A 46819-nucleotide genomic window follows, 5' to 3' on the forward strand; every position below is an offset into this window, starting at 1 on the left:
CAAGATAATCTCAAGATAACTTTTCCTGCAAATACCTATTTTATTGCATTTCTAATAGTCTATTCTGGGAAAATCTCAAGATAATCTCAAGATAACTCTCTGTTAAAGGAGTTCCGATTACAAGTATTCCATACATCAGATTTTATTATTAACAAAATGCTACTTTTGTCAATAATTCCTCCTGTTTCTTTTTTAATTATTGACAAAATAGCGTTTTTGACAATAATTGTTCCTAACCATAATTCTGTTTCTTATCAAAATGGCTGAAATGCTCACAATGTTTCTTGTCTGATAGTCCTGTTGCATCACTACCTATACTTGTCTAGACAACTTTCAAAGTGATATTCTCAAGATAGCACTAATTCGCAGTTAATAGGATGTTTTAGTTATCTCTGTTATTTAGTTTTTCAATTAGCGTGAATTGATTTTCTATTTTTTCCTGAGAATAAATAGCATCGATGTGTTGCATTAAAAGACTATCAGGTTTGTAATTATATCGCAAAAGAAAGTTAGAAAGTGCTTTCTCGCTTCCATATACTTGTGTTTCATATAAAGTGGCAGATCTATTTGCCACATCTATTGATTTAAGTAATTCTAAAATATTTGAAATTTGTTCATCATTTAGCATCAAATCAGCCATAATTAAAAAATCTAAAAACTTTACCATTGTTTCTTTTGTTAGGAAACTAGTTATTTCATGGTCAATATATTCCCAATAGTCGCTATACCCCAACAAATAGCCAACTGACACTCCAAAATACTCTGCTAATTTTTGAGCTTTATCTGGTTTGATAGCGTGTTTATTATTTTCCCAATTAGAAATTGTCATTTTTGAAACAAGCTTCTCACCTTTTTTTAAATCCTTATTTAATTCAAAAGCTAATTCATCCTGAGTTAGCTTTTTTTCTTGTCTTAAGTCTCTGAGCCTATTCTTAATAGTATCTTTCATTGTTATTACCTCAACATGATTATAACTGGATATTTTTCTTTTGCAAAGTTTTTTTATATTTTCAGTTGACAAGTAAAGTTATTTTTTATAAAATGTCACCAAGTAAAGAAAAACTTTACAAACATAACAAAAGGAAAGGGGAAAGAAAAATGCTTATTACCTCAAACCAAGCAAAAGCAATCCGTAGAAAACAGGCTGATTTAATGCTGACTAACCAGATTGCTTCAAAGCAAATAGGTATCAATCCGATTACTTATCGTAAAGTTATCAATGGTGGTGAAGTAAAAAAGAGTATCTACCAGAAAGTTATGGAATGGCTAGTAGAAGACTACTAATCTAGATGTTACTTAATTTGACAGTTTCTAAATAAGTCATTATTTTTAGCCAAAAACTTTTACTTGCTACCTAAGACAGTATCAAGAGGTTTGTTGCTTTTCTCCTTATTTATTTGTTCAAACCCTTCTTACTCCTTGTTACTGCTCTAGGTGGCAAGTACAGAAAAATACACAGAAAGGAAAACTATGGAACTAGTTTATATGGACGGACGGAAAGAGCCGTATACACTTAGTAGCGTTGTAGCAGAATGTGCCAACATCAGCCATCACGCAGTACAGGAACATATCAGAAAACAGAAAGATAGACTTGAACGTTACGGCAAGGTCTCATTTCAAATGCGACCTTTACCGAGTGGGCAACAGGCAAAAGATTACATCTTAAACGAACAACAAGCAACATTGCTGATCACGTTCTTAAAGAATATCGAGCAAGTCGCAAACTTCAAGGAAAAACTAGTCAAGGCATTCTTTGAAATGCGGGACGAGCTGGCCAACTTCAAGATCCAACGAGCCTTAGAAAAGCCAAGGCGAAAAAACTTACTTGAAGCAATCAAGAACTGGGAGAATGCACCCAAACAAGCCTATGCCTCTGTAAATAATCTGTTGCTAAAGGCAGTAACTGGAATGAACGCCAAGCAGTTGAAAAACAAGCGTGGCGGACACAACGGCATAGATAGCTTGACAAGTGATGAACTGACAAACTACCAGGCTTTTGAAGATGTAGCGATAGCTCTGATTAACGTGAATATGCAATACGCTGACATTCGAGAGTTAATCATGAAAAAGCAAAAACTATCTGAATGATAGGAGGGGATAGACATGGCATACCTGCCAGAAGAACGAGAAACAGTCATCAACTACGATGAGCTAGCAGATACCTGGACATTTGAAACCAGTGTCCGCAGGCACATTACCAAGATTGAAAAGCGTATCGAACTATACGACATTCTTTCAGAGGAAATCGATGAGCGAGGAAATCGTATTTACATCAGAGTTAAGATGATCGACGGAAATATCAATCCATTTGCAAAACCAAAATTGAAATTGACTGAAGAACAACGAAGGGAAAGAAGTGAGCGAGCTAAGACACGTTTTAAGGTCACAGAGTAAATAAACTTATTACTTCTAGCATCTTGAAATATCTTTCTAGGGTAAATATACCATCCCACTACTTCACTTCTTCAAAATGAAGATAATACGCGTTAAAAATGAAAGGAGGAAAACCATAGGCGGACTAATCTATTTAACACTAAAAAAGACCGCTAAAAAACTAGCGGACCTAATAGAAACGTTATTTGAGTAAAAGAAAAGCCCAAAGTTTGACGACAGACAGGCTTTTCCAAAATATTACTAAACAAACATTTAATCAGCAGGCAAGCGATTAAAAGGGATTTAGTAAACAAATCTGAAATGATTATACCACAGAAACGTGGAATGTGCTAGCAAGTAGAGGGCAACTCTTAAAAATGCAGAGAAAACAAAAGAACGAGGATAAAAAATGAAAGATAGAGCTAATGATATTTTAGTCGATTACGAAGGACTTTGTGGACAACTTACTGATGTACTGGAAGTGTTGGATTTTGCAAATGCAGGGCATAGCCAGGCTATTACATCTGCTATTGTCAATACTTCCATTCACGCATTACAAAAGATTATCGCAGATCATAAAGAACTAGCTAATGAATACAGAGAAGGATTTTAAACATGACTGAGGAATTAACACTGACTTTTGAACAAACGTTGATTTGACTTGCCATACTAACTCCAATAAACCTCTTTATTTGGTTTGGCATTGGTTTGGGAACATATCAGCTCCATAGCAAGCCTAAAAATACGCCAGAGGGTAATAACTCCAGACGGCTGACTAATGCGAACTACGGGGCTTATATTCAATCACAAAGCAGATACTATAACTAGGAGGCTATCCATGGAAGACAAACTTGCCCAATTTATCAAACAAAATCCCAAACTTTACTCACTAATCATGAACTATCTTGAAGGGAATATCCCAAAGGAAGAAGTCGATAGATTTTTAGCTATGGACGAAGAAGACAGTAAGGAGTGGGTTATGAAACAAATGGAGATGTACTCGTAACATACATGAAAGGAGAAAAACGATGACTGAAACAACTCTACCCAATCACTTATACAAGGTATTCAAGCTAATTCCTTTAGGAATGACTCTACCAATATCCGCTACGGACCTGGCTCTTCACACGCATTCAGACGTTCGGACAGTACGGGAGAACATCCGTAAATTGATAATTGACTATGGCATTCCTATTTGTGGCAACCGTGACACTCACGGAGGCTACTATATCCCGCAAAATGATACCGAACGACTCGCTGGGGTATTGCCACTTCAACGGCAACAGAACGAAGAATACAAACGCATCAATGCTTTGTTGAATGCAGACCTGAACGATTGGAGGAAATATCGAAATGTTTAGTTTAAGCAAAGAGAGCGAGCAGGATCTAACTCATGGATTACTAGACCTCATCAACAACTACCTGGAAGGACGTGAAAAAATCCAACCTAAAGCTTTAGGTCTAATCACTGCCCAGCAAGTCTTAGAAGAGTTAGAAATAAACCCAAAGACCTTGAAACGTTGGGAAGACAACGGGTTAAAACGATACCAACCACCACTAGAAGAAACCAGAAAAGTATTTTATCGAGTAAGTGACATTCTGATATTTTTGGGGGTGGAGAATGGCAGATAACAAAAAGTATTATTACTTAAAGCTGAAAGACAATTTCTTTGAAAGTGATGAGGCAATCATTCTGGAAAGTATGCCCGACGGCTATATTTATAGCAATATCCTTTTGAAATTGTATCTACGCAGTTTGAAAAACAACGGGCTACTAATGTTTAACGACTTAATTCCCTATAATGCTCAAATGCTTGCGACAATCACACGGCATCATGTAGGAGTTATCGAGAAGGCAATTCAAATTTTCCAGCAACTACGCTTAATTGAGATTTTGGATAATGGTGCAATCTATATGACCAATATCCAGAATTTTGTGGGTCAATCAAGCACAAACGCTGATAGAATGCGAGAATCTAGACGACAAATACAAATGTTGAACAAATGTGCACCAGAGATAGAGATAGAGAAAGATATAAAGTTAGATATAGATTTAGATATAAATAAAGAGATACATTCCGAATTGAACAATTCTGCTGAACAGAGTTCAGCGTATGTTTTTCCAAATTGGCTTAATCAATCATCTATCGATGAACTGAAAAAAGTCAGTCCAAAGAATTATCACCTTTACATCCCTATCCAGTACCTCAATCAAGAAACTGGACACACTTATAAATTTATAGCTACTCACACCAAATTCATTCAAGCTAGATACAAAGACGGCTATATTCTTGAGGACTTTAAGAAAGTTATTGACACTAAAGTGACACAATGGGGAAATGACAGTCAAATGGCAAAATATTTACGTCCCAAAACCTTATTTTCTCCTAGCAACTTTGACAGCTATTTGAACGAAACTCCAAAACAGGGTCAATCAAGCAACAATGATAATCACCCACCACTACCATTCTAGGAGGTAATCCAATGGATCTATTAGACCAAAGAAAAATACTTGAAGAATGTTGCTCCAAACATGGAAAACAGCTCTGGCAAATCCAATTTCCAGACAGAGAAACCAAAGAACTGAAAACAAGCATATTCTGCCCAATCTGTAAACAAGAAGAAAATACCCTGCGTACAGAAGAAAAACTTCAGGAAGCAAGAAACAAACAAATCTATATGAAAACGTATGATGTTCTGATGCGTGATAGCCTTGTACCTACTGAGCTGAAAGAAGCTAGTTTTGAGAACTTCAAGGCTGATACTGTAGAAGAAAAACAAATGCTTGAGTTTGCTAAAAATCAAGTTGAGAAGTACAAACAAGGTATGATGGGCAACACGCTGATCACTGGCCAGACTGGTATCGGAAAAAGCCATCTATCCTTCTCCATGGCCAAGGCAATCAATGAACATTTCAAGGAGATTGGCAAGCCTAAGAGTGTTTTATTCGTCAGTCTAACCGAGATCATCAAGCAAATCAAAAACGGTTGGAATTATGGCAAAGGGGCAAACCTGACAGAATTTGATGCCGTTGAACAATTGACAAAGGTTGATTTTCTCATCTTGGACGATTTGGGAGCAAAGAATGCGAGTATTGCCCCTAAAAGCGACTGGGAGCAAGATTTTCTATTTGACATTCTCAACAACCGAGAAACAACGATTATCAACACAAATCTGAATAGCCAGGAAATCAAGACCGTTTACAACGCACGAAATGCAAGCCGAATTTTCAAAGGACTAGAAGGGAACTCATTCAAGGCCTTCAGTATTTCAGACAAACGCTACTCAATCAACAAACTAAAACAAGGAGAACAAACACCATGACCGAACAAGAATATTTTGCCCAGGCAGAAAAAGAGCTGGAGGAATTAAACCAGCAACGAGCCGACTTCATGACTATGGACTTCAAAGAACTCAATGAAGCCGATTATATAAATTTTTTGACCATTGGAAATCGGATTTTTTCCGAAGATACCACTTTGAACGTGTACGAACTCTATAAACATCCAGATACCAGATCCAAATGCTTTGCGACCATTGCCAAAATTGCTTATCACGTTAACAACATGTTTCAGACAACAGACCGCATGGAGGCAATGATTGACAGTCTAGAACTACACTTCCAAAATACGGTCAAGAAATTAACACTTCAAACAGACAGCGACAAGTTGGCAGAACTACTGCTGGAAATCAAGAAGGATAATCCGAATATGACGGCAGAGCAGGAAGGCCAATTTATACGAGATGTAGCAGTTAGTGGATTGTTGGCAGAGGAAAATTAGAGTATGAAACCAAAAAATCATGCTGAGGCGACTAGAAATTACTTAGAATACGAGCTAGAAGAAAAATACTTAAACATCAACAGACTCATTCAAAAGAGAAAAACATATCTACTGCAGGGATACGAAGCCAAACAGATGAATATGAAACAGTTTGATACATCGAAAATAAAAAGCGGATCTCATTTCAACTACGCAGAAAACATGGCACTTGAGTTTTCTAGCGATATCGTTATTCAAAAGTTAGAAGGGTTTCAAAAATGTATCGATGAGTTATTAAAAAAACTAGAGCCAGATGACCGTGAAATATTTGAATTACGGTGGGGGCACCAAAAAAGAGACTGGGAAGAGATTTATCACACTATGCAACTTGGAAAGACTGGATATCTATACAGGAAAAAGTCTTCTATCCTAAAACGTAGAGAGATAATCTTGGGTAACTTTGCCCGTCTTTTGGGATATCTTTAGAACGTGATTTATTTCAACTATCCATAACGAGGAAGTTTCTAGTTAATTTTAAAGGAGTAGTTCAAAGTATTGGTATATCTGATTTTAGGGGGTGAAGCAAAACTAGATACAATGTAAGATATGACTAATTCAAAAGGCTATGAAAAAGATTATTGACAAAAGAGGGTTTGAAAGGAGAGCTTCATATGGTTGATTGTAAGGACACATATTTTTTTTAAAAGAACTTAACAAAGAAATAAGCAAAATAGATAAAGAGCTTGCTCTAATTGATAAATACATAAAGACCATAGAAAAAGAGGGGATAAAATGCGGATTAGGTATCCACCAACGGTATCAAATACTAACTGATAAAAAGAGACTGACAAAAGAAATTATTAAAGGAATTGTCTCAAGGTTTCCACTTGGAAAGGAAATAAAAGAACAATTGGAATTACAGGAGACCAAATAATATAAGGAGGAAAAAATGAAACCAGCAAATACTAAAAAGTTTGTAAAAGATTTAAAAAAAGAAATCCACAAACTTGATATTCAGATTAACTTAGCTAAAACTGGTATGGATATTGCTGAAAGTCTAGGGGATAAAGTTGACTATAAAAGTAATAAACTAGAATATGATAAATTGATTGTACAAAAGAATATAAAGAATGACTTACTACAATCCACGATAAATAAACTACCAATGGATAAAATGGCTAGAGCTACAAATAAAACATTTCAATAAGATTGGGGAAATAACATGAAAACACTACAAGAAATTTTAAAATACACTCAAGGGCTAAAGGATAAAAAAGAAGCTAAGATTGCAGAATGCAAACAAAATATATATGCAACAAAAAAACGAATTGAGGAAGTTAAGGAACTTATCAACGTTGCTGAATCCGAGGTAGATGTAGAAAAATTTAATGATGGAAAAGTAGAGTTGCAAAAACTGGAGAACGCTTTAGAACTCTATGATAATCAGCACGAACGTTTAGCAAGTGAGAAACCTCTTGACGAGGTAGAGGCAAAAGAAATATATGATAAGTTTAATAAGACTATTGAAAAGGAAGATAGAAAACTAAATCAAGAGGCTTTACAACATATCAAAGCTCTAAGAGAACTGGCTGATAAATCAAATAACATTTTTATAAATCAAGACCAGGTAAGAAGTATTTTGCAAGAATTAAGTGGAGCTCAACTTTATAATTCTTATTCTAATACTGATCATGTAGGAAATCTTTATAATAAAATTAAACATACAAAACTAGCAGAGGAAGCTGGACAACCAAAAGAAACTGAATTTAAATTTTTAAATAAAAATTTTTAAATAGTGTGTCTTAAGAGAGAGTTTTTCTCTCTTTTTTAGGTATACCCCCCTATTTCAATTTTGTGAACGCTAGAATAATAACGGTGTCAATCCTCTTGTGTACCTCTCCCCCAAAATTGATGAAAATTGATACAAAAAACTAGGCTAATAACCAAAAAAAACCTAGTTTTGGATTATGCAACTGTAAATATCCTTTTTGTAATAGATCAAATGTTATAAGAAACTAGTAATCTTCTTTATCATTCATTGTATAAGAGAGTTGATAAAGCGATTTATTTCAATAGTTTCATTTATGAGAAGTTCCTGGTATTCTTTAAAGCTTTTGTTACTATGAAATTCAATTAATTCTTCAAAAAACTCATCAGGATTGCTAAAAACCTCTAAAGGAACATTGGAGATTTTATAATGGAAGACATTGTTTCTGAAAGATTGATTGATATTTAAATGCTTTTCTTTGTTATCTATAATTTTGCTAAATTGTTCTTTTTGAAAATTCGATAAACTAGAACTATATTTTTTATAAACTAGTCTTAATGCTGTAATACTCACTAAATAGCATTGGATTAATGATCTAGTGAAGAATTTTTCTTTTGACTTTAAGATATCAGGTATTACATAGAGTATAAAGTTATTCTGACATAAAATATTAAAAAGAAATAGCTGTGTTTCAAGAGGGAGGCTTCCTGTTAAGAAATTTCTTCTTTTTTTATCGAGTAAAAAGAAATCTTTTAGTACAAAATCGCTGGAATTTATACTTTCAATAGGAGTAGTTAAAACTGTTTTTAAATTTGTTGAATTAATTAAAGCACCTAAATTTTTGCTATATTCGAAAAAGAGAGAGGAAGCTTCGTTTGAAAAATAAGGGAGTTCCTTTCTATCAGTCTTAGATAGAATGCTCTCTAAGTATATATGGTATTGATTGGTATTGGCATAGGGAATACCTTTGTAATAAAAAACACCTAAATCTTGCTGGCCAAGGATACGGATAACTAATTTTTGAAGTATGCTATATTCTTCGGACATCTGTGAGTAAAATATTTCCTCTATCTCCAATATGGACTTGATAGCTTTATTAAACTTTTTATCTGAATATTGTTTATAACTAACTCTTACACCAGCAATAATTTTTTTAAGTTCCTGTTTTCCGATATTTGGGAATTCTTCAAGACACTCTTCAGGTAAGAAATGCAGTATACCATCGCTTAATGAGGATACAAATGGAAGGATTCCGATTGAAATTTCAGAATATAGTTCACGTTTAAGGTTCACTAGGTTTTCAAGCAATTGCCTTACTTCAGCAGTTTCATTTAGTAAAACCCAAAAAGATATTTTATCTAGCAGATCCATAGTACTCCTTTTAAAATTGAATTTGACTATTAAAACACTAAAGGTTTAATAGAATTGTTGCAAATTATTGAGTATGAATTTATTGTTATCATTGTATCATTCTTTATTCATGAATAGAAATTGTTTAAGAAGTTATGGTATACTAATATTAGTGATTTTCTATGACCGTGTCTTAAATGATACGGTTATTTTTAAAAGTATATTAAAAGCACCTTTGAGGGTGCTAGTTCTTGCCTGCTGAACTCATAAAATTTGTGGAATTTTTAGATTGTTCAAGGTTGTCAAACGTTGATTTGATAACCTTTTTTCGTTGTAAAACTTGTTCCCCCTTTTGTGGACTTTGTAAGGGAATCTAATACATTCTAATACAATATGACATCCAAGAAAACCTAGTAATATCAAGGTTTTTGGGGCTTTAACTCCTTCTAATGATAATCAACTTTTTATCTTTTCAAAATTCATATTCTTATCATACCAAAAAGAGAGGCGGTTGACAAAAACCTCCTCTTTTTAAAGCTAACAAAATTCAATGGTTCGCCTTTGGACGCCCCTCATCAAAACTATTCTTCACCCTTACCAGTCTCCACATCCTCTCCAACAAAAGAATAAGCATACTCTTCACCACTGACTAAGTTGACCTTTACCAGAAGAATGTTCTCTTTTCTCTCCCAACTACTGGTCGCCTGATCAAAGGTCAGCGCTCCGCTATCGCCAGTAGCCATATCAGATGTTACCTGAGCAACCAGATAAGCTACGCTAGAAGCGCTTTGAGCTTGGTGTTGCCTTTCTACCGCTAACACGCGCCCTAAGTAAAATTGTAAAAAAAGGACAAAGATAGCAGACATTAACAACGCATAAAGCAAGATGCCTGCTTTAACCTTTTTATTCAAAAGCATAGACCAAGCTCCTTTTCATGCCGTTATCAAAGGTTAGATTGATGATTACCTTATTGTTTTCTTGGGAAATAGCAGAGCTTTTTAAGCCAAAGAGCATGGGCTGATAACCTCGACCATCGGCATTGGTTTTCCTAAAATCATCCTTGGACGACTGTCCAAAAGCTAGCGCTTGATTGACCTTTTTGACGTAGAGTTTATTGTGCGCAACTTTCGTTAAAGTCGTCCCCTCTAGCTCGGTCTGTAATTGCTGACAAAAGAGTAGCCAGTCTTCCTGACGATTGTTAACCAAGTAGTGAACCTGGCTAGACAGCACTTTAGTTAGACTTTGATAAAGCTGCACAGAACCTGCTATCACAAGAAGCGCTACCAAGCATTCTAAAAGTGAAAAAGCAGGCAATTTAATTCTTTTCAATCCGTAAAACCTCTCGTCCTTCTTCAATAATCAGAAGCCCTGCCGCTGTTCTCACTACCTGAACGGAGATGCCATTTAACATCAACTGAGACGCTTTGGTCTGCACAGCCATTGTCGCCACAGCGAGAACTTCCTGTTCGTGCAGACTTTTAGCAATGCGCTTTTGATCTTTAACAACCTGCCCCAACATCAGCGAAATAATTGTCACAAAAACACCTAGAGCAATTAGACTCTCCAGTAACACATAGGCTTTAATCTGTCTTTTTTTGATAGTTACCACTCCCCATGTATAGTTGATAAGTGACCTTTTGGTGATCTGTCACAAACCGAATCTTAGATAAACTAGAATTGCCACCTTTGCTATCAAAATCTAGCGTCTTCTCTTCCATGAGCTGAATCCCTTCTGGAATCGTGAGATGCGTGTAACCATTGCTAATCTGTTTGGCACTTAATTGTAGCCTTATTGGTTTTCTCTGGGTCGCACTCAATCGCTGACTATCCCGATAAAGATGTTCAAATGATAGAAAGAATAGCTGTTCTTGAACCTTTTCAAATACCGTGGTCACCTGACCTGATAAATTCAGAACCAAAAAAGAAACAATCAAAAGCGTTAACAAACTTTCCAAAAGGGTAAATGCTCTGACCTGCTTACTTTCTAGCTTGGTAATCATTGTAAGTTTCTAACTGCTTGTCTGTAATATAGCCAGCCGAGGCGAGTTCGGCAACTGTGGCTGATTTCCCATTTTCTAACTCGTAAAGTTGCAATTGACTTTCGACAACTTTAACGATAGCTGCTGATCCCTTCTCTTGAATAACCTCTTTTTGCTTGGTTAAGTTAGGCACAAAAAGTAAAATAAGAACGCTTATAATCAGCAGAACAACTAACATCTCTGCAAGTGTAAAAGCTTTAAGAGACGTCGCTTTGAGTTTTTTCCATAACTGTTTCATTTAAAAATATCCTCCCATATTTTGGTACATTGGTAGCAACATGGCCACATAAATCATAACAATCATCAGTGCTACAAAAATAAAAATCAAAGGCTGAATAATCTGAGTGCTTTTATTAAGACGGCTGAAAAAAGTAGACCAAGTCTCTTCAGCAAAAATAGCCAATTCACTCCCTAGCTTTGATTTCATCTCTCCATACTCGATAATCAATCCTAGTTCTCTCAGAAAAAATGGATAGTCTAAGACTTTACTATGGAAATCTTGGCCAGATAAGAGAGCTTCCTCCATATCCTTACCGATTTCTTGAAATAACCGAGATTTCTGATTCTGCATCAGTTGGGTGATTCGCGCTAGCTCCACACCTTGTCCGATTAAATTCCCCCACTCACGAGCATAGTAGGCTGTTAGATAAAGCTGCACCGCTTTCCCCACAAAAGGAAGACGAGACAATTTGGTCCACAACTTCAGGCGACTTTGCCGTCTCATCAGCAAAATAATAACGACAACGAGTAGAGCCGTCATCAGAAATGTCCCTATAACAATAGTTGGGAAGTGACTAATCAGACTGGTAGCCCAGTTGCCGCCCTCTAGTTGTGGTAGCAAGTAGTTTTTTAAACCCAGCATGATAATAACTAAAAACATCAGCAATACAAGGGGATAGGTCGCCACCTCAATCACTTTTTGCTTAGCCTTATGCAAACTTGCTAGATAATCATCAATTGTTTGCAGACTTTTAAGCGTATTGCCGTGAATATCAGCCAGAGATAGTTGGGTCGCCACCTCATCTGAGAAGCCAAGATCTGCCAACATGTCCGACAAACCGCAACCATTTAAAAGACTAAGACGCATTTGCTGAGTGTGCTTTTCTGGTAACAATTGACTTCGTTCTAAAAAACTAACCATCTCGGTTAGATTAAATCCCGAACTCATCAAATTAGCTAAAAGTTGAATGATTTTGCGTTGGGATTTCAGTGGTAATTTTTTCGATTTCCCCTTCTTCAGGACTGAGATATCCGTCTGCAACCAATTGCGCAATTTGTGCATTCCACTGGTCTGGTTGATGGTTTTGGAAGTGGTCCGTGGCATAATCAATGACACCTCCTTTCCCGATTAAACGTTGATAAGCAATACCGCTCAAACAATTTTTCAATTCTGCTTCTGACACCCCTAGTTCAATCAATCTTGCGTAGACACCAGGGATACTTTTAGCGTGAATGGTTGAAAAAACCACCGTCCCTGTTAAACTCGCCCTAACCACCGCCCGTGCCGTCTCACTATCACGAATTTCTCCGATAATTAAAACATCCGGTCGATGACGAAGCGATAGTTTTATCAAGGCTTCATAGGTCATGCCGATGCTCTCATTAAGCTGAAGTTGAAGCATAGAAGAATCTTTGATTTCAACCGGATCCTCAATGGAAATGACCTGATGACCTTTAAAGCGCTCCGAAATCAGTTGGTGCATTAGGGTAGTTTTGCCACTTCCAACCGGACCTGAAAACAGATAAAGGCCACGACCAGATAACTTTTCTTTGATGGTTTGTAAACCATCAAACCAATAATTCAACGTCACACGCTTGCTAAAAAGGACACGGATGACGAGACTCTCCAAGCCACGGTAATCCCCAACACTAGACAGCCTAAGCATTACCACCTCGTCCTGTGACAGCACATAATCACAGGAGCCAAGCTGACAGCGGCGCTTCTCTCCAACACTCATGCCTGATAGAAATTTAAAATGACTGATGACACTAGCCATTTCAGCGCTATCATGCTCTGCTATAAGCCTTCTTTCATCTCCAATACGCATATAAAGGTGGTAACACCCTTCTCTAGGAAGAAAATAAATGTCCTGCGCTTCTTGTTTTAGGGCTTCATAGATAATGTTCTTGGCAATTTCTTGTACCATAAAACCTCCTTACCTGACTATTCGCAGGCAAGTAAAAAAATCTTGCCAACTGACAAGATTTTTCAATTTAGTTTTTGAAACTATGAATCGGAGCTGGAATCTGACCACCACGGTTGATAAAATCCACAGACGAAGCCTGATTTACTTGCATGACTGGAGCTGTTCCAAGCAGTCCACCGAATTCGATCATGTCCCCTTCTTTTCCGAGCGGAATAATACGGACCGCGGTCGTTTTCTGGTTGATAACTCCAATCGCCGCCTCATCCGCAATCATAGCCGCAATGGTTTCAGCTGGCGTTGTTTCTGGAATAGCAATCATGTCCAAACCAACAGAACAGATAGCTGTCATCGCTTCCAATTTTTCAAGGTTGAGCGAGCCATTTTGTACCGCCGCAATCATACCCTCGTCCTCAGACACAGGGATAAAGGCACCTGACAAGCCTCCGACCTGGTTGCAGGCCATGACTCCACCCTTTTTGACTGCGTCATTGAGCAAAGCTAGGGCAGCAGTCGTTCCGTGCGTACCTACGGTTTCTAAACCCATTTCCTCCAAGACCCGAGCCACTGAGTCGCCAACAGCTGGCGTCGGAGCAAGGGACAGGTCCACGATGCCGAACTTGACACCCAGGCGTTCGCTAGCCATATTGCCGACCAACTGCCCGATACGGGTAATCTTGAAGGCCGTCTTCTTAACGGTTTCTGCCACCACATCAAAGCTCTCGCCACGCACTTTTTCAAGGGCACGCTTGACCACACCAGGACCAGATACACCTACGTTGATGACCACATCCGCCTCGCCGACACCATGGAAGGCGCCCGCCATGAAAGGATTGTCCTCGACTGCATTGGCAAAGACCACCAGCTTGGCCGCCCCCATATCAGAAGCCTCCGCCGTCTCCTTGATGATCCGCCCCATGTCTCGCACAGCCGTCATGTTGATGCCCGTCTTGGTCGAGCCGATGTTGACCGAAGAGCAGACTTTTGTCGTTTGGGCCAATGCCTGCGGTATAGAGTTGATGAGGATTTCATCCCCTTTTTGGTAGCCCTTTTGAACCAGAGCTGAAAAACCTCCGATAAAATCGATGCCGATCTCATGAGCCGCCTTGTCCAAGGCATGAGCCAAAGGAAGATAATCCGTGGCATCCGTCGCTGCACCAATCAGAGCAATAGGCGTTACCGACACCCGCTTGTTGACAATGGGAATTCCTAGTTCCGCCGCAATCTCATCACCGACCGCTACCAAGTTCTTAGCCTTAGTCACAATTTTGGTGTAAACTTTCTCCGCAGCCTTATCAATATCCGAGTCGATACAGTCCAAGAGGGAAATCCCCATGGTAATGGTCCGAATATCGAAGTGCTGCTCCTCGATCATCTCAATGGTTTCTCTAACCTGTCTAATATCCATGACCGCTCTCCTTACAAATTGTGCATGGCATCAAAAATCGCCGCACTTTGAATGTTGATTTTCACGTTCAAGGACTGACCAAAGGCATCCAATTCTGAACGAAGTTGCGTGAAATCTTTCTTCTCATCCGATGACACCACCGCCATCATGGTAAAATACTCATCCAAAACTGTCTGAGAAATATCATCAATATTGAGTCCCAATTCCGCAATTTTGGTCGCAACACCCGCAACAATCCCTGACTTGTCCTTACCGACAACTGTAACAATAGCTTTCATCTGAACACCTCTTCAAAATTTTCATTTATTGTATCATAAATATGCAGAAAAAGGTAGAAATCGTCTAGTTTCTACCTCTATCATACGTATTTATAACCCCTGCTGCTTCTTGTAGTCGGTCACGGTCATGCCTGTCCAGTTTTTGAAGGCACGGCTGAAGGCATTGACCTCGCTGTAGCCAATCAGACTGGAAATCTCCTCTGCTGGTAATTTCATCTTGAGATAGGAGAAGGTCATGGCCTTTTGAACAGCTTGCAGTTCCTGTTTGAAGCTGGTATTTTCAGCCGACAGGTTACGTTGCAGGGTACGGACGCTGACACCAAGCCTATGGGCAATGTCTTCTACCAAGAAGAAGCCGCTTGGAATGGCCGAGTAGAGTTCCTGCCTACAATGTTTTAAATTGCCGGTTTGTCACACTAAAACAATTAAATAAAATGACTAAGAGGAAGTAAAAGTAAATAGCTGTACTTCCTTATCTATATGACCGAGTCTTTTTTGCCAAAAGTCAAAAAAGACTCTCCTTGCTATTCTCAATGAAAACCAGATTTTTCATTGGCTGCAGCAATCCTGGACTGCTCATATCGACCAATCCTCCTTGATCGAATTCCGCCACTTCCATCATATCTATCAGCAGCAATTCGCCATCGAAGTCATATTTCATCTCCTACAAGCTTAAGCCTATCAAGGATTCCAAGAAAGTCCCTATCAGATGCGGAACGTGGCTGCTAGTATTGCACGGGAGCTGACAAAGGAGGTTAGGGTGTAAGTTTAACTTTCTAAACATATCAAATTGCCCTGTGTGGAGCTGATAAATGCTCTCTCCACCGGGCATTTTTGGTAAGCCGAGAGAATCTGCTCGACTGAAAGCTTCTTTCAACCCTAGCGTCTAGTCCAGCTCACGGATAGGATTGTCTAAGAAAAAAATCAATGGCTCTCGGTGCGACCACATCTTCCCCACCACCACACAAACTCCGACCGCTTCTTCGTCAATTTCTGCATGCAGTTCGTTAACGAAGTAATCCTTGGGATGTTTTAACCAGTTTAAGATTTGCAAACGATGTTCATTAGCTAATGCTTTGAAGATTTCAATAGTTTCTATGAGTTTATTATATCGTTTTTCTCGATATGTCAATCGGTTTGCTTAAAAAATAGCAAAACAGGAAACCTGCTCTGCTATTGTCCAAAGAAACTACTCTTTGGTTGGTTGATAAATGATAAGCCCAAGTCCCATAAATCCAAGTAAGAAGAGACTAAGCATCCATACTTGGTGACTGCTATTTCCAACCATAGAAATGGTTTGACGGAGTCCTGAAACGGAATAGGTCATTGGCAAATAGGGTTGAATGACTTGGAAGAAACGAGGGCTGAGTTCAATCGGATAAGTACCAGCACTTGAACCGAGTTGGAGAAGTAAGATAATTAAACTTGCAAAGGAACCGAAGCGATTGTTCCAACCGACCAAGGCTGTAACAAGGGCCATAAAGGTCCACGAAGCTAGAAAAATCAATCTTAAGGTAGCTAGAGGATAAGCTGGGGCTATTCCAATCAAGAGAAGAACACCATAAAGAATAAAGGCTGCTAGACTGGCTATCGTACCATTGAGCAACAGTTTTCCTTTAGCCCAATCCCAACGAGTTTTATAGGAACGATTATCAAGGTGTTTGACAAAAATAACGTTTGCTGATAAAGCCGCAACCATCAGCGCAACTGATACCATGTAAGGAGCCATACCCACACCGTTGGTCTTCACGCTGTCTTCATCTCTGTGCTCTAAGGCTACTGGCTGTGAAACTGCTTGAGCGTTTTTCTCATCTACAGAGACAACTGATAATTGTTGACTAGCATCACTAAGCGAATTTGTTAGGGTTTCGCTACCAGTACGAAGGCTTGAAATACCACTTGTTAATATTTGACTTCCGTTATAAAGCTGATCTGCTCCTGAAATCAATTGCTGGCTACCTGAAGCAAGTTGTCCTGAGCCACTGACAAGTTGACTGGAGTTAGATGCCAGGGTTGCCAATCCTGATGTTAACTGGCTACCTCCTGATTGGATGCTACTATTATTCGCAACCAACTGAGCTCCGCCCTCTGCTAATTGGGCAACACCTGCGGTATAGGCTGTCACCCCTGACATAAGCTGACTAGCTCCACTTGATAATTGTGTTTGAAGTTGACTCACACCACTCGTCAAGGCTTGAGTTCCTGGTAGAACTTGTTGGGTCAAGGCGGTGTTGACCTGACTCAAGCCACTTGATAGGTTTTCAATGGCTGTTGTTGCTCCTGGTAGAACTTGATTGGCAGCCGTATTGATTTGCCCCACTGCTGATTGCAACTGGCTCAATTGTGTTCCCATGCTAGAAAGACTTTGTAGACTAGTCAAGGCTTGACTCAGTTGAGACAATTGCCCCAAAATCGTTTGGGCTGCTGTTGCCGTTGTGGATGGTGAATTTTGCACAGCACTAACCAATTCGACTTGCTGTTCAGCTGTCAAGTTCTGATAGGTAGCCGTTGCTTGCAAGGCTGCAATGCTGGCTGTTTTATCAGCTTGGGCTGCAGTCAACAATCCTTGAGCTTGAGCCCCCATCTCTGTCAAGAGGCTAGATAGAGTAGAGGTATCTACTGCAAGTCCTCCGATACTTGAGAGGCTATCATTTAATTGATTGATGGCTGCTTGCAACTGAGGAAGCCCTGTCAATAAGGCCTGTATTTGACTAGACTGTTCAGCAGACAAACTAGTTGAACTAGCGAGTTGCTCCAAGCCTGCCTGCAATTGATTGGCTCCTGTTACCAGTTGTTCAACCTGACTTGCTCCTGTTTGCAATTGTCCCACCCCAGCGATGAGCTGAGAGGAATTGGCATTTAATTGCTCCGCACCTGAAGCAAGACTCGCTACCCCATTTGTGTAGGTTGTTAAGCCGCTGGAAAGTGTTTGACTGCCTGTCGCAGCCTGATTGACTCCATCTGTATAAGACACAAGACCGGTGGCCAATTGGTTTGCTCCTGTCACCAGTGATTGACCTGATGAAGATAAGGTAGATAGGCCTGATGATAAAGTCTGACTTCCGGTTTCTAATTGACTAGCTCCATCTGTCAATTGTTGACTTCCATCTGCCGCTTCAACCATACCAGTTTGAATCTCTCCCATGCTGTCAAAAACAGCCGAAGTGTATGTTTCGGTAATCATCTCTGAAACAGATGCTTTTAATTTCTCCATAGCTGATTCGCCCATCTTAGAAGCGACAAAGCTGTGACCCTTAGAAGTTTGGTAAGAAATTGTTAGTGGCTCAGGCTGATCAGTCAAGAGACTGGATGCTTTTTCTGATAAATCTTCTGGTAGGGTGATGACCATGTAATAATCCCCTTCTTCCAAACCTTTTTCCGCATCTTTTTCTGATACAAAGTGGAAATCCAGGCTCTTGCTCTCTTTCATATTATCCACCATATCATCACCAATGGTGAGGGTTTTATCTTGAAAGCTCGCCGACTGGTCTTGATTGACAACTGCTACAGGCAACTGATCTAAGCGCCCGTAAGGATCCCACATAGAAGTTAGAAAACTAATATTGTAGAGAGCTGGTACACAGGCGACACCTAGAATGGTGAGCAGGGTCATTGGTTTTTTGAAAATTTCTTTCACTTTTTCTATCATAGGTTTCTCCTTTAGACATACTGTCCAAAAACTGATAAAATACATTATACAAGTATCCATTTCAAAATCAAGTAAGAAGATCAGTTTTTTAGACAATGTGTCTAAAAATGTTCAAAAGGAGAAACAATGGGAACAGATAATCGAAAAGAACGGACTCGGCAGGCTATTTTGGATGCAATGGTAACCTGCTTAGAATCTCAAGGTTTTAACGAAATTACAACCACGCATCTAGCTCAGACAGCTGGCATTAGTCGTTCCAGTTTTTATACTCACTATAAGGATAAATATGAATTGATCGATTCTTATCAACAAGGTCTCTTTCACAAATTAGAGGTGATATTTAATCGCTATGACGGCAATCGCCAGTCATCTTTCTTAGAAATCTTTGAATTACTCTATCGTGAAAAGCTGCTCTCAGCTCTACTTACCCATAATGGTACACAGGAAATCCAAAGTTTTCTTATCAACAAAGTCCGATTGCTTGTTGAAAACGATTTGGCAGAACGTTTAGGAAAGGAAGACCTACCCCCACTTGAGAAAGAATATCGGAGTATCTATTTTTCACATGCCTTTTTTGGAATTGTACAAGCATGGATTAACAGAGGGAAAGAAGAATCTCCTCAATATATGACCGATTTTCTGATAAAAATGTTACCATAAATATTCTTTTCCATCGCCAGCTTTTGTTTTCAACAAATTTTCATAAATGTACACTAAAAAAGTATGGTATAATAAACTACGCAAGCGTTTTCCAAGGAGAATATGACATGATTCAAGCAGAACACCTTTCCAAAACTTATGCCATCATTGATAAGGAAGTCGGTTTAAAAGGTTCGATAAAGGCCTTTTTCAAACCCAAGAAAAAGAAAATTCCAGCCGTTCAAGACATTTCCTTGAAAGTTGAAAAAGGAGAAATCATCGGCTATATCGGCTCCAATGGCTCTGGTAAGTCGACCACCATCAAAATGCTGACTGGAGTCCTCTTCCCAGATCAAGGCCAGGTCCGTATCAACGGACTCAATCCGCAAGAGCACCGCAAGGCTGTCAATAAGCAAATCGGCGTTCTCTTTGGACAAAAATCCCACTTGGATTGGAACTTGCCTGTCCAGGAATCTTTTATCCTTCACGCCAAAATTTATGATGTTCCAGATAAGGTATTCAAAGAGCGATTAGCTGTCTTGATTGACCTATTGGACTTGGCAGATATCATGAAACAACCGATTCGGAATCTGTCACTAGGCCAACGGGTTCGCTGTGAATTTGCGGCTATTTTTATCCACCAACCTGCCGTTGTCTTTTTGGACGAGCCAACCATCGGTTTGGATGCCAGCGTCAAGGAGACCATTCGCTCCTTCATCCGCTATATGAATCAAGAATACCAGACCACTTTTTTGATTACTTCCCATGATATGAAAGACATCGAGAGCCTCTGTGAGCGGATTTTTATCATTGATAAGGGCAAGAAGGTCTACGATGGTTCACTGTCCGTCCTCAAAGAACGCTTTTCTACAGTCAAGACCATCCTCTTTTCCACAGAAAAACCAATTGAAAAAGACTTGCAGTTGGAGGGCTGGGCATTTGAACGACTAGATGATTTTCATTTTGAAATCCACTACCAAAGCAAGTTCTGGACCAGTGCTCAGGTGATTGAGCAAGTCTTCAATCATTATGCGATTGAAGATGTTACCATGAAAGAGCTAGAAATCGAAACCATGGTCCGCCAAATTTATGAGGAGGGTATTCATGCGTAAGTATCTCTACATGACCCGCCTGACCATGATGAACGCCATGCAATACAAGGCATTCTTTGTGGCGACCTTCATCTCACTAGCCGTGAAAATCTTGGTGGCACTCTATGTCTGGAAGACCATTTTCTTTACCCAATCAGACGTCAACGGTTTTACCCTACAAACCTTTACGACCTACATCATTTTCGCCAATTTACTAGCCAGTTTAAATGCCTTCTCACTCGGGGAAGATTTATCCTACAGCATTTTAAAAGGAAGTATTGCTGGAGAATTTCTCAGACCCTACTCCTTTATCCTAGCGCTCTTTTTCAAAGACCTTGGCAATAAGCTCCTAGAGCTGATAAAATTTGCCTTGGTATTTATCGGTATCTTGCTGATTCATCAAGATTTCTACCTACCTGACGGAAAAACCATACTGCTCTTTCTCGTCAGCTCCATCCTTGGCATGTTTATCGTTCAACTACTGGATATGGCTTTTGGTTTCTTAGCCTTTTTCACGGTCAATGCCTGGGGAGTAATGCTCCTACGAAACGGGCTCTTCAATCTAGCCTCCGGAGCCCTCTTGCCACTGAGCTTCTATCCAGAAAGTATGGAAAATTTCCTGAAAATCCTGCCCTACAACTATGCTGTGAATATCCCTGTTTCCATCCTACTGGGTCAGGAAAATGATATGACAGCTCTGGGGCTTCAGATGCTCTGGATACCATTTCTGGCTCTTTTCATAGCCACTCTTTGGTCTCAGGCCAAACGTCGCATTGTCATTTTCGGAGGGTAAGATGAAAAAATATATCAGCCTCTATTTGTATAACATCAAGGTCTACATGATGGCTCAGATGTCTTTTCGGGTGGACTTCTTCATCGGGCTTTTCTCATCGTTGATCGAACAAATTGTCTATCTGATTTTCCTCAATATCCTCTTTGGAAATATCAAGGAAATCGCTGGTTTCAACTATGGTCAAATGCTTTTCATCTATGGAATAGCGACCGTTGGTCGCTCCATTCATTTGATTTTCTTTGATAATCTCTGGATGTTTGGCAGTCGCTACATACGACAAGGCGAATTTGAACGGCTCCTCCTCATGCCTGTCAATCCTCTCTTTCAGCTGATTTGTGAACGCATCCAGCCACAAGGTATCGGGACAACCCTTATCGGTGCTATCGCCCTGGTTCAAGCGTCTAATGAACTGAGCTTGGAATGGCACTTTGGAAAACTGATGTTACTGGTTTTGGTTGCCATTTGTATCGGTCTGCTCTATGCCGCTATTCAGTTGGGACCGACTGCTCTTGCTTTTTGGATCGTGGAGTCATTTCCTCTAACCATGGGGATTTTCGCACTGAATCAAATGGCGCAATATCCTCTTAATATCTACCCAAAAATCATTCAAATGTTATTGATTTTTGTTTTCCCTTACGCCTTTACAGCTTATTTCCCAGCCCTCTACTTTTTAGACTTGTCTATGTGGGGACTCATTTTACCACTGGTTGTGGCCTTGCTCTTTACCATCAACTACAAACTCTTTTGCTACGGCATGACCAAATTCACCAGTGTCGGAAATTAACAAGATGCCTTTTTTCCATTGAGAAAGCGTCTTTTCCTCTTGAGGCGGAGCATGTTATAATAGTCTTATCAAATCAGTGACAAACATCTGACCACGCTTATTTACAGAAACTGAAAGGTGCAGCTACGTCATGTCAACCAAAAACAACCGCATCCACCGCTTACGCATTCTCTGGCATATCCTGAAAGTGACAGGGTTTGCGACCTTTCTCACTTCTTTTTTTAGTTTTATCTTTCTGTCGGCGGCTTTGCTGATGTGGTTTGAGCCTAACTTGACTAACTATGGTGATAGTTTGTGGTATAGCTTTGTAACGGCAACAACTGTTGGTTACGGAGACTTGTTGGTGACAACTACCCTTGGACGCATCATCAGTATCATCTTAGCCATTTATGGCATTCTCTTTTTGGGAAGTCTGTCAGGCCTTGTGGTCAGTTACTATACCGAAGTCAGCAAGTACTATTCTCTAGCTGTTGAAAATGACAAGCAAAAAACTGGTTCTTAAGAGCCAGTTTTTTGTTGATTCTGAAAAATTAAGAAAATCTTTCTTCCTAGTAGCATTGTTCCAACGATAAGTAGGGAAACAGGTGCGAGTCCCATCGGAAAGAAAAGACTGATAAAAATACCTGCCAGCCACTCCTTTTCAAGGAGGGCAATCGCCATGGACAAACTCACAACTAAGACAACAAATAAGCTATCCACCTGTGGAAAAACTTGCGCTACCGCAAATCCCTGTAAAAATGCCGCAAAGGTTACCGGAAAAATATCTCCACCAGTCCATCCTGTCCATAAACATAAGTCTAGGAAAATCAGCTTAGCAAAGGATAGGATGACCAGAGTGAGAACAGGCGTTTCCATTCCTAATGCTACGATGGCATGCAAGCTGTGTTGCCCAGAAAACAGTAAGGTCGGTGCCAACATGGTTACCCCAAAGATAACAAAGGCTCCCAGACTCATCTTGATAGATACAGGAAGGTTTAACCTGTCTAAACCTGAACGAATCAATGGCTTTAACCAAGCATAGCCTTTTCCAACAGCATAGCCATACAAGCAAAGCGGTAAAAAGAAGAGGATATCCATCAGTGACCAACTGGTCTCACCTAACTTGGTCACAAAAGACGGCTGATCTGTCAACCTCATCATTATACAAAATATAAATAAACCGTTAGCAATCAATAAGTTTCGCAGGCTTTTTCCCAGTTGCTTCTGGCTAGCAGGATAAGACAAAAGATAACGACTAGGGTGACAGAGTTGCTGTATCCACATCATCAAACCTTGACCATTGATCTGTTCCCAGTTGGCTTCAAAATAGCGCAATTTGTCTGCCTGCCAAACAGAATAGGCAATTACCGCTCCTAGCAATGGCGCCTCCGGACCAACTCCAGCACCTGAAATTAAAATCACCAAGGCTAAAACAAGACTTCGCCAAGTATTTTGATAAAACACCGTCCCTTTTTGGCTCAGTTCATGCAATAAATCATGGCTAGTTTTTGGCAAATTTCCCCATTTGCTCTTTAAAAAAATCAAAAGCCCCGTCAAAATCCCTAAGACAAGAAAGGCATAAACCGATCCGAAATGGAACTGATGTGGCAGACTTTCCCACAAAAAATGACTGCCTAGCTTTTCAGCCATGATAAAACCATAGGAAATCATGGCAATCACACTACTATAAACCAAACCAATAGCGGTCAGGTGAATTTCTTTTTTTCCTAACATACTCTACCTACAAGAAAAAGGCAGTATCGCCTCTTTTCATTATTTTATTTTGAAGAATTGAACAATCGCCACAATCCCTTGATAAATAAAGACAAAGGCAATGGTGTAACCAATAAGGACGCTTGTCATCAATGGATGTCCCATCATGATGATACCAGCAATAATACCTAAAATACCAAGCCATACAAGCGGTGTCCCAATGGACTTGTCCGCTTTGCGCACCTTAAATCCAACTAACAGTTTTGTGATACCATTTGTCAAAGCCCAGAAAGAGATGATAAACGGGACAAAAGTCACCATTTCAATGAAACTACCTGAACATAAAGTAAGGGCCAAAATCAGCGTGACAATCCCTCCGAAAAGATTCCAACCATGTTTTTCCTCTGCTTTGAAGTAATTGACAATCTCCGAAATCCCCTGAACAGCAAATACAACTGCAAACAAGAAGGTCATTGATGCTAGACCAATAGCTGGATTTGCCACCATACGAACTCCAGTCATTACCGCAAAAATCCCCGCTAGTAATAACAACCATTTCCAATTTTTCGACATTATTCTCTCCTTTTTGAGGCCTTAATCCTCTATAATTCCATAAATCATCATATCCAAAAGTTGCGACAACTGATTTTCATAACCTGAAACCAAGTCCATCAAACTCTTATCCGAGGAAACGGTTAGGTAATAAGAACGAAACATGTCCTGAATCAATCTCAGATAAGCCATCGCGCGCTTCTCATCAATTGTCTCCTTGAGTTTGGATTCTGATAATAATTTCTGACAAACCTGGTCATTCAAATCAAGAAAAATCGCCTTTTGAGGAGCAATCTCTACCTCCAATTCCTCTGGAGTAGCAATCATCGCTTCAAAGAAAACATGACTATGCTCTGGGTAGTCCTGATAAAATTGGTGACGTCTTTCCATATAATCAGCTAGAGACGGCACTTGCCCTTCTTCCCCCAGAAACAAGGTCAAGGCTTTTTCAAAACTTTCCTGAACACATGCCAGATAGAGGTCTGACTTTCCTGAGAAATTATGATACAAGACACCCTTGGAAATCCCGTCATTCTTACAAAGATCATTGATGACAAATCCCCTGTAGCCTTTTGACGCAAATTCATGCAAGGCTGCAGCGATAATTTTTTCTCTACGAAGTCTTGTTTTCTCTTCTTTTCTCATGGCCTTTCCTCCAACGAAAATAATTATAGACCATTTGGTCTATAATGTCAAGCCTTAATGTTAATTGCAAACAAAAAAAGGACTTGGCAGTGCCAAATTCCTTTCACTAAAATCTTTCCAAAATCTTATCAATTTTCACCATAGCTTCGTCATAGATAGCCTCAGCCTGACTTGGATCGGCCGATTGCCCCTCGATAAAGACCTGATGACTGTCTTCAAATCCAAGAAATTCAAAGACAGACTTGATGTACTGGGCTGCAGGGTCCTTGCCTGCATAGACGCCACCGTTTGACTGGATATGGAGAAGTTTTTTTCCCTTGACCAAGCCGACAGAGCCTTCTGGCCCATACTTGAAGGTCAGACCTGCGACGTTAATGGTGTTTATCCAAGACACCAGCTGGCTTGGCACATTGAGATTCCAGAGAGGGTTGACGATGACAATCTTATCTGCTGCAAGAAATTGCTGGGTCAAGGCATTGTAACGATCCAATCGCTCTCTTTGCTTAGGACTAATACTTTCACCTTTTTTGACAGCTCCCATAGCCTCTAACAAGGACTTGTCCAAGGCTGGAACCTGGTCCTCAAAGACATCGACGATTTCTATCTTATCCTCTGGGTGCAAACTGGCGTAACGTGCTTGAAAGTCTTCCAAAGCTCGTACCGCGTAGGATTTTTTGGCGTCTAAGGGATGGGCTTTTACAATTAAAACAGTAGACATCATCGCGCTCCTTTATCACTAATTATTAATAAATTGATTATACTCTTTTTACGATTAAAGTCAATCAATTAAACCCGAAACGCCACTAGATGAAGAGCCTCCTAGTGACTATTGACACGCTATAAGTTTCCTCCTTAAACAAGATCTATTACCCAATCGCAGAAAAAAACATTGCCCGCTCTTCAAAACAAGACCAGACAATGCTTTGTTATTATTTCGCTTTACGAAGGTAACCGTAAAGAATACCTGAAACCACTGCACCAATTGCCACATAAGCAAGGTACAAGAATGGGTTAGATGTCAAGGCGATAACGAAGATACCACCGTGAGGAGCCATCAATTGAATGCCTGACAAACCAACCAAGGCACCTGCAAGAGCAGAACCAGCAATAAAGCTTGGGATTGCACGAGCTGGGTCAGCAGCACCAAATGGAATCGCACCTTCAGTGATGAATGACAGACCCATAACGATGTTTGTCAAACCTGAGTTACGCTCTTCTTGTGTGAATTTGTCTTTGAAAAGAAGAGTTGCTACAAAGACTGCCAATGGTGGAACCATACCACCAGCCATAACCGCTGCCATTGCAACAGATCCACCATTTGCAACAGTCGCTGCAAGCGTACCTGTACCGAAGACATAAGCTGCCTTGTTGACTGGACCACCCATATCGACTGCCATCATACCACCAAGGACAAGGCCGAGGAGAATAGCAGAGCTACCTTCAAGACCTGAAAGGAAATCGTTCATACCAGTGTTGATAGCTGCCATTGGGATGTTGACAAAGAACATCAAGAAACCAGTGATAGCTGTACCCAAAAGTGGCAAGAGCAAGATAGCATTCAAACCTTGAAGTGATTTTGGCAAGTTACGCAATGCGTTACGAAGCACAAGCACCACACCACCTGCAAGGAAACCACCAACAAGGGCACCCAAGAAACCAGATGATACACCAGCAAGGGCTTGAGTCGCTTCACCACCAGCTGCGTAAGGGATTTTACCAAATGCAAGACCGCTGCTAGCAATTGCACCAGCTACGAAACCTGCAACCAAACCTGGTTTTTCAGCGATTGAGTAAGCAATGTAACCTGCAAGAAGTGGCAACATGAAGCCAAATGCTGCTTGCCCAATCTTCATGAACATAGCTGCGATTTCGTTGTATGAACCAAGACTGCCAAGGCTATCGTTCGGCACACCGATGAGATTATCTGCCAAGAAAGCAAGGGCGATCAAGATACCACCACCGATAACGAATGGCAACATTTGAGAAACACCGCTCATCAAGTGTTTATAGAAGGCTTTACCAAGACTGAGTTTTTCTGAAGACTCCGCAGCCGCAGTTGCTTCTGTTGCAGTATAAGCAGATGCTTTACCGTCCAAGATGATGTTGATCAATTCTTCTGGTTGCTTGATACCAGCAGCAACTGGACGAGATACCAATGGTTTGCCATTGAAGCGAGGCATTTCAACAGCCTTGTCTGCTGCGATGATAACACCAGCTGCATTTTTGATGTCTTCAGCAGTTAGTTTGTTGCCAATACCTGAAGCACCGTTGGTTTCAACCTTGATGTCAACACCCATTTCAGCAGCTTGTTTCTTAAGTGCTTCTTCTGCCATGTAAGTGTGGGCAATACCTGTTGTACAAGCTGTAACTGCTACGATAAATGGACGGTCACCACTTGGAGTAGCAACCACTTCTTCAGCTGCCTTATCTGCTGCTTCAACCTCATCAAAAATAGCAATCACTTCTTCTGCAGAGTTTACTCCACGCAATTTATCTGCAAAACCTGGTTTCAACAAATATTTTGACAGTTCAGCAAGAGCTGCCAAGTGTGTGTCATTAGCACCTTGAGGCGCTGCAATCATAAAGAAGAGGTCTGTTGGTTGACCATCAAGCGAAGCATAATCAACACCCTTGTTTGATTTTGCAAAAAGAACAGCTGGCTCAGCAACAACGATATTTTTCGCATGTGGCATCGCAATACCATCACCCAAACCAGTAGTCATTTGCTCTTCACGAGTCATGATGCCTTGTTTGAAAACATCAAAATCATGGATAATCCCTTTGTCAAGCAGATTTGAGATCATCTCGTCAATAGCTGCTTCTTTTGAGATGGCTTGAAGATCAAGCAACATCAGCTCTTTTTTCAATAAATCTTGAATTTTCATCGTTTTTCTACCTCTACTTTTTCATAAGTTTCTTTAATAAATTCAATGCCTGCCAAATCATCTGAAAAGGCTGTTGACGTTCCACAAGCAACACCCCACTTAAGAGCTTCTACCGGATCTTTTGAGCGAACGTATTCGCCAGTAAAGCCTGCCACCATAGAATCACCTGCTCCAACAGAGTTTTTCACAGTTCCCTTGATTGGCTTTGCAAAATAAGCCGCCTCTGGAGTAACGAGCAGAGCACCGTCACCTGCCATCGAAACGATAACATTTTTAGCACCTTTTGCGATGATTTCCCGTGCGTATTTTTCCACATCAGGCAAACCTTTTAATTCAACACCAAAAATCGCTTCCAACTCATGGTTATTGGGTTTGACTAACAAGGGCTCATAAGCTAATGAATCCAATAGGGTTTGTCCTTCAAAATCACAAACAACTTCTGCACCAGCTTTTTTAGCTACAGGAATGAGCTCTTTATAAACTTCATTTCCTAAATTTGCTGGTGCGGATCCTGCAAAGACAACCGTATCTTGATCCGTCAAAGAGGCTAAAATCATTTTTAAAGCTTCAAGTTGATCAACTGTCACAAAGGGACCTGCACCGTTGATTTCGGTCTCCTGATCAGCTTTTATCTTGACGTTAATACGAGTGTCCTGGTTCACGGTCACAAACCGACTAGAAATATCCTCAGCAGCCAAGCCATCGGTGATAAATTTCCCTGTAAACCCACCGACGAATCCTGTCGCTGCCGTCTCATGTCCTAATCGTTTTAGGACTCGACTAACATTTATCCCTTTTCCTCCAACAAACTTATCGTCGCTATCCATACGATTGACACTACCTAGTTCAACCCTATCGATACGAACAATAAAGTCGATAGAAGGATTAAGAGTTACTGTATAAATCATACCTCGATTACCTTCGTTTTCTCCTTTATACTAGCAAGCCATTTATTATCAGTTTGATTGATGATAATGGTCGCATTTTCAATTGGTGCCACATTCACAAAAGAAACATGACCGATTTTTGAAGAATCTGCCAAAACATAGGATTCCTTAGCACTTTCAATGATTAAGCCTTTAACAGCCGCCTCGTCCATATCTGGCGTCGTAAAGTAGCCTGTATCAAACCCATTCATGCCTACAAAAGCCTTGTCAAAATTGAGATGTTTAATCTGCTGTATCGCCATATTACCAATGCTAGCATCCGTAGAGTGTTTGACAAGACCACCGATAATAATGGTCTTAATGTCTTTTTCAACCAATCTAGCTGCATGATGAATAGAATTGGTCACAACTGTGACATCATTCCTATTCAAATGCTCAACAAGGAGAGCATTGGTCGTTCCTGCATCGATGAAAATAACATCGTTTGGCTTGATAAACTCTAGCGCCTTATGAACAATCCTCATCTTTTCTTGAACGTTTTTGACAGATTTTTGACTATTTGTGAGTTCTTCTTGTAAATGATGTTTAAGCTCAGCTCCTCCGTGCACTCGGTGAAGTTTTTGCTCTGCTTCTAACTCGTCCAAATCCCGTCTAACCGTCGATTCAGAAGAGTCTAAAAGAGGGATAAGTTCCTCTAAACTGACAAAACCCTGCTGGGCTATTTTATCTAAAATAATTTGTTTGCGTTCAGATTTTAGCATTTCTCCCCTTCCTGCAATCGTTTACAGTTATTATTATACCCTAACCCCTTCTCCTTGTCAATCAAAATCTATCAAAATCTTCCAAAATCTATCTCGACAACCTTATCATCATCAAAAATACCATCCTAGTAAGGGATACTTTTCTCAGAACAACTGATAAAAAGGCCTGAAACACAATCGTTTCAAGCCTTTTGATAATGTCACGAGAAGATAGGAAAGAAGAACTTTTCAGTTAATCTTCACTGGAGCAAAGACGCCGTCCTGACACCGATGCTTTTTAAGCCACAATCGCTTTAGCCACTTCCTCAACCGTCATGCGTGAGAAATAGTGCGTCGTGTCAATGCTCTGCAATTTTTCCAAAACATCCGCATACTCATAACGTGTCCCGATAAGGAGATTTTCAACATCCGATACATCGCCGATACCAAAGAAATCTCCGTAAATCTTAAGCCCTTGAATCACAGAATTTTCCGCTTGGACGTAGCTAGTGATCTTACCAGCTGGGTAACGAACGCTACGCTCAACCGTGTATTCTGGTGCTTTACCGTAAGTCCAGTCCCAAGTCGAAAACTGCTCGTCACATGATTTTTGGATAGTAGCAAGCTCGTCCTCAGACAAGACATACTCGGTCATGTCTGGGTAGTGTTCTTTCATCTTATCCAAAATCTTATCCGCAAATTGATTAACCGTGATTTTTTCAGGCAGTTCATTCAAAATGTTTGTCACACGCGCTCGTACAGACTTAACACCCTTAGACTCGATTTTGTCTTTTGACACCTTCAGCGCCTCACCTAGAACGGTCATATCAACATCAAAAAGCAGACAACCATGGTGCATCATACGCCCTTTGTAATAGGCTTGCGCGTTCCCACAGAATTTCTTGCCATCAATTTCAAGGTCGTTACGTCCTGTAAACTCCGCTGTCACACCCAAATCTGCAAGGGTTTCAATCACTGGTTGAGAGAAGGTTTTAAAATCAAATGCTCCCTCCTCAGATTTATTTGAAATGATGGTGTAGTTAAGGTTATTCAAATCATGATAAACCGCACCACCTCCTGATAGGCGACGAACGACATGAATCCCGTTTGCATCAGTGTATTCTTTATTGATTTCTTGCACCGCATTTTGATGCTTACCAATAATGATGGCTGGTTCATTTATCCACAAGATAAAGAGTTCGTCTTCTTGCTGCAATTCCTTGAAGGCATAGGCTTCAAGAGCGATGTTATAGGCTGGATTGTTACTTGTGTTTACGATATATTTCATGAAAAAACCTCCAATTTCTTCTTTCTCTATTTTAGTGAAAACGGTCGCAAAAAACAAGCCTTACGGCTTGCCTTTTAATGGATTTCAATATCGCCAGAGGCACTGGTCACCGTTAGACTGGCTTGGTTTTTTTCTGGCTGATGATGATAGGTGTTATTTTCACCAGAATGGCCAAAAACATTATACTCTCCCCAAACTGCTGTAGCAATAATGGCTGTGATCGCCTTTTGATGGTCACTCAGCAAAACCTCAACTTCACCATTGGCTACCTTAATCGTCATATCTGAAAAATCAGTTTCAGCAAGCTCAACGTCGCCATTGCTCAAGTCAAAGACTGCCGTTGACACTCGGCTAGCACTCATCTCCATGTCGCCATTTGCAAGTTTCCCACGGACTTCGTCAATCCGACTACCTGTCACGTCTAAATCTCCATTTGTCAACGTTAAAACTCCTTGCGACACGATACCATCTGTGATGTCTAAGTCACCATTTGATAGTCGAGCCAAAAGCGCTGCTATCTGCCCACCTTTGACCTCCAAATCACCATCTCCCAAAGTCACGCTGACCTTATCAGCAACCAGTTGAAATAGGGCAACATCCGAATGTTCCGACGTTATCTGCAAAGCAGGCAATACTAGCCCCCGTGGTACCAGCACCTCCATCCGGCTGATACCTGTAGAAAATTTGCTAAAATTGACCACTCGGGAAAGAAGCTGGGCACTCACGACCCTACTTGTAGCAGGGAGTCGATCCAATTGTTTGATGGTCAAGACACCGTCCTGTTCAGTCACTGATAGGAGATTAGACAGTCTATCGTCATAATTGACCGAGACTTTAGGAACGTCAGCCACCTTGATTTTAAGGTCGATGTCTATGAGCTCGGCTGTGATTTTATCAGCCTGTACCCAGTCAGTTTGAACAGATACTGGTTCCTGAATTTGTTCCTCCAAAATATCACGCGCTCTCAGTTCTTCAATCAATTCTTTTGCCACCATCTCTGGACTTCCCAGCGCAGCTATGGCCTCCAAATCATCACCTGCCTCAGCCACATACTCTTTGAAAAATGCTAGCGCCTCCGCTCGTGTCTCGGTTGATAACCCATCTAGCTCCTGTTCTAGCGCTGCTAAAAATGCTTGACCTGTCATGCTTGACCTCCTTTTGCTATCTTGAGAATGGCTGTTGAGTAGCGTAGCCATTCCTCCTCCAAAAATACCAACTGCTCACGTCCTGCTGACGTCGGCTGGTAATACTTACGCTGTCTGCCTTGATGAGCCTCTGTGTAGGTGCTGAGCCAGCCGTTTACTTCCATCTTTTTCAAGATAGGGTAGAGTGTCGACTCCTTGATAGGCGTGACTTGTCGTAACGTTTGGCAAATCTCGTAGCCGTAGGACGGCGATTGATTTACCATACCTAACACCAAAAACTCAATCACTGGCGATGGAACGGGATAATACATCTGTCACCTCCATGAGTTTATTTTTCTTATATGTTTATTTTAAGCATATATAAATAATAAACTGATGACCGCACATTGTCAAGCCCTAAGTGCATAAAAATCAAAAAATGCTTCTTATTATCAAGCAATGAAGAAAAAGACCCTGTGTCGACGAGCTATGTCTCTTACCTAGTTTGAGTTAAGCGTTAGCTAGTTCACTATAGCGACCAGGCGTTAAAACACGGATTTTAATCAAAAATCAAACGAAACTCACAACGAAAAGAGCTACTGCTCGATAATAGCAGTAGCTCTTTTCTAGTTTAAGACTTAGAAAGTTCTTATCCTCAATGATTTATTTGGTTCTACGACCAAAACGCAGTGGTTGACCACTCTCTAATACGTTGAGCAAATCAACCTTTAGAAGTCTACTCAACTACGCAGAGGTGAGATGGCAACATCACATTTCTTAAAAGTTACCGTTCTCTGACTTATTTATTTACGTTTTGGTGGGTTGTGGATTGCCACGCCAAGAACGTCAAGGAAGGCTTCATACATAACCTCTGAGAAAGTTGGGTGACCGTGGATAGATGCTGCCACGTCGTCAACTGTCAACTCAGATTCCATGATGGTTGCGGCTTCGTTGATCATTTCTGCTGCAACTGGACCAATGATATGAACACCAAGAACTTCATGGTATTTCTTATCAGCGATAACTTTAACGAATCCATGTGCTTCGTTAGAAGCAATGGCACGACCGTTACCAGTGAAGCTGTTGCGACCGATAAGGATATTTTCTTTACCGTATTTCTCGATTGCTTGGTCTTCTGTCAAACCAACCATAGCGATTTCTGGGTGTGTGTAAACCGCTGCTGGTGTGAAGTCCAACTTCGCTTTGTGGTGGTTACCGTGAATAGCATTTTCAGCTGCCACTTCACCCATACGGTAAGCAGCGTGTGCCAACATCTTAGTACCGTTGACATCACCTGGTGCGTAGATACCTGGGATTGATGTTTCTTGGTATTCGTTGACCTTGATACGACCGCGGTCTAGTTCAAGGTTAAGATTTTCAAGACCAGCCAATTGTGGTACACGACCGATTGAAAGAAGGGCTTTTTCAGAAACGATTTCTGAGCCGTCGTTCAATTTGATGGTCAACTGGTTGTTGGCTTCAACGATTTCAGATACACCAACAGATGTCAAGAATTTCATACCTTTCTTAGAAAGGACTTTTTGCAATTCAACAGACACTTCGCGGTCCATACCTGGAATGATACGGTCAGCCATTTCAACAACTGTGACTTCTGTGCCGTATGATGCGTAAACCAAACCAAGTTCCACACCGACTACGCCACCACCCATAACAGTGAGTGACTTAGGAATTTCACGCAAGTCAAGGATATCATCAGAAGTCAATACCAACTTAGAATCAATACCTGGGATGTTGATGCGTGATACTTTCGAACCTGTTGCAAGAACGATGCTACGACCTTTGATGACCTTGTCGCCAATCACAACAGTCTTATCTGGATTTACTTGACCAAGACCATTGAAGATGGTTACCTTGTTAGCTTTCAAGAGACCAGCTACACCACCTGTCAAGGTCTTGACAACCTTGTTCTTGAAGTCGACTGTCTTGTCCATGTCAACGGTGTAGTTGGTTGAAGCAAGGTTGATACCACGCTCAGCGGCAATCTTCAAGCCGTCAAGAATTTCAGCGTTTTTAAGGTAGGTCTTAGTTGGGATACATCCCTTGTTCAAGCAGGTACCACCAAATTCTGATTTCTCAACGATAGCGATTTTACCGCCCAATTGAGCACCACGAATAGCTGCGTAGTAACCAGCAGGACCACCACCGACAACAACCATATCGTACTCGTCAGCTGCCAATTCAGCCTTAGGAGCTTGTGGAGCTGCTGCAGGAGCTGCAGGTACTTCCAAACCAGCTGCTTTCAAGTCAGCAGTTGCTTGAGCAACTTCAGCTGGAGCAGGTGCAGCACCCACTTCAACTGTTTCACCTTCTGCACCAAGGTAAGCAATGACTTCAGTTACAGGAACTGTTGCACCGTTACCGTGAACGATTTTCAAAAGAACACCTGATTCTTCCGCTTCCAATTCCATGCTTGTCTTGTCTGACATCATCTCCAAGATAACATCACCTTCGTTGACAAAATCACCCTCTTGTTTTTTCCACTCGATGATTTCGCCTTCTTGCATATCGACACCAAGTTTCGGCATAATAATTTCAATTGCCATAGTTATGATACCAAGAGCGAAGAGAAAGCGACTGAAAAATTAGGAAATCGTAGAAAATCCTGATTTTCTAAACGATTTATCTATTTTTCCGAGCTTTCCGCTCGGGTTCAATTGCTAAAACTCTCTCGCTCTTATTCCCTTTCTTTATTTTCTATTCAGAAATCTACATTCCGTTATTTTCGACCAATAAAACCTTATCAGATCAACAATTCCAATGGATTTTCCAGCAAGTTCTTCAAGTCGACCATGAACTTAGCACCATTCATACCGTCAACGATACGGTGGTCAATGGTCAAGCAAAGTGCCATGATTGGACGGATTTTGATTTCGCCGTCGATGACAACTGGTGTTTGAACAGTTGCCGCAACACCAAGGATTGCTGAGTTTGGTTGGTTGATGATTGGGTTAAAGGTTTTGGTACCAAACATACCCAAGTTGGTGATAGAGAAGGTTGATCCTGACATTTCAGCACCCTTCAACTTACCAGATTGAGCCTTCTTGATAACATCTTTTGAAGCTACCACGAAGTCAGACAAGCTCATCTTATCTGCACCGTGAACAACCGGCACCACCAAGCCTTCATCCAAACCTACCGCGATACCAAGGTTAACAAACTTGTGCAACTCGATTTCCTGTGCGTCGTTAATCAATGATGCATTGAGGTAGCGGTGTTCTTCTTTCATCAAGGTACGCGTTACCGCAAGACCAATCAAGTCTGTAAAGGTCACTTTCAAACCAGTCTTGTTCATGATTGGCTCAAGAACCTGCTTACGCAGTGCCATGAGGTTGGTCATGTCAATATCGTAGTTAAGCGTAAATGTCGGAGCAGTCAAGTAAGAGTTGACCATACCTTTTGAAATCGCCTTACGCATTGGGCTCATCTTGATGATTTCAACGCCTTCTGGCAATTCTTTAGCTGGTTTTTCTTCTTTAGGAGCAGTTGCTGTCGCTTCTGTACTTGCTGCCGGAGCTACTTGAGCAAGGACATCTTCCTTGAGGATTTTACCATTGACACCTGTACCAACAATGGTTGTCAGGTCAATACCCAAATCCGTTGCAATGCGGGCCGCAAGCGGTGTTGCCTTAGGAGCTGCACCCTTGAAGTCTTCAACGTCAACCTTGTGGACACGGCCATTTGCACCAGTTCCTGGAACAAGACCCAAATCAATACCAAGCTCACGTGCCAACTTACGAGCAGCTGGAGTTGCACGCACCTTGCCACCACCTTGTGGCTTAGCTACCACTGCTTGTGCAACGATAACAGGTGCGCGACCTGCCGGCACTTCCTCAATCGCAGCAGCCGGCTCCACGACAGGAGCACTTCCCGCTTCGACTGTTTCACCTTCTGCACCGATGTAGGCAATAACTTCTGTTACGGGAACAGTTGCACCGTTTCCATGAACAATTTTCAATAGGACACCTGACTCTTCTGCTTCCAGCTCCATGCTGGTCTTGTCAGACATCATTTCCAAGATGACGTCGCCTTCATTGACGACATCGCCCTCTTGTTTTTTCCACTCGATGATTTCACCTTCTTGCATGTCCACACCGAGCTTAGGCATAATTACTTCAAAAGCCATGTTTGAATTTCCTTTCTATGCCTTAGTTTCCTTTGTTTGCCATTTTACGCAAACCAGCTTTGATTTTTTCAACATCTGGCAGAATCGCTTGCTCAAGTACACGTGCATAAGGCACTGGCACATCTTCTGATGCCAATCGAACAATTGGATGGTCAAGATAGTCAAAGGCTTCACTTTCAGTTACAATTGTAGCGATTTCACCAATAAAGCCACCTGTCTTGTAAGCATCATTGACAAGCATCAATTTACCAGTTTTCTTCACAGATTCAATAATCAATTCTTTATCCAATGGGATAAGGGTACGTGGGTCAACAACCTCAACGCTGATACCTTCTGCAGCAACTTCTTCAGCCGCTTGAAGCACGCGCTCAAGCATACGGCCATAAGATACCACTGTAATATCAGTACCTGAACGTTTGATTTCTCCCTTACCAAGTGGCAAGTAGAAGTCTGGATCCTGACTCACTTCTTCTTTTTTACCGTAAAGAGCTTTAGGCTCCATAAAGATAACAATGTTGTTATCACGGATAGCTGACTTCAAAAGTCCTTTGGCGTCATTGGCATTACCTGGGGCAACAACCTTGATTCCTGGGATATGCGTCAACCAAGCTTCAAGAGATTGTGAGTGTTGTGCCGCCGAACCAATTCCTGACCCTGACGCTACACGGTAAACAACTGGCGTCTTAAGACCGCCACCAAACATATAGTTGTTTTTAGCACCATTGTTGACGATAGCATCAAGCGCAATGGTAATAAAATCCATGAAAGTAAGGTCAATAATTGGACGAAGACCTGTGATAGCCGCACCAACCGCTGCACCAGCGATAGCCGCTTCTGAGATTGGCGTGTCTTTAACACGTTTTGCACCAAATTCCTCAAGCATACCAACAGAGGTTCCAAAGTCACCACCATAAATACCAACATCTTCTCCCATGAGGAAAATTGTTTCATCTTTACGCATTTCTTCGCTCATCGCAAGGTTAATCGCCTCACGCAAAGCCATCAATTTTGTTTCTGACATAATATAAGATACCAAGAGCATCTGCCACAAAGCCAAAATAGGAAGAAGCCTGAAAACACATTTTCAAAGCAACTTGTCATTTTGTCTCTAGCAAGCAGCTCGGGTTCAATCACTTAGACAGAACTGAACCCTATTCCTTTCTTCAATTGAATCGTTTCGTTTTCTCGTTAAACTAAAGCTAAAACCTATCTTAGTCCACCCAGATATCTTCAAAGGCTACTGAAAGCTCTGGATCTGGACTATTTTGAGCAAATTCGTAAGCATCGTCAACTTCCTTCTTAACTTGTGCTTGGATAGCATCAAGCTCTTCATCTGTTGCGATTCCTTCTGCTGTTAAGTATTGACGGTATTTGATCATTGGATCTTTTTTCTTCCACTCATCAACCTCTTCTTTTGTACGGTAAACACCAGCATCCGCTGTTGAATGTCCAAACCAACGGTATGATTCAACCTCAACAATCGCTGGGCCATTACCACCACGAACATGTTCAACAGCTTTGCCCATTGTTTCATAAACCGCAAGCACATCATTACCATCTTCACAGTAGAAACCAGGAATGCCATAAGCCTCTGCACGTGTGTAAAGGTGTGGCGTGTTTGTCGCATTTTCAATGCTCATTGAGATACCATAACGGTTATTGATGATGAAGAAAATCACTGGAAGTTTCCAAGTTGCTGCCATATTGACAGACTCATGGAAAGAACCTTCATTTGTCGCGCCATCTCCTGAGAAGGCAACAACGATATTTTTCGTCCCTTTATATTGTTGCGTCAAAGCTGCACCAACAGCCATAGCGTAACCACCACCAACGATACCGTTAGTTCCATAGTTTCCACGTTTGAAGTCCGCAACGTGCATGGAGCCGCCACGACCTTTTGACACACCTGTTGCTTTACCAGCAAGCTCTGCCATCATGCCATTCAAATCCATATCTTGGGCAATTGACTGACCGTGACCACGGTGGTTTGAGAAGAAAATATCATCATAGCTCAAATGTTGAACCGCACCAACGTTAGCCGCTTCTTCCCCAACTGAGAAGTGCGTCATCCCTTGGACAAAGCCGCGACGAACCAATTTATTGATACGCAAATCGAATTCACGAATGCGTTCCATTTTTAGAAACATTTCTAAATGTTGTTCTTTTGAAAGTGTAACCATTATGGCCTCCATATAATCATATTACGCTAATATCATACTTGATTTTTTCACAAAGTGCAAGATTTTGAACCGAGTTTTCAAAAGGTTTTGTAGCGCTTACACGTTGTTTTCGTTTGTGATTTCACAAACTTTCAATAACCATTCATTCCCCTTTGCCAGAATGCAAAAAAACCACCCTAAGGTGGTTTTCAGCATCATACCGTTAAAATCAATGGCTAGTTACTCTACTGTCAATGAGAGTTCATAAGCTTCTTGGATAAAGGTATCAATTTTCCCTGAAGCTTTCAATTCCTTGAGCACTTCATTGATAGCTTCTTTCAAAGAGGTATTCCCTTTTGGCACTGCAATGGCACTGCCTAAGTCATCTTCACTCTCTTTCAATGTCACATTTGCAATAGCAAGGTCATCGTGTTTTTCGATATAGCCTTTAGCAATCGTTTCTTCCAAAACCACTCCCTCTATTTTGCCATTTTTCAACTCTAATACCATCTCAGGTACCTGCGTCAATGAAACCAGATGACTTCCTGTCAATTGCTCTGTTACAATAGGTTCTTGAACAGAACCTTTTTGTGCTCCTACAGACTGACCTGAGAAGCTATCTGCAGATTTGTATTTATCTAAGTTCGATTTTTTGATAACCACTACATTAGCCGCATTATAATAGACATCTGAAAAGTCAAAGCTCTTAGCACGCTCTGGAGTTGGTGAAATACCAGAAATAGCCATATCTGCTTTTCCTGATGCAAGACTTGCCAGTACATTGTCAAAGTTCATTGCTGAAAATTCAATCTCTACACCTAACTTCTCTCCAATCGCTTTAGCAATTTCAACGTCAGCCCCAACAATTGTGTCCTTACCATCTACCAAAGTCTTAAACTCAAATGGTGCATAGTCCGGGCTGATAGCTACTACCATCTTTCCTTTTTCTTGGATGTCTTTCAAAGATGTTTCACTACTATCTTTAGAAGCGCCTCCGCAAGCCACAAGCGAGAGTGCTGACACAGTTGTCAAAGCTACCGTCATTAATTTTTTCAATTTCATATGTAAACCTCTTTTTGTATTTTTATTAGTATATTTAGATTATATTTTATATTTATTCATATGTCAACCCTTTTTGTGAATTTTTTTTTAAATAAAAAAACTCCTATCAATCGATAGGAGCTACTAGTTATGGTTTAGTGATTGGCTAAGCTTTAAATTTCTTAAGGAGGTTTATCAAAAGAACTTGCTCTTCGTCTGATAAGACTGAGAAAATTTCTTCTACTTTTTCGATGTGCACAGGGAGGGCATTTTCAATAACCTGGCGACCATCAGCTGTCAATTCAATCCAAAAAGCTCGGCCATCACTTTGACAGACCTGACGTGTTACCCAGCCTTTTTTCTCCATATTTTTAATAACAACCGTCATATTACCAGAAGTCGCAAGGGTACTTTCAATAAGATCCCCGACTTTCATCCTTCCTTTAGCATATAAGACATCTAAAACGCCAAATTGCGCAGGAGTCAAGTCAAACTCTCTAAAACTTTCTGAGGCCTTAGTATCAATCGTTCGAAAAGCCTTACGCAAAACAACCATCGCTTTTACAGCATTATTCTTGAAATCAGTCATTGTGTCCTCTTTATCACTATATAGTAAAATTTTATCAGACTATCCTTGATATGGCAAGCAAAAACGAACACCTCATAAGATCCCAAAAATAGTGGGGAGATGTTCGTTTCCCTAATTATCAATTTAATGAGACAGTTCCTTCACTTTCTGCACTGCAGAATCCTGATCCATGTGACGCATAAAGCGGGCTAGGTTTGGATAGTCTGTCCATGGTTTTGGTGTCTTGACAGACCAGCGAGCCATGACGTAGGCGTAGGGATCTAAGACCGTCCGCTTGTTTTGATAGACATGGTCCGTGTCCCCAATCAAGCTATCCAAGTAGGTCATAGCTCTATCCACTCGAATGTAGCCTGCCTGTACCGCCTCATCAAGTGCTGTGGCAGATTTTGATACCGTATAGCGATTCGGTGTAAAGACTGGCCAGAAGGCTGGGTGGAAGTCCCCTGTCAAAAAGCCAATCAATTCATTGAACTCCGACTGAGCTGCAGCTCCTGGGTCGGCTCCCAAATCACTCGCAGGATAAAGGTCCGCAATATACTGCAAGATTGCACTGGCTTAAGTGATGATACGGTAATCTGGCACATCCAAGGCGGGCACAGCCCCCAGAGGATTGACCTTGAGGTATTCAGGTGAGCCAAGTTTTACCTTTTCCACTTCATAGTCTGCACCTGCCCATTCCAGAGCAATCCAGCAGGCAAGGGCACAGGTTCCTGGAGCATAATACAATTTGCATCTGACTTCTCCTTATAACTTTATCAAAAGACTGGATTGGCCCTGTCTCACATCACAATCACATTAAAGTGGTGGTTGTCTAGATCCGTAAAGCTGGCACCATAGAAGCCGTAAGCATCCGTCGGACGACCTGTAATCTGACCGCCGTTCGCCTCGACACGCTCCACCAAACGATCCACTTCTTCTTTGCTTGCGACATTGATTGAAATCAACACTTCATTGCCACTGGTCGCAACCTGAAAAGGCACACGCTGGGCAAAGGTATCTGTCTGCATCAAGATCAGATTCCCCCCTCAGGCAAGGTCGCTGACTTGATATCACCAAAAGTCACCACCGAAAAACCAAGGGCTTCATAAAACTGACCCGCTTTTTCAAGGTCTGCTACGGCTAGATTCATCCAAAATGACTTCATATTACTCTCTTTTCCATTTGATAGTCCCAGTATAGACCTTTAGTTGCCGTTGGTCAAAAATTCTGACTATCAGAACTCTGATACCATTAAGTGGTAACCCATCGTGCAACCAGAGCGCTGACAATTTTAGGCAACATAAAGCTGGTGGAAAACTAGAAGAGGTCATCAAAAAGGCTAAGCTGATTGTCCTCAGGCATATTACCTAAGATTCCCATTTCATCTAATTTGTCAACCAAAGTAGATGATAAGCCTCCACGCTTACGAAGTTCCGTTTTAGAAAGGAATTCTCCTTCTTGACGTGCTGCCACCAATTGCTTAGCAACGTTCTCGCCTAGACCATCCATAGCTACAAATGGTGGAATGAGGGTATCACCTTCGATAAGAAACTCTGTCGCATCAGACTTATAGAGATCCAGCTGACCAAATGTAAAGCCACGCTCCATCATCTCATTGACGATTTCAAGAGTCGTAAATAGGTCATTTTCAACATTACTTGCTTCGTTGCGCTGTTTTTTCTCGGTGATGTCCTTCATTCGAGCCTTGACGGCGGAAAGACCTGCACACATGGTTTTTAGCTCAAATGCCTTGGCACGGATAGAGAAATAGGCACAATAATACATAATCGGATGATGGACCTTAAAGTAAGCCACACGCAAAGCCATAAGCACATAGGCAGCTGCGTGGGCTTTAGGGAACATGTACTTGATTTTCCCACAGGATTCGATATACCAGTCTGGAACGTTATTATCCCGCATGGCTTGGATATAACCATTGCGCTCATCTTCAGAAATCTTGAGCCACATGCCTTTTCGAACCCGCTCCATGATGTTAAAGGCCATCTTAGGCTCAAGTCCCGCATGCATGAGGTAAACCATGATATCATCTCGACAACCAATAACCGTTGACAGAGTCGCAATGCCCTGCTTAATCAAGTCTTGTGCATTACCAAGCCAAACGTCTGTACCATGTGAGAGACCAGACAACTGCAACAGCTCTGCAAAGGTAGTCGGCTTGGTCTCTTCCACCATGCCACGTACAAAATTGGTACCGAACTCTGGAATACCAAGCATCCCCGTCGGTGTCCCAATCTGCTCCGGTGTCACTCCTAAAATCTCCGTACCTGAGAAAAGCGCCATCACACCCGGATCGTCAGCCAATATTGTCTTTGGATCAATACCTGACAAATCTTGCAACTTACGTACCATCGTCGGATCATCATGCCCGAGGACATCAAGCTTTAAGACGTTTTCATCGATATCATGGAAGTTAAAGTGAGTGGTCTGCCAAGCGGCATTGACATCATCTGCAGGAAACTGCACTGGTGTAAAGTCATAAACGTCCATATAATCTGGAATAACAACGATACCACCTGGATGCTGACCCGTATTTCGCTTAACACCTGCCGCACCTTTAGCTAAGCGATCAACCTCAGCATCGCGATAGAATTTTCCATAATCACGTTCATAGCCTTTAACAAAGCCATAAGCTGTCTTATCAGCAACCGTACCAACAGTACCTGCACGGAAAGCATACTCTTCTCCAAAAATCTCACGAACATCTAGGTGAGCGCTCGGCTGATCATCCCCAGAGAAATTCAAATCAATATCTGGTACCTTATCCCCATCAAAACCAAGGAAGGTCTCAAAGGGAATATCCTGCCCATCTTTTTTATAAAGGGTGCCGCATTCTGGACAGTCTTTATTTGGCAAATCATAACCAGAACCGTAAGAGCCATCCGTGATGAATTCGCTGTGTTGACAATTCGGGCAGACATAGTGCGGTGGCATAGGGTTAACCTCGGTTATGCCAATCATCGTTGCCACAAAACTAGAACCAACAGAGCCTCGAGACCCTACCAGATACCCGCGTTCGTTAGAGCGGTTAACCAGCATCTGGGAGGCTAAATAGATCACCGCAAAACCATTTCCCAAAATAGAGGTCAGCTCTTTTTCAATACGAAGGTCAATGATATCAGGCAAGGGATTACCATAAATCTCAAAAGCCTTCTTATAGGTCAGCTCTGCTACCCGCTCCTCAGCTTGAGGAATGTATGGGGTGTAGAGGTCTTTTTTAACCACCTCTACCTCATCTATCCTATCTGCAAAGGCGTTAGTATTTGTCACAACTAGCTCATAGGCCAACTCTTCTCCTAAAAATGCAAACTCATCTAGCATTTCATTAGTCGTCCTAAAATGCGCTTCTGGCAGCGGAGCTGGCTGTGCGTCTTCTCCTCGGCCAATAGGGCGGTTAATCATTGCACCCTGTCCCAAACTGCGCACAATAATCTCTCGGTAAATAGCATCCTCTGGCTCAAGATAGTGGACATTTCCCGTCGCCATGACAGGCTTATCAGCAAGACGACCAACTTCAATCAAATCACGAATCAGCTGACGGACACTTTCTTCATCCTTAATCAAATCTTTAGCAACAAGCGGTGTATAGATTGCTGGCGGCATTACCTCTATGAAATCATAGTATTTAGCCACTTCAACGGCTGCTTCGATACCTGACGACAGCAAGGTATCAAAGACTTCTCCTTCTGAGCAAGCCGTTCCAAGCAGAAGCCCTTCACGATGCTGGTCTAAGACTGTCCTTGGAATTCTCGCCACACCTTCAAAATACTTGACATTAGACAGACTAACCAGCTTGAAGATATTCTTTAAGCCTCTTTGATTTTGAACATAAATCGTCGCATGTTTTATGCGGGCTTTTTTATAGGAATCATCCGAAAGTAACCTAGTATTAAGCTCTTCAAGATTTGTGATGCCGTGTCTATCAAAAACATCATTGATAAAGATAAAGAGCAAACGCCCCGTCGCTTCAGCATCATAGTTGGCCATGTGATGGTGTTCTAGCGATACTTGAAAACGCTTGGTCAAAGGCCCCAAACCATGACGCTTGTACTCGGGATAGAGGTTTCTAGCAAACTCCAATGTATCGATAACCGGCTGACTGATGAGAGGTAACCCCTCTCGCTCATAATTAGCATTCATAAAGCCCACGTCAAAGGTCGCGTTATGAGCAACCAATACCGTATCTTGGCAAAAGGCTTGAAATTCCTCCAAAACTTGACGCAAAGGTTTTGACCCCTTGACGTGATTATCAGTGATGCCTGTCAGCTCCGTGGTAAAGGAAGATAGCGGGTGACCAGGATCGATAAATTCATCAAACTGCTCAATAATATTGCCCTTATACATCTTAGATGCCGCAATCTGAATCAAACTATTATGCACCGCAGATAGTCCTGTCGTTTCCACATCAAAAACTACATAGGTCCCCTCTTTTAGGGCCATCGGTACCTCATTATAAGTAATAGGCACCGAGTCTTCAACGATGTTGGCTTCTAGACCAAAAATAGCTTTAATTCCCGCTTTGCGCGCCTTGTGATATCCATGCGGAAAACTCTGCACATTGGCATGATCCGTGATGGCGATTGCCTTATGCCCAAAACGTTTTGCCGTATCAATCAAATCCTCAACTGTCGGAAGAGCATCCATCGTTGACATGTTGGTGTGAGCATGGAGCTCCACACGCTTTTGATCCTCTGGCATCAAATCCTTGCGAGGATTATGGACAATCTCTTTGACCTGTTGCACATTCATGGTTAAAGACTTGGTAAACGCATTATTCTCAATGTTCCCCTGAACACGCAACCAATTCCCTTTAGCAATCATGTCAAATTTTTTCAGTTCATCATCATCCTTCACCCACTTCTGCATGGCAAAACTCGATGAATAATCGGTCATTTTAAAGGTGATGATATGCCGACCAGTTTTGGTCGATTTTTTTTCCACATCAAAAACCAAGCCCTCAAAGGTAATACGATTTTCTTCTGTATTAATATCAACCATTCGGGTAATCTCTGCCTTATCAAATGCCGGCTTCTGCTTCGCTAGGCGTTCTTTAAAGTCAGTAGCAGGTGCTTCTTTGACTTCCACTTCTGGAGCCATAGCTTCCAAGGATTTTTGAGCCTCCAAATTATCCTGAATAGCCTTTTCGACCAAAGCTTCTCGAGAAGATGTAAACACTTCCTTGAGTTCCTGAGTCATTTCCTCGTGAGATTCGATATCAAAAGCAATTCGGCCAAAACCAAAAGCCTCAAACTGTTTTTCCAAGCTAGGAAGATGGATTTTCCTAAAATGCTCATTATTAACAAAAGCTGGCGCTTCAATAATGACTTTGTCAGCCATAGTTTTAACAGTCAGATGAGCAAAAGAAGCTTTAAAGCTAGCGTTATTACACAAGGGCAACTCGAAAGCCTCTCGATAGTAAGCCTGCAACAACTCCTCAGAAGCACTGCTATTTTCCGCCTTAATATCAAAAGTCGCTCGAATATCTGCTTTCTCAAAGGTCTGCAGCAAGCGACTAGATAGTTCACGATAAGCATCAATCGGCAAAATTTCAGAAAATGCAAAATGAAATTCCCAATGACGACTGAGACTATGAACGGTCACCTCAAGAATATCCCCAGACACAAAGACACTTGAACGTCTCCATTCAAGTGGCATCTCAATTTGTTCCATCAGCTTATTAAAAAGTTCCGACATAGCACACTCCCCAACCTCTAATAACACTATTTTATCACAATTAACAATAGGGAACAAATTCAATCCTTACTTTACATTCTCAATACAGATTTCATCAAATACTCAAAAATCAGCCATTAAACCAGTCAACAGCAAGTAATCTCCTATGGTAACGTATAGACGTAACGATCTAACCCAGATAATTAAGAAACAAAGCATTCAAGTCAGTCAGTTTAGCCCCAAATACGATAACTAGCAACAAAACTAAACAGGTACTATAATTTAAAGAACAAACAATAAGGTATCTTTAGCGTTAAAGAGTTTCATCAAAGATGAAAATAGTGAGCAAAAGTTGACCCAAAAACAAAAGAAACGTTGATAAATCAACGTTTCCAAACTTTAAGCTATACCGGCGGCCGGGGTCGAACCGGCACGTCCTTGCGGACACTGGATTTTGAGTCCAGCGCGTCTGCCAATTCCGCCACGCCGGCTTAAAGATTTAACTGGGGTAGCTGGATTCGAACCAACGCATGAGGGAGTCAAAGTCCCTTGCCTTACCGCTTGGCTATACCCCAATAATAAAACAGGCGAATGAGGGGAATCGAACCCCCGAATGTCAGAGCCACAATCTGATGTGTTAACCACTTCACCACATCCGCCATGAACACGGGCAGTAGGAATTGAACCCACACTGAAGGTTTTGGAGACCTTAGTTCTACCTTTAAACTATGCCCGTAAAAAATATGGAAAGAGAGGGATTCGAACCCCCGAACCCGAAGGAGCGGATTTACAGTCCGCCGCGTTTAGCCTCTTCGCTATCTTTCCAAAATCTGCCGAGGACCGGGATCGAACCGGTACGAAGGTCACCCTTCGCAGGATTTTAAGTCCTGTGCGTCTGCCAGTTCCGCCACCCCGGCGCCTCAAGCGAATGACGGGATTCGAACCCGCGACCCCCACCTTGGCAAGGTGGTGTTCTACCACTGAACTACATTCGCATTGGATGCCGGCTACATGACTTGAACACGCGACCCTCTGATTACAAATCAGATGCTCTACCAACTGAGCTAAGCCGGCCTATTATATATCCTATATGCGGGTTAAGGGACTTGAACCCCCACGCCCGAAAGCGCCAGATCCTAAATCTGGTGCGTCTGCCAATTCCGCCAAACCCGCATTCATGACCCGTGCTGGGCTCGAACCAGCGACCCATTGATTAAAAGTCAATTGCTCTACCAACTGAGCTAACGAGTCGTAAATATGATGCAAACATCGTTTGCTCTATTTCCAACTTCAAAATGCCTAACAGTCATTTTGAACGGTCCCGAC

At 41.4% G+C, this 46819-nt stretch carries 53 protein-coding genes and 10 tRNA genes; 18 read left to right on the plus strand and 45 right to left on the minus strand.

The genetic code is table 11. From position 1 onward, the window contains the following. Positions 1–382: 382 nt before the first annotated feature. Complete coding sequence (locus G575_RS11720) at positions 383–949, minus strand: helix-turn-helix transcriptional regulator (RefSeq protein ID WP_051177026.1); 567 nt, start codon at positions 947–949, stop codon at positions 383–385. 149 nt (positions 950–1098) lie between these two features. Between G575_RS11720 and G575_RS0109440 the strand changes: the two genes are divergently transcribed. From G575_RS0109440 to G575_RS0109500, 13 genes are all read left to right on the plus strand, one after another. Then, positions 1099–1284 carry a hypothetical protein gene (locus tag G575_RS0109440; RefSeq protein ID WP_024403041.1) on the plus strand — a complete coding sequence of 62 codons (186 nt, stop codon included), beginning with the start codon at positions 1099–1101 and terminating at the stop codon, positions 1282–1284. A gap of 186 nt (positions 1285–1470) precedes the next feature. After that, complete coding sequence (locus G575_RS0109445) at positions 1471–2088, plus strand: Rha family transcriptional regulator (RefSeq protein WP_027972515.1); 618 nt, start codon at positions 1471–1473, stop codon at positions 2086–2088. 15 nt (positions 2089–2103) lie between these two features. Next, positions 2104–2394 (plus strand): hypothetical protein, encoded by a 291-nt coding sequence (locus tag G575_RS0109450; protein ID WP_024387086.1) that lies wholly within the window; start codon positions 2104–2106, stop codon positions 2392–2394. Between the two features lie 388 nt (positions 2395–2782). Continuing rightward, on the plus strand, positions 2783–2986 hold the full coding sequence (locus tag G575_RS0109455; RefSeq protein ID WP_027972516.1) for a hypothetical protein: 204 nt from the start codon (positions 2783–2785) through the stop codon (positions 2984–2986). A 225-nt stretch (positions 2987–3211) separates the two neighbouring features. After that, positions 3212–3379: a hypothetical protein gene (locus G575_RS12225; RefSeq protein ID WP_156874743.1), complete on the plus strand. Its 168-nt coding sequence runs from the start codon at positions 3212–3214 to the stop codon at positions 3377–3379. A gap of 22 nt (positions 3380–3401) precedes the next feature. Then, positions 3402–3734, plus strand: a complete 333-nt coding sequence (locus tag G575_RS0109465) for a hypothetical protein (RefSeq protein WP_027972517.1) — start codon at positions 3402–3404, stop codon at positions 3732–3734. Beyond that, positions 3727–4005 carry a hypothetical protein gene (locus tag G575_RS0109470; protein ID WP_027972518.1) on the plus strand — a complete coding sequence of 93 codons (279 nt, stop codon included), beginning with the start codon at positions 3727–3729 and terminating at the stop codon, positions 4003–4005. Before G575_RS0109465 ends, G575_RS0109470 begins: the two co-directional genes overlap by 8 nt. Beyond that, positions 3995–4846 carry a phage replisome organizer N-terminal domain-containing protein gene (locus G575_RS0109475; RefSeq protein ID WP_027972519.1) on the plus strand — a complete coding sequence of 284 codons (852 nt, stop codon included), beginning with the start codon at positions 3995–3997 and terminating at the stop codon, positions 4844–4846. Before G575_RS0109470 ends, G575_RS0109475 begins: the two co-directional genes overlap by 11 nt. A gap of 11 nt (positions 4847–4857) precedes the next feature. Next, positions 4858–5697, plus strand: a complete 840-nt coding sequence (locus G575_RS0109480; protein ID WP_027972520.1) for an ATP-binding protein — start codon at positions 4858–4860, stop codon at positions 5695–5697. Next, a complete protein-coding gene (locus G575_RS0109485; RefSeq protein ID WP_027972521.1) occupies positions 5694–6155 on the plus strand; it encodes a hypothetical protein in 462 nt (153 codons plus the stop codon). The genes G575_RS0109480 and G575_RS0109485 overlap by 4 nt, the downstream gene beginning before the upstream one ends. A 3-nt stretch (positions 6156–6158) precedes the next feature. Beyond that, positions 6159–6620 carry a hypothetical protein gene (locus tag G575_RS0109490; protein WP_027972522.1) on the plus strand — a complete coding sequence of 154 codons (462 nt, stop codon included), beginning with the start codon at positions 6159–6161 and terminating at the stop codon, positions 6618–6620. A gap of 463 nt (positions 6621–7083) precedes the next feature. Further along, entirely contained in the window at positions 7084–7341 is a 258-nt protein-coding gene (locus tag G575_RS0109495) for a hypothetical protein (protein ID WP_027972523.1), read from the plus strand. A 15-nt stretch (positions 7342–7356) separates the two neighbouring features. Then, the gene (locus G575_RS0109500) at positions 7357–7926 is read left to right on the plus strand and encodes a hypothetical protein (RefSeq protein WP_027972524.1); all 570 of its coding nucleotides are present in this window, start codon (positions 7357–7359) and stop codon (positions 7924–7926) included. A gap of 243 nt (positions 7927–8169) precedes the next feature. Here G575_RS0109500 and G575_RS0109505 read toward each other — a convergent pair whose 3' ends face one another. The 13 genes from G575_RS0109505 to G575_RS0109570 form a co-directional block, all read right to left on the minus strand. After that, complete coding sequence (locus G575_RS0109505; protein ID WP_027972525.1) at positions 8170–9273, minus strand: hypothetical protein; 1104 nt, start codon at positions 9271–9273, stop codon at positions 8170–8172. A gap of 560 nt (positions 9274–9833) precedes the next feature. Then, positions 9834–10169, minus strand: a complete 336-nt coding sequence (gene comGG, locus G575_RS0109510; RefSeq protein ID WP_027972526.1) for a competence type IV pilus minor pilin ComGG — start codon at positions 10167–10169, stop codon at positions 9834–9836. Beyond that, on the minus strand, positions 10156–10581 hold the full coding sequence (gene comGF, locus G575_RS0109515; protein WP_027972527.1) for a competence type IV pilus minor pilin ComGF: 426 nt from the start codon (positions 10579–10581) through the stop codon (positions 10156–10158). Before comGF ends, comGG begins: the two co-directional genes overlap by 14 nt. Beyond that, positions 10568–10861 carry a competence type IV pilus minor pilin ComGE gene (gene comGE, locus G575_RS0109520; protein WP_027972528.1) on the minus strand — a complete coding sequence of 98 codons (294 nt, stop codon included), beginning with the start codon at positions 10859–10861 and terminating at the stop codon, positions 10568–10570. The genes comGF and comGE overlap by 14 nt, the downstream gene beginning before the upstream one ends. Then, positions 10833–11252 (minus strand): competence type IV pilus minor pilin ComGD, encoded by a 420-nt coding sequence (gene comGD, locus G575_RS0109525; RefSeq protein ID WP_037622980.1) that lies wholly within the window; start codon positions 11250–11252, stop codon positions 10833–10835. Before comGD ends, comGE begins: the two co-directional genes overlap by 29 nt. Further along, positions 11230–11529: a competence type IV pilus major pilin ComGC gene (gene comGC, locus G575_RS0109530; RefSeq protein WP_027972530.1), complete on the minus strand. Its 300-nt coding sequence runs from the start codon at positions 11527–11529 to the stop codon at positions 11230–11232. The genes comGD and comGC overlap by 23 nt, the downstream gene beginning before the upstream one ends. Beyond that, entirely contained in the window at positions 11530–12573 is a 1044-nt protein-coding gene (gene comGB, locus G575_RS0109535; RefSeq protein WP_083958905.1) for a competence type IV pilus assembly protein ComGB, read from the minus strand. Then, complete coding sequence (comGA, locus tag G575_RS0109540; protein ID WP_027972532.1) at positions 12464–13438, minus strand: competence type IV pilus ATPase ComGA; 975 nt, start codon at positions 13436–13438, stop codon at positions 12464–12466. Before comGA ends, comGB begins: the two co-directional genes overlap by 110 nt. A gap of 67 nt (positions 13439–13505) precedes the next feature. Next, positions 13506–14843, minus strand: a complete 1338-nt coding sequence (locus tag G575_RS0109545) for a PFL family protein (protein WP_027972533.1) — start codon at positions 14841–14843, stop codon at positions 13506–13508. 11 nt (positions 14844–14854) lie between these two features. Next, positions 14855–15121, minus strand: a complete 267-nt coding sequence (locus tag G575_RS0109550) for an ACT domain-containing protein (protein WP_027972534.1) — start codon at positions 15119–15121, stop codon at positions 14855–14857. Positions 15122–15211: 90 nt separating this feature from the next. Continuing rightward, positions 15212–15469, minus strand: a complete 258-nt coding sequence (locus G575_RS11435; RefSeq protein ID WP_051177028.1) for a helix-turn-helix domain-containing protein — start codon at positions 15467–15469, stop codon at positions 15212–15214. Positions 15470–16007: 538 nt separating this feature from the next. Further along, on the minus strand, positions 16008–16253 hold the full coding sequence (locus tag G575_RS12660; protein ID WP_245562417.1) for a hypothetical protein: 246 nt from the start codon (positions 16251–16253) through the stop codon (positions 16008–16010). A 57-nt stretch (positions 16254–16310) separates the two neighbouring features. After that, a complete protein-coding gene (locus G575_RS0109570; RefSeq protein WP_027972535.1) occupies positions 16311–18770 on the minus strand; it encodes a YhgE/Pip domain-containing protein in 2460 nt (819 codons plus the stop codon). Positions 18771–18896: 126 nt separating this feature from the next. Here G575_RS0109570 and G575_RS0109575 point away from each other — a divergent pair, with 126 nt between their 5' ends. The 5 genes from G575_RS0109575 to G575_RS0109595 all read left to right on the plus strand — a co-directional run bounded on the left by G575_RS0109575 (position 18897) and on the right by G575_RS0109595 (position 22579). Then, positions 18897–19430 (plus strand): TetR/AcrR family transcriptional regulator, encoded by a 534-nt coding sequence (locus G575_RS0109575; RefSeq protein ID WP_027972536.1) that lies wholly within the window; start codon positions 18897–18899, stop codon positions 19428–19430. Positions 19431–19537: 107 nt separating this feature from the next. Further along, positions 19538–20521 carry an ABC transporter ATP-binding protein gene (locus tag G575_RS0109580; protein ID WP_027972537.1) on the plus strand — a complete coding sequence of 328 codons (984 nt, stop codon included), beginning with the start codon at positions 19538–19540 and terminating at the stop codon, positions 20519–20521. Further along, positions 20514–21293, plus strand: a complete 780-nt coding sequence (locus G575_RS0109585) for an ABC transporter permease (protein WP_027972538.1) — start codon at positions 20514–20516, stop codon at positions 21291–21293. Before G575_RS0109580 ends, G575_RS0109585 begins: the two co-directional genes overlap by 8 nt. A gap of 1 nt (position 21294) precedes the next feature. Beyond that, positions 21295–22077 carry an ABC transporter permease gene (locus G575_RS0109590; RefSeq protein WP_027972539.1) on the plus strand — a complete coding sequence of 261 codons (783 nt, stop codon included), beginning with the start codon at positions 21295–21297 and terminating at the stop codon, positions 22075–22077. Between the two features lie 130 nt (positions 22078–22207). Next, a complete protein-coding gene (locus G575_RS0109595; protein ID WP_027972540.1) occupies positions 22208–22579 on the plus strand; it encodes a potassium channel family protein in 372 nt (123 codons plus the stop codon). Here the strand turns inward: G575_RS0109595 and G575_RS0109600 are convergent. The 31 genes from G575_RS0109600 to G575_RS0109740 all read right to left on the minus strand — a co-directional run bounded on the left by G575_RS0109600 (position 22576) and on the right by G575_RS0109740 (position 46744). Beyond that, positions 22576–23790, minus strand: coding sequence for a chloride channel protein (locus G575_RS0109600; RefSeq protein ID WP_027972541.1), 1215 nt, complete (start codon positions 23788–23790; stop codon positions 22576–22578). The genes G575_RS0109595 and G575_RS0109600 overlap by 4 nt on opposite strands. A gap of 39 nt (positions 23791–23829) precedes the next feature. Then, complete coding sequence (locus G575_RS0109605) at positions 23830–24342, minus strand: HdeD family acid-resistance protein (protein WP_027972542.1); 513 nt, start codon at positions 24340–24342, stop codon at positions 23830–23832. Between the two features lie 21 nt (positions 24343–24363). After that, on the minus strand, positions 24364–24966 hold the full coding sequence (locus G575_RS0109610; protein WP_027972543.1) for a TetR/AcrR family transcriptional regulator: 603 nt from the start codon (positions 24964–24966) through the stop codon (positions 24364–24366). Positions 24967–25072: 106 nt separating this feature from the next. Beyond that, on the minus strand, positions 25073–25684 hold the full coding sequence (locus G575_RS0109615; protein WP_027972544.1) for an FMN-dependent NADH-azoreductase: 612 nt from the start codon (positions 25682–25684) through the stop codon (positions 25073–25075). A gap of 211 nt (positions 25685–25895) precedes the next feature. Beyond that, positions 25896–27851: a PTS fructose transporter subunit IIABC gene (locus tag G575_RS0109620; protein ID WP_027972545.1), complete on the minus strand. Its 1956-nt coding sequence runs from the start codon at positions 27849–27851 to the stop codon at positions 25896–25898. Continuing rightward, positions 27848–28759: a 1-phosphofructokinase gene (pfkB, locus tag G575_RS0109625; protein WP_027972546.1), complete on the minus strand. Its 912-nt coding sequence runs from the start codon at positions 28757–28759 to the stop codon at positions 27848–27850. Before pfkB ends, G575_RS0109620 begins: the two co-directional genes overlap by 4 nt. Beyond that, positions 28756–29499 (minus strand): DeoR/GlpR family DNA-binding transcription regulator, encoded by a 744-nt coding sequence (locus tag G575_RS0109630; RefSeq protein ID WP_027972547.1) that lies wholly within the window; start codon positions 29497–29499, stop codon positions 28756–28758. Before G575_RS0109630 ends, pfkB begins: the two co-directional genes overlap by 4 nt. A 277-nt stretch (positions 29500–29776) precedes the next feature. Further along, entirely contained in the window at positions 29777–30766 is a 990-nt protein-coding gene (gene lplA, locus G575_RS0109635; RefSeq protein WP_027972548.1) for a lipoate--protein ligase, read from the minus strand. A gap of 74 nt (positions 30767–30840) precedes the next feature. After that, positions 30841–31911 carry a DUF4097 family beta strand repeat-containing protein gene (locus tag G575_RS0109640; RefSeq protein ID WP_027972549.1) on the minus strand — a complete coding sequence of 357 codons (1071 nt, stop codon included), beginning with the start codon at positions 31909–31911 and terminating at the stop codon, positions 30841–30843. Beyond that, entirely contained in the window at positions 31908–32222 is a 315-nt protein-coding gene (locus G575_RS0109645) for a PadR family transcriptional regulator (protein ID WP_027972550.1), read from the minus strand. Before G575_RS0109645 ends, G575_RS0109640 begins: the two co-directional genes overlap by 4 nt. A 471-nt stretch (positions 32223–32693) precedes the next feature. Further along, positions 32694–34454, minus strand: a complete 1761-nt coding sequence (gene lpdA, locus G575_RS0109650; protein WP_027972551.1) for a dihydrolipoyl dehydrogenase — start codon at positions 34452–34454, stop codon at positions 32694–32696. A 197-nt stretch (positions 34455–34651) separates the two neighbouring features. Beyond that, complete coding sequence (locus G575_RS0109655) at positions 34652–36034, minus strand: dihydrolipoamide acetyltransferase (RefSeq protein WP_027972552.1); 1383 nt, start codon at positions 36032–36034, stop codon at positions 34652–34654. A 22-nt stretch (positions 36035–36056) separates the two neighbouring features. Further along, complete coding sequence (locus tag G575_RS0109660; protein ID WP_027972553.1) at positions 36057–37055, minus strand: alpha-ketoacid dehydrogenase subunit beta; 999 nt, start codon at positions 37053–37055, stop codon at positions 36057–36059. A 190-nt stretch (positions 37056–37245) separates the two neighbouring features. Next, positions 37246–38214: a thiamine pyrophosphate-dependent dehydrogenase E1 component subunit alpha gene (locus tag G575_RS0109665; protein WP_027972554.1), complete on the minus strand. Its 969-nt coding sequence runs from the start codon at positions 38212–38214 to the stop codon at positions 37246–37248. A 219-nt stretch (positions 38215–38433) separates the two neighbouring features. Then, the gene (locus tag G575_RS0109670) at positions 38434–39249 is read right to left on the minus strand and encodes an ABC transporter substrate-binding protein (protein WP_281168259.1); all 816 of its coding nucleotides are present in this window, start codon (positions 39247–39249) and stop codon (positions 38434–38436) included. A 151-nt stretch (positions 39250–39400) separates the two neighbouring features. Beyond that, positions 39401–39823 (minus strand): MarR family winged helix-turn-helix transcriptional regulator, encoded by a 423-nt coding sequence (locus G575_RS0109675; protein WP_027972556.1) that lies wholly within the window; start codon positions 39821–39823, stop codon positions 39401–39403. Positions 39824–39946: 123 nt separating this feature from the next. Then, a complete protein-coding gene (locus G575_RS11445) occupies positions 39947–40366 on the minus strand; it encodes a glutathione S-transferase family protein (protein ID WP_245562419.1) in 420 nt (139 codons plus the stop codon). Positions 40367–40378: 12 nt separating this feature from the next. Next, positions 40379–40549 (minus strand): glutathione S-transferase N-terminal domain-containing protein, encoded by a 171-nt coding sequence (locus G575_RS12495; RefSeq protein WP_245562421.1) that lies wholly within the window; start codon positions 40547–40549, stop codon positions 40379–40381. Between the two features lie 53 nt (positions 40550–40602). Further along, positions 40603–40830, minus strand: a complete 228-nt coding sequence (locus G575_RS12500; RefSeq protein WP_051177030.1) for a VOC family protein — start codon at positions 40828–40830, stop codon at positions 40603–40605. Between the two features lie 5 nt (positions 40831–40835). Next, a complete protein-coding gene (locus G575_RS12600; protein WP_281168258.1) occupies positions 40836–40967 on the minus strand; it encodes a hypothetical protein in 132 nt (43 codons plus the stop codon). Positions 40968–41119: 152 nt separating this feature from the next. Beyond that, positions 41120–45514, minus strand: coding sequence for a PolC-type DNA polymerase III (locus G575_RS0109690; RefSeq protein WP_027972557.1), 4395 nt, complete (start codon positions 45512–45514; stop codon positions 41120–41122). 386 nt (positions 45515–45900) lie between these two features. Beyond that, positions 45901–45984 (minus strand) — tRNA-Leu (locus G575_RS0109695). Positions 45985–45996: 12 nt separating this feature from the next. After that, positions 45997–46068, minus strand: a tRNA-Gln gene (locus tag G575_RS0109700). Between the two features lie 11 nt (positions 46069–46079). Beyond that, positions 46080–46152, minus strand: a tRNA-His gene (locus G575_RS0109705). A 6-nt stretch (positions 46153–46158) separates the two neighbouring features. Beyond that, a tRNA-Trp gene (locus G575_RS0109710) sits at positions 46159–46229 on the minus strand. An 8-nt stretch (positions 46230–46237) separates the two neighbouring features. Beyond that, positions 46238–46318, minus strand: a tRNA-Tyr gene (locus tag G575_RS0109715). Between the two features lie 6 nt (positions 46319–46324). Beyond that, positions 46325–46410 (minus strand) — tRNA-Leu (locus G575_RS0109720). A 6-nt stretch (positions 46411–46416) separates the two neighbouring features. Further along, positions 46417–46488 (minus strand) — tRNA-Gly (locus tag G575_RS0109725). A gap of 6 nt (positions 46489–46494) precedes the next feature. After that, positions 46495–46567: transfer RNA gene (locus G575_RS0109730), tRNA-Thr, on the minus strand. Positions 46568–46584: 17 nt separating this feature from the next. Further along, a tRNA-Leu gene (locus G575_RS0109735) sits at positions 46585–46666 on the minus strand. A 5-nt stretch (positions 46667–46671) separates the two neighbouring features. Then, positions 46672–46744 (minus strand) — tRNA-Lys (locus G575_RS0109740). Positions 46745–46819 lie beyond the last annotated feature (75 nt).

This window comes from Streptococcus plurextorum DSM 22810, assembly GCF_000423745.1.
GTDB lineage: Bacteria > Bacillota > Bacilli > Lactobacillales > Streptococcaceae > Streptococcus > Streptococcus plurextorum.

Bases quoted from the DNA above. Each gene is read 5' to 3' on its own strand.
- comGG (WP_027972526.1), bottom strand. From the start codon at position 10,169: ATGCTTTTGAATAAAAAGGTTAAAGCAGGCATCTTGCTTTATGCGTTG.
- lplA (WP_027972548.1), bottom strand. From the start codon at position 30,766: ATGAAATATATCGTAAACACAAGTAACAATCCAGCCTATAACATCGCT.
- G575_RS0109450 (WP_024387086.1), top strand. From the start codon at position 2,104: ATGGCATACCTGCCAGAAGAACGAGAAACAGTCATCAACTACGATGAG.
- G575_RS0109620 (WP_027972545.1), bottom strand. From the start codon at position 27,851: ATGAAAATTCAAGATTTATTGAAAAAAGAGCTGATGTTGCTTGATCTT.
- G575_RS0109595 (WP_027972540.1), top strand. From the start codon at position 22,208: ATGTCAACCAAAAACAACCGCATCCACCGCTTACGCATTCTCTGGCAT.
- G575_RS0109505 (WP_027972525.1), bottom strand. From the start codon at position 9,273: ATGGATCTGCTAGATAAAATATCTTTTTGGGTTTTACTAAATGAAACT.
- lpdA (WP_027972551.1), bottom strand. From the start codon at position 34,454: ATGGCAATTGAAATTATTATGCCGAAACTTGGTGTCGATATGCAAGAA.
- G575_RS0109610 (WP_027972543.1), bottom strand. From the start codon at position 24,966: ATGAGAAAAGAAGAGAAAACAAGACTTCGTAGAGAAAAAATTATCGCT.
- G575_RS0109660 (WP_027972553.1), bottom strand. From the start codon at position 37,055: ATGTCAGAAACAAAATTGATGGCTTTGCGTGAGGCGATTAACCTTGCG.
- G575_RS0109485 (WP_027972521.1), top strand. From the start codon at position 5,694: ATGACCGAACAAGAATATTTTGCCCAGGCAGAAAAAGAGCTGGAGGAA.
- G575_RS0109550 (WP_027972534.1), bottom strand. From the start codon at position 15,121: ATGAAAGCTATTGTTACAGTTGTCGGTAAGGACAAGTCAGGGATTGTT.
- G575_RS0109600 (WP_027972541.1), bottom strand. From the start codon at position 23,790: ATGTTAGGAAAAAAAGAAATTCACCTGACCGCTATTGGTTTGGTTTAT.
- G575_RS0109500 (WP_027972524.1), top strand. From the start codon at position 7,357: ATGAAAACACTACAAGAAATTTTAAAATACACTCAAGGGCTAAAGGAT.
- G575_RS0109455 (WP_027972516.1), top strand. From the start codon at position 2,783: ATGAAAGATAGAGCTAATGATATTTTAGTCGATTACGAAGGACTTTGT.
- G575_RS12225 (WP_156874743.1), top strand. From the start codon at position 3,212: ATGGAAGACAAACTTGCCCAATTTATCAAACAAAATCCCAAACTTTAC.
- pfkB (WP_027972546.1), bottom strand. From the start codon at position 28,759: ATGATTTATACAGTAACTCTTAATCCTTCTATCGACTTTATTGTTCGT.
- G575_RS0109655 (WP_027972552.1), bottom strand. From the start codon at position 36,034: ATGGCTTTTGAAGTAATTATGCCTAAGCTCGGTGTGGACATGCAAGAA.
- G575_RS0109645 (WP_027972550.1), bottom strand. From the start codon at position 32,222: ATGTATTATCCCGTTCCATCGCCAGTGATTGAGTTTTTGGTGTTAGGT.
- G575_RS0109490 (WP_027972522.1), top strand. From the start codon at position 6,159: ATGAAACCAAAAAATCATGCTGAGGCGACTAGAAATTACTTAGAATAC.
- G575_RS0109545 (WP_027972533.1), bottom strand. From the start codon at position 14,843: ATGGATATTAGACAGGTTAGAGAAACCATTGAGATGATCGAGGAGCAG.
- G575_RS0109465 (WP_027972517.1), top strand. From the start codon at position 3,402: ATGACTGAAACAACTCTACCCAATCACTTATACAAGGTATTCAAGCTA.
- G575_RS0109495 (WP_027972523.1), top strand. From the start codon at position 7,084: ATGAAACCAGCAAATACTAAAAAGTTTGTAAAAGATTTAAAAAAAGAA.
- G575_RS0109440 (WP_024403041.1), top strand. From the start codon at position 1,099: ATGCTTATTACCTCAAACCAAGCAAAAGCAATCCGTAGAAAACAGGCT.
- G575_RS0109585 (WP_027972538.1), top strand. From the start codon at position 20,514: ATGCGTAAGTATCTCTACATGACCCGCCTGACCATGATGAACGCCATG.
- G575_RS12500 (WP_051177030.1), bottom strand. From the start codon at position 40,830: ATGCAGACAGATACCTTTGCCCAGCGTGTGCCTTTTCAGGTTGCGACC.
- G575_RS0109470 (WP_027972518.1), top strand. From the start codon at position 3,727: ATGTTTAGTTTAAGCAAAGAGAGCGAGCAGGATCTAACTCATGGATTA.
- comGA (WP_027972532.1), bottom strand. From the start codon at position 13,438: ATGGTACAAGAAATTGCCAAGAACATTATCTATGAAGCCCTAAAACAA.
- G575_RS12600 (WP_281168258.1), bottom strand. From the start codon at position 40,967: ATGAAGTCATTTTGGATGAATCTAGCCGTAGCAGACCTTGAAAAAGCG.
- G575_RS0109605 (WP_027972542.1), bottom strand. From the start codon at position 24,342: ATGTCGAAAAATTGGAAATGGTTGTTATTACTAGCGGGGATTTTTGCG.
- G575_RS0109570 (WP_027972535.1), bottom strand. From the start codon at position 18,770: ATGATAGAAAAAGTGAAAGAAATTTTCAAAAAACCAATGACCCTGCTC.
- G575_RS0109575 (WP_027972536.1), top strand. From the start codon at position 18,897: ATGGGAACAGATAATCGAAAAGAACGGACTCGGCAGGCTATTTTGGAT.
- G575_RS0109445 (WP_027972515.1), top strand. From the start codon at position 1,471: ATGGAACTAGTTTATATGGACGGACGGAAAGAGCCGTATACACTTAGT.
- comGC (WP_027972530.1), bottom strand. From the start codon at position 11,529: ATGAAACAGTTATGGAAAAAACTCAAAGCGACGTCTCTTAAAGCTTTT.
- G575_RS0109675 (WP_027972556.1), bottom strand. From the start codon at position 39,823: ATGACTGATTTCAAGAATAATGCTGTAAAAGCGATGGTTGTTTTGCGT.
- G575_RS0109590 (WP_027972539.1), top strand. From the start codon at position 21,295: ATGAAAAAATATATCAGCCTCTATTTGTATAACATCAAGGTCTACATG.
- G575_RS11720 (WP_051177026.1), bottom strand. From the start codon at position 949: ATGAAAGATACTATTAAGAATAGGCTCAGAGACTTAAGACAAGAAAAA.
- comGD (WP_037622980.1), bottom strand. From the start codon at position 11,252: ATGATTACCAAGCTAGAAAGTAAGCAGGTCAGAGCATTTACCCTTTTG.
- G575_RS0109480 (WP_027972520.1), top strand. From the start codon at position 4,858: ATGGATCTATTAGACCAAAGAAAAATACTTGAAGAATGTTGCTCCAAA.
- G575_RS0109690 (WP_027972557.1), bottom strand. From the start codon at position 45,514: ATGTCGGAACTTTTTAATAAGCTGATGGAACAAATTGAGATGCCACTT.
- G575_RS0109475 (WP_027972519.1), top strand. From the start codon at position 3,995: ATGGCAGATAACAAAAAGTATTATTACTTAAAGCTGAAAGACAATTTC.
- comGB (WP_083958905.1), bottom strand. From the start codon at position 12,573: ATGCACAAATTGCGCAATTGGTTGCAGACGGATATCTCAGTCCTGAAG.
- G575_RS0109640 (WP_027972549.1), bottom strand. From the start codon at position 31,911: ATGACAGGTCAAGCATTTTTAGCAGCGCTAGAACAGGAGCTAGATGGG.
- G575_RS0109630 (WP_027972547.1), bottom strand. From the start codon at position 29,499: ATGCTAAAATCTGAACGCAAACAAATTATTTTAGATAAAATAGCCCAG.
- G575_RS0109665 (WP_027972554.1), bottom strand. From the start codon at position 38,214: ATGGTTACACTTTCAAAAGAACAACATTTAGAAATGTTTCTAAAAATG.
- G575_RS0109615 (WP_027972544.1), bottom strand. From the start codon at position 25,684: ATGTCTACTGTTTTAATTGTAAAAGCCCATCCCTTAGACGCCAAAAAA.
- G575_RS0109580 (WP_027972537.1), top strand. From the start codon at position 19,538: ATGATTCAAGCAGAACACCTTTCCAAAACTTATGCCATCATTGATAAG.